We start from the raw sequence: 55,866 nt of genomic DNA, 5'->3' as shown, positions 1-55,866 counted from the left end.
CGCAGCGCGTGGCGTCGTAGTGGAAGTGCACCTCGGTGTCGGGCGGCACGAAACTGACGTGTCCGGGGCGGATCGGGTGCCGGGAGCCGCCGAACTCCAGGGTGCCCGAGTAGCCGTAGAGATGGAGCTGCCACAGATGGGGGAGGCGGAACACGTCGTGCGGGCCCGCGGAGCCGTGCACGCCGACGCCCGCGTTCTCCACCTGGGGCGGCAGGTCGAGGGCCAGGTCGACGTGACGGGTCATGGTGGGAAATTACCAGTGGTCGTCGATTACAGCCCACGACCGCCGGGCCGGTTGTTCCTACGGTTGCCGTATGTCAACCACACGACAGCTACTGAACTCCGTCCAGGTGGCGCGGTTCGTGGCCCACGGTTTCCTGCGCCTGGACGGCATCGTGCCCCGGGAGATGAACGAGGAGGCGCTCGCGGTCTTCGCCGCCGGGCTGCCCTCGGTGCCGTACGGCACCCCTGTGCCGAAGGCGTTCCCGCAGGGTTCCTTCGCCCGGCGGCTGGTCGAACTGCCCGCCATCGCGGGGGCGTTGGAGAGCCTGGTGGGGCCGGAGCCGACCGTCGACCACCACTTCGTGCACATCCGGGAGCCTCGTGAGGGCAGCGCGCAGCCCTTGCACGCCGACGCCCTGATCGATCCGCGGCCCGACGCGTTCGACGTCCAGCTCATGTACTACCCGCGGGAGGTCACCGCGGAGATGGGCGGCACCCTCATCGTGCCCGGCAGCCATCTGCGCCGCACCAACGAGTCCGACACCGGCCGCTACCAGAACCTGCGCGGCCAGACCCGGCTGACCTGCCCGGCCGGCACGATCGTGCTGCTGCACCACGGGATCTGGCACGGCGGGCGGCGCAACGACAGTGACACCGTCCGCCACATGTACAAGATCCGCTTCAACCCGACGGTGCCGCAGGTGCGGCTGTGGGACACGGCGGACCTGGACGCACCCGCCGTCCGGGAGGAGCTGGGGCGCGGATTCCCCTGGTACGAGCAGGCCACCGGCCGGCTCGAGCTCCTCAACCGGGTCAGGCTGTGGCGCCTCCTGTCCGACGACCCCGCCTTCGACATCGAGTACTGGGCCGGCCGCATCGAGAACCGGCCCGCCGCACAGAGGAGCCAGGCGTGACCATGTCCACCACCGTGCGCCAGCAGGTCCTGGTCCTGTACCTGGACACCTCCGCGCTCGACTCGCGCGTCGTCGGCTGGGCCCGCTACGACGGCACGGGCACCACCCGTCCCACCACCGGGGACAGCGACGAGCCCCCCTACGGGACGGGCGTGGCCGCACTGGAGGACGGCTGGCGGCTCTTCCAGGCCGCGCAGCTGATCCCGCCGTACCCAGGGGCCGAGCACGACACGTCCTTCCTCAAGCACGAGTTCTTCTTCGAGAAGCTGGTCGGCGGCGGATGAGACCAGGGGCGGCGGGGACGGGAGAGGCGCCGGCCGAGCCCGACGGGCTGCCCGTCGAGGAGCACCTCGGCCGCCCCGTGGAGGTGGCCCCCCGAGCGCGTGCGTGGTGCGGTCCGCCTCGGTGAGCAGGCGGCCGGGGCCGGCCCCTGCGGGGCAGTACGCGCGGCGGCGAACGGCTCGCTCAGGGCCACCTCCGCCGAGAGCCCGGACCGGCCTGGACCGGCCTGGACCGTGTCGCCACCTGCGTGTCCGGCCCTCCTGCACCCGGCCGCCGGAGAAGCGGTCCTGGCCACCGCCTGCCATGTGCCGCCGCTGCGGAGACGAGACCCGGCGCTGTTCCGTGCCGCCGGCGCCGGCGCAGTCGGAGGACGACGAGACGCTGCCGGCGGCCCGCACCAACTGAGCACGGCGGGCCCGCCCGTCGTCATCTTCGGCCTCCTGAAGGCCAGTTGTGGCTTCGCAGACGGTCCCGTCGGTATGGCGTTCGGTCAACGGGAGGCAGTCCCGAAGACCCCCGCGCCCGGCCCCCGCTCCGCGCATACGTTCCAGACATCCGGCGGACGGACCCGACCACGGGCCCGCCGCGATCCACTGGAACTCAGGGAGGCACCGTGGCGAGTGTGGAAGTGTCGCTGAAGGAGATGATGGCCGGCACGGAAGGGGCGGTGGCGGCCGCGGTGGTCGACTACACCAGCGGGATGGCGCTGGGCACCCTGGGCGGCGGCAAGGACCTGGACACGACGGTCGCGGCGGCCGGCAACACCGACGTCATCCGGGCCAAGGTGCGCACCATGGAGCAGCTGGGCGTCAAGAGCGACATCGAGGACATCCTGATCACGCTCGAGAACCAGTACCACCTCATCCGCCTGGTGACCGGCCGCACCGGCAACGGACTGTTCCTCTACCTCGTGCTCGACAAGGCCCGCTCGAACCTGGCCATGGCCCGGCACCAACTCAAGCGCGTGGAGGAGCAGTTGGAGATCTAGCACCGCTGCCGGTCGGGGCGCCGCACGCCCGTGATGTGAAGACTTCTTCAAGTCGCCACATCCACATGAGTCCAATCCGTGGCCGCCCGGCGTCCCCGACCAGCAGGATCGGCACCGACCCCGTACCGTCCGGCAGGGAGCGAGCAACCGTGCACGTCCCCCTCTACCAGGCCAAGGCGGACTTCTTCCGCATGCTCGGCCACCCCGTGCGCATCCGTGTGCTGGAACTGCTCCAGAACGGGCCCGTGCCGGTCCGCGACCTGCTCGCCGACATCGACATCGAGCCCTCCAGCCTCTCCCAGCAGTTGGCCGTGCTGCGGCGCTCGGGCATCGTCGTGTCCATCCGCGAGGGCTCCACGGTGAGTTACGCCCTCGCCGGCGGAGACGTCGCCGAACTCCTGCGCGCCGCCCGCCGCATCCTCACGGAGCTCCTGGCGGGCCAGAACCAGCTCCTGACGCAGCTCCAGCAGGCGGACACGGCAGCGCCGAGGGCCCCTTCCGGCGCGGGCGGGCTCCTCACCGATCGGGGCAGCCCTCGTCCGACCCCCTGACCCGCCGTCCGCTGCCGTCGGCCACCTCGACGGTGAGCGCGCCTGCCGACGGGCGGTTGAGGCGGTACGCGAAAGCGGCCGTACAGACCACCTGCCGCACCCCGATGTCCGTCAACCTGCCCACTCCCGACGGGAGTCGAACGGTCATCGTGCCTCCCTCCACCCGCACCCTCGGCGCGTCGAAGGCGGGTTCGCCGGGCACCTCGGCGCTCGCCGTGGGGAGGGCCGCGGAGGTCGGCAGACCCGGCACCTCGGTGGAGAGGGCGCCCAGGCGTCTGTCCTCGGCGAGCGGACCCTCCAACAGCAGTTCGAGGGCCGCCTCGGGTTCTCCGGGCTCGTCGGTCGTGCGGGGCGTCGCGACGAGAGCGCCGTTCTCGACGAAGTAGACCTGCGTCATCGGGAGGGTCCCGCTCGCGGGGCCGCCGGCCTCCACCACCCCGGTCGCGGGGATGCCGCAGGAGGTGACGGCGAGCAGCGTCAGCAGCGGGACGCGGCGCGGCAGCTTCATGGCGGGTACTCCTCGGACGACTCGTCCCGCCGCAGCGGGATCTCCACGGTGAAGACGGCGCCGCCGGCCGGGTGGTTGGCCGCGCGGACCGTACCGCCGTGGACACGGACGTTCTCGGCGGTGATGGCGAGGCCCAGACCGCTGCCCTCGGAGCGGATCCGGGCGGTGTCCGACTTGTAGAACCGCTCGAAGACATGGGGCAGGACCTCGGAGGGGATGCCGGGCCCGCTGTCCCGCACCTCGATGACGGCCACCGCGTCGGCGGCGGTCAGACGCACCCGTACCGGACGGGCGCCGTGTCTGAGGGCGTTGCCGACCAGGTTGGCGACGACCACGTCGAGGCGGCGCGGGTCGACGCGTGCGCGGACCGCGTCCGGGGGCGGCAGTTCGGTCGTCACCGTGTCCGTCCAGTTGCGGGCGGCGAGGGTGCGCCGGATCGACTCGGCGAGGTCGATCTCGTCCAGGTGCAGCACCGCGGCGCCCGCGTCGAAACGCGAGATCTCCATCAAGTCGTCGACGAGGCGGGCCAGTTTGACGGTCTCCTCGCTGATCAGCCGGACCGCGGTGGCGGTGTCCGGGTCCAGACGGGCGGCGTCCTCGTCGAGGACGTCGGTGACCGCGGACATGGCGGCGAGCGGGGTGCGCAGTTCGTGCGAGACGTCGGCCGCGAAGCGACGGGCGCGGGCCTCCATCTCGCGCAACTCGGCGACCGACGATTCCAGGGCGGCGGCCGTCTCGTTGAACGTGTGGGACAGGTCCGCGAGTTCGTCCGAGCCGTTGACGGCGAGCCGGGTGTCCAGGCGCCCTTCGGCGATCCTGCGGGTGGCGAGCCGCAGTCGGCGCACCGGCACCAGCACCCCGCGGGCGGCGAGGAGCGCTAGGACGACGGCGAGCGCTAGGGCGGCCACCATGGCCCGCTCGACGGCGGTGACCAGAGCGTCGACGTACGCCTGTTCCGTGGTCTGCGGAACGACGAGGAACACCTGGACCCCGGTGACCGTGGCGACGGTGTCGCGGCCGCCGAAGAGGATCGACATGCCGACGACCAGGGAGGTGCGTCCCCCTTCGCGCACCCGCTGGAAGACGGTGGCCCGGTTGGAGGCGACGGCCTCGCGCAGGGCGGGCGTCACCTCGGTGAAGGGGTCGCCCGGGGCGGAGGAGCCGCTGCGGTCCCCGTAGGTCACCAGTACCCGCCAACTCCCCTGCGACTCGGTGGCCGCCGTGTCGCGCGCGAACTCCCGCAGCGCCGGTTCGTCGGGGGGCAGGGGGAGTTCGGCGGCGTGCTGGTTGAGCTGGGCCCGCAGCTGTCTGATGGTGGCGTCCTGGCTCTGCTGGAGCACTCCGGTGCGCGCCTCCCGGAAGGTCAGGGCCCCGGTCGTGATGGCCGCGACGGTGGCGACCAGCCCGAAGGCCACCACCAGTCGGGCCCGCAGGCCCCGCAGCCGGCGCCTCCTCACGGCGCCGCGAAGCGGTAGCCGAAACCGCGCACGGTGTGGATGTAGCGAGGGGCGCGGGGCGGCTCGGACATCTTGGTGCGCAGTCGTTTGACGCAGGCGTCCACGAGGCGGGCGTCGCCGTGGTAGTCGTGCTCCCAGACCGCCTCCAGGAGCTGCTGGCGGCTGAACACCTGGCCGGGTGAGGCGGAGAGGGTGAGCAGGAGCCGCAGTTCGGAGGGGGCGAGGGCGATCGGCTCGCCGTTCAGCGCGACGGTCAGGCCGGCCCGGTCCACGGCGAGGCCGCCGTAGGTGTCGATCTTCGGCAGTCCTTCGGTGCCGGCCGGGGCCCCCGCCGTCCGGCGCAGCACGGCGCGTATGCGTGCGTCGAGCACCCGGGCCAGTACGGGTTTGACGACGTAGTCGTCGGCGCCCGCCTCCAGGCCGACAACGATGTCCACCTCGTCGCCCCGTGCCGTCGCCATGATGATCGGCAGGGTCTGGTCGACGGCCCGGATGCTCCGGCACACCTCCAGGCCGGTCATGCCGGGCAGCATCAGATCGAGGACGACGATGTCCGGCCGGAAGGCCCGCAGCCGGTCCATCCCCTCCTCGCCGGTCGCGGTGGCGGAGACGTCGTGGTTCTGGCGCCGCAGGGCCAGGGCGACGCCCTCCCGCACGGCGGGGTCGTCCTCGATCAGCAGTACACGTGACATGCGCACAGTATCCACACGGTCGCGGCCACGAGGAGGGTTATCGGTTCGTTATCTTCCGGGCCAGCTCCGATCACATGGCGATCACATCGTGAACCACCGTGACAGCGCAGAGACGAAAGCCCACCGGCCGCGGTCGCCGGAAGCGCCCCGTGCGGAGCGCGAAACGTCAACTGATGTGCGGCGTGGCCGCGTTGACGGTCTTCGCGGCCGTCGGCGGCGCGGTGGTGGCGTGGCTGCCGTCCGACGCGGGACGCACGTCGCCGGCGCCGGGGACCGCCCACGGCCCGGCGCCGCAGAGGACCACCGGGCCGCCGCAGCCGGAGGAAGATGCCGAGGAGTCCGGCACGACGCCCAGCCCTTCCTCGACTCCCCTCCCTCGAAGCGGCCCCGGGACCTTCGTCGTCGCGCCCGGAGGCAGCGGACCGGTCGGCAAGGGCACGCCCCTGCGCTACCGGGTCGAGGTGGAGAAGGGCATCACGATCTCCCCCGAGGACGTCGCCGCCCAGGTGGAGCGGACCCTGGCGGACCCGCGCGGCTGGACGGCCGACGGCCACTCGGCGTTCCAGCGGGTGTCCAGCGGCCCCACGGACTTCCGGATCCGCCTCGCCACCCCGGCCACCGTGGACCGGATCTGCGCCGAGGGCGGCCTCGACACCGGCGGCACGGTCAACTGCAGCGTGAACCGGGACGTGATGGTCAACCTCAGGCGCTGGGTCCTGGCCACCGAGTTCTACCGCGAGGACGTCGTCGGGTACCGCTCGCTGATCGTCAACCACGAGGTGGGCCATTTCCTCGGCCACGGCCATGTCACCTGCCCCGGTGCGGGACGGCCCGCCCCGGTGATGATGCAGCAGATCAAGGGCCTGCACGGCTGCGTCCCCAATGTCTGGCCGTACGACAGCGACGGCCGCCTTGTCACGGGCCCCTCGGTCCCGTGACCCACCGATCCCCGACTGTCAGGAGTGCAGATGGAGTTACGCGTACGCCACAGACATGCGGCCACGGCTGCGGGGTTGGCCTCCGCGACCCTGGTCCTCGCCGGGCTCCCGTCCGGCGCCGGAGCCGTCGACGACGTCCCGGCCGGAAGGGCCCGTACGGCCTCCGCGGTGCGGACGGTCACGCTCGTCACCGGCGACCGGGTGCTGCTGGACGGCACCGGCCGGGTCTTCGGAGTGGAGCGGGCCCGGGGCCGGACGAGCATGCCGTTCTCGGTCCGGGTCGTCGCCGGCCACACCCGGGTCGTCCCCGGTGACGCCGAACTGCTGCTGGCGCAGGGCAGGTTGGACCCGCGGCTGTTCGACGTCACCCAGCTCGTCAAGGACGGTTACGACGACGCGGGCCGCTCCGACCTCCCGCTGATCGCCACGTTCCGCGGTACGAAGGCCCCCTCGACGAGCCCGTTCACCGAGGCCGGGGCGCGGATGGGACGCGCGCTGCCCGTCGTCAACGGCCGGGCGATGCGTTCCGTGAAGAAGCGCGGCGCCGGGTTCTGGAAGGCCGTCACGCACAACTCCGCAGCGGGAAAGGCGGAGTTCACCGCCTCGTCCGGCGTGGAGAAGCTCTGGCTCGACGGAAGGCGCAAGGCCTCCCTCGACAGGAGCGTCCCGCAGATCGGCGCACCGACCGCCTGGGCCGCGGGCTTCGACGGCACCGGCACCAAGGTCGCCGTCCTGGACACCGGGATCGACACAGGCCACCCCGACCTGGCCGGCAAGGTGGTCGCCGAGCAGGACTTCAGCGGCACTGGCACCACCACCGACAAGTTCGGCCACGGCACTCATGTCGCCTCGACCGTGGCGGGCAGCGGGGCGAGGTCGGACAGGAAGTACAAGGGCGTCGCGCCGGGTGCGCGGCTGCTCAACGGCAAGGTCCTCGACGACCAGGGCGGCGGCACCGACTCCGGGATCATCGCCGGCATGGAGTGGGCGGTGGCCCAGGGCGCGGACGTCGTCAACCTCAGCCTCGGCGGCCCCGACTCCCCCGGCACCGACCCGATGGAGGAGGCCGTCGACCGGCTCTCCGCCGAGTCCGGCGCCCTCTTCGTCATCGCGGCCGGCAACGACGGAGAATCCGGGGAGGGGACCGTCGGTTCGCCCGGCAGCGCCGCGTCCGCGCTCACCGTCGGCGCGGTCGACGAGTCCGACGCGCCGGCCGCCTTCTCCAGCCGCGGGCCACGGGTCGGCGACGGCGGGGTCAAGCCCGACCTGACCGCGCCGGGCGTCGCCATCACGGCCGCGGCGGCCGCGGGCAGCGTCCTGTCGGAGTGGTACCCCTCCGACATCCCCGGGTACCTCACGATCGAGGGCACCTCCATGGCCACCCCGCACGTCGCGGGCGCGGCCGCGCTCCTCGCCCAGCAGCACCCCGACTGGAGCGGTGAGCGCCTCAAGGCGGTGCTGACCGGTTCCGCGAAGCCGGGCGCGTACAGCTCCTACCAGCAGGGCACCGGCCGGGTCGACGTGGTCCGGGCACTGGACGAGGGCGTCGTCACGGAGCAGGGGCCGCTCGACTTCGGCGTCCAGCAGTGGCCGCACGACGACGACAGGGCGCGCACCGAGCGGCTCACCTATCGCAACCTCGGCACCGAACCGGTCACCCTCGACCTGTCCGTGGACGCCCGCACGGCGGACGGACAACCCGCCCCCGAGGGCATGTTCGCCGTCTCCCCGCGGCGCCTCACCGTCCCGGCGGGCGGCGAGGCGAGCGCCGAGGTCACCGCGGACACCCGCGTCGGCACCGTGGACGGCAGCTTCGGCGGCTCGGTGACGGCCGCCTCCGCCGACGGCGAGGTGCGGGTGCGGTCCGCGGTCGGCGTGGTCCGCGAGGTGGAGTCGTACGACCTGACGCTCAAGCACATCGACGAGCAGGGCGCGGCCACCGGCGACGCCGTGACCTCCGTGGCGGGTCTCGTGGGCTCCTTCCACGCCGACTACGCGGACGAGCGGGACGGTGAGCTGACGGTACGGCTGCCCAAGGCCGACTACCTCCTGACCGGGGTGATCCACCCGGCGCTGTCCGCCCCGAGGCACGCCGTGCTGGTCCAGCCCAGGCTGCGGCTGGACCGGGACACGACGGTCACGGTGGACGCCCGGCAGGCGAAGCCGGTGGACATCACGGTGCCGGACCCGACGGCCGTCAACGACGACGCGGCGGTCGCTGTCGGATACGGGCGGGGCGAGGGCCGGGACGACGCCTCCCTCCAGTTCCTGCTGCCCACCTTCGAGGGCTCCCGCTTCGGGCGGCTCGGCTCGGACGAGCCCGTGGCGGGGCTCGACTCCCTGTACTCCGGGGGCTGGACCGGCAAGGACAAGCAGGGCAGGCCGGTCCACTACCACATGGGCTGGTACCGGGAGGGGACCCTCACCGGCTTCACCGCGAACGTCCGGCGCGGGCAACTGGCCAAGGTGGACCTCCGGGTCGGTGCGGCGGTCGAGGGCCGGCGCGTCCAGGCCGAGGTGACCGCGCACCTGCCGGACGGCCGACTGGTGAGCGGCTACACCGACATGCGCGGGGACCTGCCGTACCGGAGCACCGAGTACGTCCTCGACAACGGCGTGAAGTGGTCGGTGCGCACCTGGCAGCGCCGGGGCGAGGGCCCGGACGCGCCCTTCGAGGGCTTCCTGATGCGGATGCCCAGGACCTGGCGGGCCGGCCACACCTACCAGGAGCGCTTCGGCGTGGGCGTCTTCGGGCCGGTCCTGAACGGCCCCGACGACCTCGGACCGGCCAGGGGCCACCCCGGCGCCGAGCGGGACGGGAACACCCTCAGGGCCTTCCTGCCGCTGTTCGGCGACGGCTCCGGGCACTGGGGCCTCAGCGAGACGACGACCGTGACGACCAGGCTGGAGGCGAACGGCGCGGAGATCGCCGACGACTACGGCATCCCGCCGACCCTCGGTGCCACCGAGTACACGCTTCCCGCCGAGGACACCGCGTACCGGCTGACGGTCGACAGCTCCCGTGACCCGGCCGTGTACCCGGTCAGTACACGCGTCCACGCCGAGTGGACCTTCCGCTCGGCGAGGACCGCCGCGGGCAAGGTCACCCCGGTACCGCTGTCGACGGTCCGCTTCAGCCCCGAGCTGGCCCTGGACAGCACGGCGAAGGCGGGCACTCGCTTCGAGGTGCCGTTCACCGTCGAGGGCGCGGCGGCGGGGCAGCGCCCGGCCAAGCTCGCCTTCCAGGTGTCGTACGACGACGGAAGGAGCTGGCAGCCGGCCAGGGCCGTCGGCGGCACGCACCTGTCGCTGCGGCACCCGGCGACCGCGGGTTCCGTCTCGCTGCGCGCCGAACTGACCGACCGGGCGGGCAACACGCTGACCCAGACGATCGAAAGGGCCTACCTGACCACCCCGTAGCCCTTCTCCCACCCGCTCCTGCCCGGGACGGCGTCCGCACTCGCCGTCCCGGGCACCGACGTGCGCCGGGCGTCCGTCCGGCTCCCGCGGACGCACCCCGCGTCAGTCGGCCGACAACGCTGCACCGGCAAAGCAGGAGCCACAACTGCCCCGGTGCGCACACCGGTCCATCGGCCGAAGGCCGTCTACCCGCACCGGCCGTGGGCGGGCACACTGAAGCGTCGGCCATGGACGCGCGGCCCGGCGCACCCTTCGCACCCGCACAGCGCAGCACAGCAGCACCGCACGCCCCGCGACCGCGGTGGCGTGCTCCGGACCCGACCTACCGCTCCGGGGGGCCTCAGTGACCAGAACACGCCGTACCGGCACCAGACGTCCGCGGCTGATCGCCCCGGTGCTGGGCCTGCTGGTGGGGACCGCTCTCGCCGTGTCCGGCACCGGCGCGGCCGCGGCGCCCGCGGTCCGCTCCACGCCCTCCGCCGGATCGGTGTCCGACGCGGCCGCGGCCGTCGACTCCCTGCGCATCGGCGGGACTTCCTGGACCGTCGACGAGCGCTCCGGAAGGCTGCGGGTCTCCGCGGACTCCACGGTCACGGAATCGGACCTGTCACGCATCCGGCGGGCCGCCGGACGCTTCCCGGGCGCCGTGACCGTCGAGCGGCTCGACGGCCGGCTGCGCCCCCTCGTGTCCGGCGGCGACGGCATCCACGCGTCCGGCCGGCGCTGCTCGGCGGGCGTCAACGTGCGCGCCGGCTCCGCGTACTACTTCGTCACGGCCGGCCACTGCACCGACGGCATGCCCACCTGGTACACCAGCGCGGCCATGACCACGACGGTCGGCCCGACGACCGCGACCAGCTTCCCCGGCGACGACTTCGGCGTGGTGCGGTACGCCAACCCGGACGTACCGCACCCCGGCACCATAGGAACCGTCGACGTCACCGGGACCGCCACCGCCTACGTCGGCCAGAGCGTCTGCCGCCGGGGGGCCACCACCGGTGTCCGCTGCGGTGCGGTCACCGGCCTGAACGCCACCGTCAACTACGGGGGCGGCAGCACCGTCTCCGGGCTGATCCGGACCAACATCTGCGCCGAGCCGGGTGACAGCGGAGGCCCGCTCTACGCCGGGGACAAGGTCATCGGCATCCTCTCCGGCGGCTCCGGCAACTGCACCACGGGAGGGACCACCTACTACCAGCCGATCCAGGAAGTGCTGAACACGTACGGGCTGTCCGTCTACTGACGGCTCAACGGGACGCGCTGTGACGTGACGTGGCGCTCACCGGCGTCCGGTCCCGTCCCGGCCGTCCAGCGGGCAGTCGTTCGCCGACGCCGTGGTGTCCGCGCCCGCGGGCAGGGGCACGGTCCGGGAGGCCGGCGGCCGTGGGCCCGTGCCGAGCCAGCGCTCCAGTGCCGTGAACGCCGTGCGGTAGCAGGGCGCGAGGGGGCGCAGCCGGTCCGGGAACAGGTCCACCAGGGCGTCGGTGTGCGTGCCGCCCTCGATGCGGTAGTAGCGGTGCAGCCCGCCTCGTCCGGCCTCGCGCACCATACGGGCGTAGACGTCGGAGTCCTGACTGATCGGCAGCAGCACGTCCAGGGTGCCGTGCAGGGTGATCAGCGGCCTGCCGATCCGCCCGGTCAGGGCGATCCTCGCCACGGCCCGTCTGACCTCCTCCGGACGCGCGGAGTAGTCGTAGTCGGCGTCACAGGCCGGGGTGCCCGTCGCGCAGTACGGCGTCCCGGCCTCCGTGGCCCCGTCGAAACCGGGGTCGAGCTCCTCGCGGTAGATGCGCTGGGTCAGGTCCCAGTAGACCTGGTGGTGGTAGGGCCACAGGAACTCCGAGCCGGGCGGGAAGCCGGCGGCGTGCAGGGCCTCCCGCGCCTGCGGGGCGCCCTCGCCCCCGGCGGCGTACACCGGGTAGTGGCGCAGCGCCCGGGGCAGGAAGTCCAGCAGGGTGGGACCGTCGGCCCGCCACAGCGTGCCCTCCCAGTCGACTCCGCCGTCGTAGAGCTCCGGGTGGTTCTCCAGTTGCCAGCGCACCAGGTATCCGCCGTTGGACATGCCGGTCACGAGGGTGCGCGACGGGGGGCGGTGGTAGCGCCGGGCGACCGTGGTCCGGGCGGCCCGGGTGAGCTGGGTGAGCCGGTCGTTCCACTCGGCGACGGCGTCGCCGGGCGCCGTGCCGTCCCGGTGGAAGGCGAGACCGGTGTTGCCCTTGTCCGTGGCGGCGTAGGCGTAGCCGCGGGAGAGCACCGAGTCGGCGATGGCCCGGTCGTTGGCGTACTGCTCCCGGTTGCCGGGGGTGCCGGCGACCACCAGGCCGCCGTTCCACCGGTCGGGCAGCCGGATGACGAACTGGGAGTCGTGTCTCCAGCCGTGGTTGGTGTTGGTGGTGGAGGTGTCGGGGAAGTACCCGTCGATCTGGACGCCGGGCACACCGCTGGGCGCGGTCAGGTCCTTCGCCGTCAGTCCGGCCCAGTCCGCCGGGTCGGTGTGGCCCGTCCCGACCGTGCCGGTGGTCGTCAAGTCGGCGAGACACGCCGCTTGTTGGTACTCGGCGCCCGGCACGCGCAGCTCCGTGCGGTGCGCACAGTGGGCGCCGGGACGCTCCTCGGCGGCGGTGGCGGCGGGCAGAGGGGTGAGCGCGAGGGCCGCCACGGCGAGGACCGTGGGCACTCGGTGCGGCCGGGAGCCGGACGGGGAGCGGGGGGACAGACGCATCGATGTGCCTCCGAGGACGCGTACGGGATGCGCGGGAGACTAGGGCGCCGCACCCGCCCGCAGACATGGGGCCGTCAACCACCGTCCGCCCGGCGGTGATGGTGCCCGACACCATCCCGAGGGGAGAGACATGTGCCGACCGGGCCCGGCGCGACCGCACCTATGGGCTGCCCTCACACAGCCCCTTCCGCGGTCCTGGCTGCCCAACCCATGCCGAGGCCCAGCAGTGCGCCCCGATGATGCACGCCACACCAGTCCAACGGGCCCCGCCCGGGCATCGGGAGGCAGTCGTCATGGGACAGTCGCATCCTCCGTTCGACCGTACGAAGGGCCGCCGCACGACAGGCAGCCGCGTGCAGGGCCGGCACCTCGTCAGAGGCATCCGCCGCTGGGTGACCGCCGCGGCGGGCGCCCTGGCGCTCACGGGCGGTCTGATCGCCGTGGGCCCCCAGGCGTCCGCCGCGGGCCTGACCCAGGTCACCGGCTTCGGCAGCAACCCCGGCAACCTGTCCATGTACACCTACGCGCCGGACGTCCTGCCGCCCGGTGCCCCGCTCGTCGTCGCCCTGCACGGCTGCACGCAGAGCGCGAGCGACTACTACGCCCACTCCGGCTGGCCGAAGTTCGCCGACCGCTACGGCTTCGCGCTGGTCCTCCCGCAGACGAGCAGCGCCAACAACGCCAACTCCTGCTTCAACTGGTTCGAGCCGACGGACAGTTCGCGCGGCCAGGGCGAGGCTCTGTCGATCCGGCAGATGGTCGACAACGCCGTCGCACGGTACGGCAGCGACACTCGGCGGATCTACGTCACCGGCCTGTCGGCCGGCGGTGGCATGACCGCGAACCTGCTCGCCGCCTACCCCGACGTCTTCGCGGGCGGAGCCGTCGACTCGGGCCTGCCCGCGTCCTGCGCGACCACCGTGTCCGCGGCCTACACCTGCATGTACGGTCCGCCGGACCGGACCCCCGACCAGTGGGGCGACCTGGTACGCGCAGCGGCGCCCGCCGGCACCACCTCCTGGCCGCGCGTCGCGATCTGGCAGGGCTCGGCCGACACCACGGTCCGGCCCGCCAACGCCACCGAACTCCGCGACCAGTGGACCGACGTGTGGGGGATCGGCCAGACCCCCTCGCACACCGAGAACCTGAGCGGGGGCACCACGCTGGCCGTCTACGACGACGCCTCCGGCCGGGCCGCCGTCGAGGTCTACTCCGTGTCCGGCATGGCGCACGGGCTCGCGGTGGACCCGGGCAGCGGCGCCGAGCAGTGCGGCACCACCGGCACGTACTACCTGGACACCATCTGCTCCACCTACCACACCGCCCGCTTCTGGGGACTCGACGGCGGCGGCCCGGACACCGGTGCCCTGCCCGCGCCCACGGGACTGACGGTCACCGGGACCACCGACACCACCGTGGCGCTGAGGTGGGACGCGGTGCCCGGCGCGGCCTCGTACACCGTCCGCCGGGGCGGCACGAAGGTGGGCACCACCACGTCCACCGCGTACACCGACACCGGCCTGGCCACCGGGACCGCCTATCGCTACACGGTGACGGCCGCCGACCCGGCGGGGACCGAGGGCACGGTCTCCGCGGCGGTGACCGCGACCACGACCGGGTTCACGCCCACCTGTCACACGGCGAGCAACTACGACCACACGGCCGCCGGACGCGCCCACCAGAGCGGTGGCCGCACCTATGCCAACGGTTCCGACGAGCCGATGGGCCTGTGGAACACGTTCACCGTGCACACCCTGGAGCAGACCGCTCCCGGCTACTACGTCGTGGCGGACTCCGGCTGCCCGGCCTAGGTCCTGGGCGGCTCAGGAGCCGCCCAGGAAGGTGAGGCGCACCTTCCGCTGCGGGTTGTCCTTGTTGGTGTCCACCAGGCACACCGACTGCCAGGTCCCCAGCTCCAGGCCCCCGTTCACGACCGGCAGCGTGGCGTGCGGGGGCACGATCGCCGGGAGGACGTGGTCGCGGCCGTGGCCGGGGCTGCCGTGGCGGTGCTGCCAGCGGTCGTCGGCGGGGAGCAGGGTGTGGAGGGCGGACAGGAGGTCGTCGTCGCTGCCGGCGCCCGTCTCGATGATCGCGACGCCTGCCGTGGCGTGCGGCACGAAGATGTTGAGGAGGCCGTCGCGACCCGCGGCGGCCTCCCTCAGGAAGGCCTCGCAGTCGCCGGTGAGGTCGACGATCCGCTCCGACGAACCGGAGGCGACGTTCAGGACTCGGGTGGTGAAAGCGTCTGACATGCCCCCATCCTCACCCCTCTCGCCGGATTCACTCGTCATCCGGGGTCCGTCCCGCGATACGGCGGGTCCAGTCCGCGAGACACCGTTGACCGTGGACACGCCGACTGGCTAGCTTCGGCCGTATGTTGCGTTCAGCCCTGCTCACCACGCGCGGTCACATCGACCTGCTGCGGGTGGCCTCCGCCGCGTGTCGCCGCGGCCGCTGACGACCTTTTCTCCTTCCTTTCCCCACCCTCGCTCCGCCGACCGGCGCGCGCACTGATCCGTGCCGTCCGGCGCGGTGGCGTCGCGGTGTGCCTTTCACCGGCCGCTCTCCCCCTCCGTGGAGCATCATGAGCATCAGCCATGCCCCGCCCGGCTCTCCCGTGCCCGACATATCGGAAACATCCCGTCAGGATGCCGCCGGGCACACCACCCCCGACCTCGAACCCGTCGTCCCCGTCTCCTCCCGCCGCACCCGCGTACCCCGCTGGCTGCGCCGCACCACAGGCCCGGTCCTGCTGCTGGCGCTGTGGCAACTGCTCAGCGGCACAGGCGTGTTGGCCCCCGACGTCCTCGCCTCTCCCGGCCGTATCGCCCAGGTCGCCGGTGATCTGATCGCCGACGGCTCGCTGACCTCGGCCATGACGACCTCGCTCCGGCGGGTCGCGGGCGGGCTGCTCCTCGGCACGCTCCTCGGCACCGGACTCGCCCTGGTCTCGGGCCTGTTCAGGGTCGGCGAGGACCTCGTGGACGCGCCGGTGCAGATGCTGCGGACCGTGCCGTTCGTCGGTCTGATCCCGCTGTTCATCATCTGGTTCGGCATCGGCGAGGCCCCGAAGATCGCCATCATCACTCTGGGCGTGACCTTTCCGCTCTACCTCAACGTCTACGCGGGCATCCGCGGCGTGGACGCGCAGTTGATCGAGGCCGGGGAGTCCCTCGGTCTGTCGCGGTGGGGTCTCGTACGGCATGTCGTGCTGCCGGGCGCGCTGCCCGGTGCCATGACGGGTCTGCGCTACTCGCTCGGCATCGCCTGGCTCGCGCTGGTCTTCGCCGAGCAGGTCAACGCGGACTCCGGCATCGGCTTCCTGATGGTGCAGGCACGGGACTTCCTGCGCACCGACGTCATCGTGGTCTGCCTGATCGTCTACGCCTTCCTCGGCCTGCTGGCCGACTTCGTCGTCCGTTCTCTGGAAAGGCTGCTGCTGCAATGGCGACCGACGTTCACCGGCCGGTGAGCCCCCTGGTGTCCGACCCGTCCGGGCAGCCGCCGGCACCCGACGCCCCCCGCCCGGCGCAGGCCGTGCGCGTCGAGGGGCTGACCCGCTCCTTCGACGGCCGTGCCGTCATCGACGACCTCCGACTCGACGTCCGGCCGGGCGAGTTCGTGGCCCTGCTGGGCCGCAGCGGCTGCGGAAAGTCCACCCTGCTGCGCATCCTCGCCGGACTCGACCGGGACATCGAGGGCACCGTCCTGGTCCCGCGCCGCAAGGCGGTCGCCTTCCAGGCGCCCCGGCTGATGCCGTGGAAGAAGGTGTGGCGCAACGTCCTGCTCGGCCTGCCCGGCAAACCGGCGCGCGCGGTCGCCGACCGGGCGCTGGAGGAGGTCGGCCTGAGCCACCGTACGGACGCCTGGCCCAGGACGCTCTCCGGCGGCGAGGCCCAGCGTGCCTCCCTGGCAAGGGCGTTGGTGCGCGAGCCGGATCTCCTGTTGCTGGACGAGCCGTTCGGGGCGCTCGACGCGCTCACCCGGATCAAGGCCCAGCGCCTGGTGGGCGAGTTGTGGCAGCGCCGCGGCTGTGCGGTGCTGCTGGTGACGCACGACGTGGAGGAGGCCGTCCTGCTCGCCGACCGGGTCCTCGTGATGGACGGGGGTGTCCTCGCGCACGAGCAGGAGATCGACCTCGCCCGGCCGCGCGACATCACCGACCCCCGGTTCGCGGAGATCCGCGGGCGACTCCTTCAGCGCCTCGGCGTCGGCACGGCCACCGAAGCCGCCTGAACCCCCTCCCCCCGAAGCCGAGTTTCCACAGAACGGATCTCCCATGCGACGCCATCTCGCCCCCGCCGCACTGCTCCTCCCCTTCGCCCTCCTGCTCACCGCCTGCGGCGGGAACGCGTCCGCCGGCACGGGCACCGACACCGACGGCAAGGGCTCGCTCACGCTCGACGTCGGTGACCAGAAGGGCGGTTCGGAGGCGATCCTGCGGGCCGCCGGGGAACTCGACCACCTCGACTACAAGATCAAGTGGTCGACCTTCACGTCCGGCCCGCCCCTGCTGGAGGCCGTCAACGCCGAGGCCGTCGACATCGGCGGTGTCGGCAACACCCCGCCGGTGTTCGCGGCCGGCGCCGGCTCGAGGATCAAGGTGGTGGCGGCCTGGCACGGCACGTCCAAGGGCGACACCGTCCTCGTGCCGAACGGTTCCGGGCTGACCGCTCCCGCGCAGCTCAAGGGCAGATCCGTCGCCGTCGCGCAGGGGTCGTCCGCCCACTACCAGCTGGTCGCCTCCCTCAAGAAGGCCGGGCTCGGACTGGGCGACGTGAAGGTCAAGTACCTCCAGCCGGCCGACGCCCTCGCCGCGTTCACCTCCGGCAAGGTCGACGCGTGGGCGGTGTGGGACCCGTACACCTCGCAGATCCTCCGGGCGAAGCAGGGCCGCGTGCTGACGACCGGGGACGGCGTCACCAACGGTCTGACCTTCCAGGTGGCGGCGCCGAGCGCCTTGAAGGACAGGAAGAAGGCCGCCGCGATCGCCGACTACCTGGAGCGGCTCCGGCGCGCCTACAAGTGGGTCTACTCCCATGAGCAGGAGTGGGCGAAGGTCTGGGCCGAGGAGACGGGGCTGCCCGAGGACGTGGCGCTGGCCGCGGTGCGGCGGACGTACACCACTCGGGTCGCGGTCGCCGTGGACCGGCAGCTCATCGCCTCGGAGCAGGAGATCGCCGACACGTTCACCTCGCTGAAGCTGATCCCGCGGAAGGTGGACTTCGGGGACTTCGTGGACACACGGTTCAACGGTGATCTGCCGGCCTCGACGTCCGCGCCCCGCCCGTCCGAGGGCTGACCGGGAAGATCCACGGCCTCGCCACGGTTAGTAGAAAGGTGAACAACACGCGCGAGGTCGAGGTCGTCGTCGTAGGCGCTGGTCAGGCGGGTCTGTCCAGCGCCTACCATCTGCGCCGCACCGGTTTCGAGCCGGGTCGCGACTTCGTGGTGCTGGACCACTCCCCCGCCCCCGGCGGCGCCTGGCAGTTCCGGTGGCCGTCGCTGACGTACGGCAAGGTCCACGGCATGCACGCGCTGCCGGGGATGGAGCTCGAGGGCGCCGATCCGGAGCGACCCTCGTCGCAGGTGATCGCCGAGTACTTCGCGGCGTACGAGCGGGCCTTCGACCTGCGCGTACGCCGTCCGGTGGACGTCCGCGCGGTGCGGGAGGGCGACGACCGGAGGCTGCTGGTGGAGACCTCGGACGGCGTCTGGTCGGCACGGGCGCTGATCAACGCGACCGGCACCTGGGACCGGCCGTTCTGGCCGCGCTACCCCGGGCAGGAGACCTTCCGGGGGCGGCAGTTGCACACCGCCCAGTACCCGGGGCCCGAGGCGTTCGCCGGGCTGCGGGTGGTCGTGGTGGGCGGGGGCGCCTCCGGCACCCAGCACCTCATGGAGCTCGCCCCGTACGCGGCCGCCACCACCTGGGTGACCCGGCGCGAACCGGTGTTCCGTGAGGGTCCCTTCACCGAGGACGTCGGCCGGGAGGCCGTGGCGCTCGTCGAGGAGCGGGTCCGCCAGGGTCTGCCGCCCAAGAGCGTGGTGTCGGTGACCGGACTGCCCCTGAACGACGCGGTCCGGCAGGCCATCGCGGACGGCGTCCTCGACCGGCAGCCGATGTTCGACCGGATCACTCCGGACGGCGTGGAGTGGAACGACGGGCGGCACGTGGAGGCCGATGTGATCCTGTGGGCGACCGGTTTCCGGGCCGCCGTCGACCACCTGGCCCCGCTGCGGCTGCGCGAGCCGGGCGGCGGGATCCGGGTCGAGGGCACGCGCGCGGTCGCCGACCCACGGGTCCACCTCGTCGGCTACGGCCCGTCGGCGAGCACCATCGGCGCCAACCGCGCGGGCCGTGCGGCCGTGCGGGACATCAGGCGGCTGCTGACGGCGGAGCCCGCCGCCGCCTGACGGCCCCGTCACATCACCCTGGCGCGGCGGAGTTCTTCTGGTTCTTGTTGAACTCGGCCACGTTGCGCCGGTGTTCGTCGAAGCTGTTGGTGAAGCGGGTGTCCCCCGGCTTCACCGTCACGAAGTACAGCCAGTCCCCCGGGGTCGGGTTGATCGCCGCCCGCATCGCGTCCTCGCCCGGGTTGTCGATCGGCGTCGGCGGCAGGCCCATGCGCTGGTACGAGTTGTAGGGGCTGTCGATCCGCAGGTCGGCACCGGTCGTCCGGAGGGTGGAACGGTTCAGCGCGTAGTTGATGGTGGAGTCCATCTGCAACGGCATCCCGCGCTCCAGCCGGTTGAAGATGACCCGGGCCACCTTCCCCATGTCCGCCTTGTTCGCCGCCTCCGCCTGGACGATGCTCGCGATGGTGACGGCCTGATAGACGTTCAGCGCGTTCCGCTGGGCGCCCGCCGCGATGGGAGCGCCGTTGAACTTCTTGTTCGCGGTGTCGACCATGAACGCGAGCAGCGCCTCGGGCGTCGTCTTCCTCCCGCTGCGCTCCAGGGGATAGGTCGCCGGGAAGAGATAGCCCTCCGGGTTGCCCTCCGCGTCGTTGGGCAGCTTGAGGTGCGCCTTGGCCAGGGATTTCTTCGCGGTGCCCGGTGGCCGGGCGAGTGCCTTGTCGACGGCGTCGTAGATCTGCCCGGCCCGCCAGCCCTCCGGGATCACCAGGGTCGCGGGCTCCCTTTCCCCCTCGGCCCGCAGGCTGAGCAGCGGCACCGCCACGGCGGTGCCGGCCACGACGGCCCCGGTCGCGATGAGGACGAGTCGGCCCCTGCGCGTCAGTCGAATCGTGCTCCGTGGCGGAGTGTTCCTGTGCATGCGGGCACGGTAACCCGCATATCGTCACAAACCAGGCATATCTTCGGCTTGTCGGTGTGGGTTCAGCTCGTCGGTTCCAGTTGCGCGGACCCCTGGGCGGTGTCCAGCCGGGCGTCCCGGCGCACGAGCTCCGCGTACCGCCCCTGCCGCTCCAGCAGCTCCTCGTGCGTACCGCGCTCGGCCACCCGGCCCGAGTCCAGGACCACGATCTGGTCGGCACCGCGGACGGTGGACAACCGGTGCGCGATGGTGAGCGTCGTGCGGTTGGCCGACAGCGCGTCGATGGCCTCCTGCACGGCGTGCTCGGTACGGGTGTCCAGCGCACTGGTCGCCTCGTCCAGGATGAGGACCGGCGGATCCCGCAGAATGGTCCGCGCGATGGCCAGACGCTGCTTCTCACCACCGGAGAAGCGGTGGCCACGCTCGCCGACGACCGTGTCGTAACCGTCCGGCAGCGAGGCGATGTGGTCGTGGATCTGGGCCGCCCGCGCCGCCTGCTCGATCTCCTCGTCGGTCGCGTCCGGCTTGGCGAAGCGCAGGTTGTCGGCGACCGAGGCGTGGAAGAGGTACGTCTCCTGCGAGACGACCCCGATGCCCCGCGCGAGGGTGTCGAAGTCCAGGTCGCGCACGTCGACCCCGTCGAGGGTGACCCGGCCGCCCGTCACGTCGTAGAGCCGCGGGACCAGGTAGCCGAGCGTGGACTTGCCGGCGCCGGTCGGGCCGACGACCGCGAGACTGCTGCCCGCGGGGACGTCGATGTCGATGCCGTCGAGGACGGGGCCCCGCCCGTCGTCGTCGCCGTCGTAGCGGAACTCCACGTTCTCCAGGCGGACCTCGCCCTTGACGCGGTCGAGGTGGACCGGGTCCTCCCGCTCGGTGATGTCGATGGGCAGGTCGAGGTACTCGAAGATGCGCTGGAAGAGCGCGAGCGAGGTCTGGATCTGGACGCCGGTCGACAGGAGACTCACAGCCGGGCGGAACAGGCCCTGCTGGAGCGAGACGAAGGCCACGATGGTGCCGATGGAGATGTCCGGGCCGCCGGTCCGCAGGGCGAGGCCCGCGGTCCAGTAGATGAAGGCGGGCATCGCGGACATGACGATCCCGATCACGGCCATGCGCCAGCGTCCGGCCATGTTCGACCGCACCTCGAGATCGACCAGGCTCTCGGACTCGTCGGCGAAGGACCGGGTCAGCGAGTCGGAGCGGCCCATGGTGCGGCCGAGCAGGATGCCGCTGACGGAGAGCGACTCGGTGACGGTCGCGGCCATCGCGGCCATCTGCTTCTGGCGCTGGGTGGTGATCTTCTTGCGTTCGTTGCCGACCCGGCGGCTGATCCACACGAACACCGGGAGCAGCAGCAGCGAGACGACGGTCAGGCGCCAGTCGAGGGCGATCATCGCGACGATCGTGGCGACGACGCTGGTCAGGTTGGAGACCAGGGAGGTGGCCGTCGAGGTGACGGTGGCCTGCATGCCGCCGATGTCGTTGGCGATGCGGGACTGCACCTCGCCGGTGCGGGTGCGGGTGAAGAAGGCGAGCGACATGCGCTGGAGGCGGCCGTAGACCGCGGTGCGCAGGTCGTGCATGACGCGCTGGCCGACCGTCGTGGAGATCAGGGTCTGCAGGACGCCGAAGATGCCGGTGAGGACGGCACTGAGGATCATGCCCAGCGCGAGCAGGCTGAGCAGTCCGGTGCGGCCCTCGGGGATGGCCACGTCCAGCGTCTCCTTCAGCAGGAACGGGGTGGCCACGGTGACGAGGGAGGAGGCGCCGACCAGCAGGCCGACGACGGCGAGCTTGGCGCGGTAGGGCTTGAAGAGCCGGAGGATGCGGCGCACCTGACGCGGTTGGTCGGTCTCGGTGCCGGGGGTGGGGGTCCAGTCGATGTGATCGCGGGGCATGGTCTCCTACGGAGGGTGAGGTGAAGAGGACTGTCGGAGCCTAGCTCATTGTTACCTATGCTCACAATGAAATAGGTCCTGATATTGTTCCCGTATGACCACGCCGGATTCCGACAGCCTGCTCGCCGAGCAGTTGCTCAGGCTCACGCGCCGGGTGCACCGCATCCAGAAGCGTCAACTCCACGAGCGCGGTCTCGGCGTGACGCCGGCCCAGTCCCGGCTGCTGCGCACCCTCGCGCACTGGGAGACACCGCCGCGCATGGCCGATCTGGCGGAGCGGCTGGAGGTGGTGCCGCGCGCGGTGACCACGCTCGTCGACGGGCTGGAGGCGAGCGGCAAGGTGCGCCGGGTGCCCGACCCGGCCAACCGCCGGGTGATACGCATCGAGCTGACCGAGGACGGCCTCAAGACCCTCCAGGGCCTGAGGGACGTGCGCCGGGCCGCCGCGGAGGAGATCCTCGCACCGCTCACGGACGAGCAGCGGGACGTCCTCGGCGGCCTGCTGGACACGCTGGTGGACGGCCAGTAACTCCTGCGAGGAGACCTCGGCCGCCGGGCCTGTGGGGCGGGAGGGGGCTGCGGTTTGCTCCGGGCGCGGCGGGGACGGGGGCTGTTCCGCGTGCGCTGGGTGCCGGGCGCCGGGAGCGGGGCTGACCGGGGCCTGTTCCGGGCACGACGGGAGCGAGGGCCGCGGCCTGTTCCGGGCACGAACGGGGCCGGGGCTGACCGGTTACACCGGGGGCGGGGGCCCAGGGCCTGTCCGCGTGCGCCGAGCGCCGAGAACGGTGGCCGGTTGGTGTCTGTTCCGGGTGCGACGGGGACGAAAGCCGCAGCCTGTTGCAGGTGCGCCGGGAGCCGGCAGACCGGGGCCTGTTCCGGGTGCGCCGGGAGCGAGGGCCGCGGCCTGTTCCGGGCACGAACGGGGCGGGGCCCGCCCGGGACCTGCTCCAAGTGCAGCGGGAGCAGGTCGCGGCCTGTTCCGGTGGGCGGGTCAACCGGCCTCGGGGGCGGGTTCCTTGACGAGCGGTGCCGGTACCGGCTCCTCCGCGGCGGTGGGCGCGGTGTCGCCGCCCAGCACCTTCTTCGCCCGGTCGAGGTCCAGCGCGCCCTCCCACCGGGAGACCGCGAAGACCGCGACGCAGTTGCCGAGCAGGTTGGTCACCACGCGCATCGAGTCCATGATGCGGTCCACCCCGAGGAGCAGGGCGACGGCACCGGCGGGGATGGCGCCGAGCGAGGAGGCGGTCGCCGACAGGGCGAGGAAGGCCGAGCCGGGGATGCCCGCCATGCCCTTGCTGGTGAGCATGAGCACCAGGACCACGGTGATCTGCTGGCCGAGACTCAGATCGACGCCCACCGCCTGGGCGATGAAGAGGGTGCCGATGGAGAGGTAGAGCGAGGCGCCGTCGAGGTTGAAGGAGTAACCGGTCGGCAGGACCAGCCCCACCGCGTCGTCACGGGCGCCGGCCCTGCGCAGCTTCTGCATCACGCGCGGCATGACGGACTCGGTGGACGCGGTGCCGAGCGCGAGCAGCATCTCCTCGCGGATGTAGCGCAGGAACTTCCAGAGGCTGAGCCCGGTGAGCGCCTTGAGCGCCACGGCCAGTAGCACGACGAAGAGGGCGGCGGCCGCGTAGCACAGGACGATCAGCTTGGCGTAGGTCTCGATGACGCCGAGGCCGTACTGACCGATCAGCACGGCCATCGCGCCGAACACCGCGATCGGCGCGAGGCGCATCACGAAGCCGACGACGGCGAAGATGATCTCCTGGGCCTGCTCGATGGCGGGCAGCACCTGCGGGACCCTGGTGTGGCCGAGGTGCAGCAGGGCGGCACCCACCAGACAGGCCAGGACCAGCACCTGGAGCAGCGAGTTCTCGGCGAAGGCGCCGATGAAACTGGTGGGCAGCGCGTTGACGACGAACTCGGTCGTCGAGGGCAGGTGCCCGCCGCCGGTCTTGGCGTCGACGGCCGTGGAGTCGAGCGTGGCCGGGTCGACGTGCATCCCCGAGCCGGGCCGGACGAGGTTGGCGGCGAGCAGACCGATGACCAGCGCGAGGGTGCTCGCGACCTCGAACCAGATCAGCGCCTTGAGCCCGATCCGGCCGAACGCCTTCAGGTCACCGGCCTTGGCGATGCCGACGACGACCACACAGAACACGAGCGGCGAGATGATCGTCTTGATGAGCCGGGTGAAGCCGTCGCCGAGCGGCTGGAGGTCCGAGGCGAAACCGGGCCACAGCTTCCCGACGAGGACACCGAGCACGAGCGCGCAGGCGACCTGCGCGAAGAGAGAGGTACGCAGTATGTGTGCGACGCGTCGCGGCAGGGACGGGACGGACGGCGGCACGGGCACTCCTTGAGCGAGGGGGGACGCACAGAAGCCGAGCGGAGACTTCTGCGATACGGAAAGCTGCTTCCGTCTTGATCACTCTGGAGGGCCCGTCGATCACGCGGGAGACCGTCGCGTTTCGGCCAGGTAAATCACCGCACCTGTGACGCATCGCACACAACTCGCTTCAGCAGCGGTCGGTCTCCTCGGTCACCACCCCCTGGGCGGTGGCGAGGTAGCGGTCGTAGCAGCCGGACGAACCACGGATGCGGTAACGCTCACTGCTCGTCCCCACCGCGTGCCGCTGGTCGCGCGGGACGTTGATCGCGTACGTGGCGTCGCCGGTGTAGGTGTCGTCGAGCCCGTACCACCCGGTGCGGTGACCGGCCCGGGTCACCGTGACGTCGGCGCGGTCACCGAGGGTCAGCACGGTGCGCAGCCGGTCGCCCGTGCCGATCGTGGTGGTGCCGTCCATCGTGTACGTGCGGTGGGTGCGGGTGGTCCTGGCCGGGCCGCGGCCGTCGACGGTGACCGACTCGTCGTCCGTCCAGGTCGCCCGGAGCGCGTCGGGGTTCTCGCCGTCGGCCCAGCGGTGGGTGGAGGTGTTCGCGAGCGAGCGCCGGACGGTGGTCGTGACGCGGCCGTGCGAGGTGTCCACGTACCCGGCGACGGTGAGCCGGTGGTCACCCCGGGTGTCCACACGGTGTTCCGAACCGGGCGTGTACGTCGAGGAGTCGGCGAGATCGCCGCTCGTGTGCGCGGTGAGCTTGCCGGTGACGTGGGCCCGCTCGGCGTCCTGCCAGACGAGGACGTTCACGGGGGCGCTCCAGCCCGGCTGCCCCTCGGGGACGCCGACGACCGCGACCTCCACGCGGTGCGGGCCCCCGTCGTTGAGGATGCCGGCGAAGGGGGTCAGGTCGTATTCGATCGGCTTGACGTCGAGGGCGCGGGGGCCCGGCACGACGTACCAGAGGAAGGGGTTCGACCAGCCACCGGTCCACACGGTCGGGAACGGGGCGGCGATTCCCGCCAGTCGACCGTCCACCTTGATCTGCACCTCGCGGTAGGGGCCGTCGTCGGCCTGGCAGGAGTACGGCGCGTTCGAGGGCACCGCCAGGTACCAGTACTCCTCGCAGCCGCCGCCCGAGCCGGTGGCGTAGACCTCGGCCACGACGCGTTCGCTGTTGCGGGGGGTGGTGAGGGTGTTGCCGTCGGGCGTCAGCACCCGGTCCGGCACCGAGGCGGCCTCGCGGCCCGGGTAGAAGGTGAGCGTGACCTTCACGTCGATGATCCCGGTGTACGTGTCGTCGACGACGTTCCCGATGAGCATCTCCACGTCGTGGGTGCCGCGGAAGGTGTCGCTGTACCGCGTGACGTCCTTCTCGACGGACCACTCGATGCCGTCGGGCGAGGGCTGCGGGGTGGACGTACGGAAGATCTCGACCCCGCCGACGTGCAGGTACCCGAGCCGGTCGAACTGCCGTCCCTTGACCTTGCCGTCCATGCGCAGCACGACCTTGGCCCAACGGTCGCCGCATCCCTCGGGCGGGGCGTAACTCCCGGTGTACGGGGTGAAGTCCCTGAACTGCGCCTCGGCGACCGTGACTTGGCACGACCGGCCCGAGGGCCTGGTGACGGGCGGCGCGGCGGTGACCGGGTCGTGCCAGTCGGTGCCGAACTCGGCCGGGACGGCGGCCTGTCGGGCTGCCGTGGGTCTGGCCTGCGCGGACTGGGCGGGTGCCGCTCCGAACAGGGTGCCCGCCAGGAGGGTCGCTCCGGCGAGCATGGACATGGCGATCCGTCTCTTCATGGCCGTGTTCTACGGCGAGTCGGGCACGTCCCGCAATGACGCCTCCCCCCGGCGGTGCGCGGCGAGGCGGACACGCGCGGGTGTGCTCCTCGCTCCATGGCCGCAGCCGGGACGGGCGGGCCGGTTCCCGCGAGCTCAGCCGGATCTGTACGGCACGGCGGAAAACCTGTTGCCTCCGACCACGCTCTGCGGCGAACCTTTCACGGTTTGCAGCCGCCGTGTGCGGCTCCCTCCCACCCCCCTGACACGAGCCACTGGGACGTCACACGTCATGCAGATCCAAGACCTTCCGTATCCCGACCCGGGAGTGCCGGACGCCCGCTCGGGCTCCCGGTTCCTGTGGTGGCTCTTCAGGAACCAGTTGGGCGGACAGCTCAAGTCACTGGCCTGGGGACTGCTGCACTTCCTCTCCGTCTCCGCGCTGCCCCTCTGCGTCGGGGTGGCCGTCCAGGCGGTCGTCGACCACTCCGGCCGCCGGCTCGCCCTCGCCGGCGGCCTGCTGGCCCTGTGCTGCCTCGGCAGCGCGCTCGGCGACACCTTCCTGCACCGCACCGCCGTCACCAACTGGATCACGGCCGCCGCGCGCGTCCAGCAGTTGCTGGCGCACAAGGCCGCCAACCTGGGCTCTGCGCTGACCCGGCGGGTCGCGGCCGGCGAGGTCGTGGCCGTCTCCACCGGCGACGTCGAGAAGATCGGCTGGTTCGTGGAGGCCTGGTCACGGTTCACCGCGGCGGCGGTCACCGTCGTCGTGGTCTGCGCCGGACTGGTCGTCTACCAGCCGGCGCTCGGCGTGGTGGTCGCCGTGGGCCTGCCGGTCCTGGCCCTCGCCGCCCTGCCGCTGCTGCCCCGCGCGACCCGACGCGCCGACTTCCAGCGGGAGAAGGCCGGCCGCGCCACCGAACTGGCCTCCGACACCGTCGCCGGTCTGCGGGTACTGCGCGGCATCGGCGGCGAGGAACTCTTCCTCGACCGCTACCGCAGGGCCTCCCAGGAGGTCCGCCACGCGGCCGTGCGCAGCGCCCGCATGTGGTCGCTGATCGCCGCCATCCAGGTGCTGCTGCCGGGGCTGCTGCTCATCGCGGTCGTCTGGTACGGCGTCCACCTGGCCCGGCAGGGTCGCGTCGAGATCGGCGAACTGGTCGCCGTCTACAGCTCGGTCATGATCCTGACCTATCCGCTGCGGCACTTCGAGGAGATCGCCATGGCGTACTCCTTCTCCCGGCCGTCGGCCACGCGGGCCGCCCGGGTGCTGTCGCTGGAGCGGGCCACCTCCGCCGAGGGTTCCGGGGACCGGGGCCGCGACGGGGACGGACCGCCCGGCGGGGACCTGTACGACCCGGCCACCGGTCTGCTCGCCCCCTCCGGCCGGCTCACCGCGGTGGTGTGCGGCGACCCGGACGCGGCGGGGCTGCTCGCGGAACGCCTCGGCGGGCACCCCGCGGACCAGGGCACGTCGGTGCTGCTGGGCGGGGTGCCGCTGGACGAGCTGCCGCTCGACGCGGCGCGCACGGCGGTCCTCGTCCAGGACAAGGACCCGGTCCTGCTCTCCGGAACCCTGCGCGAACTGCTCGACGTGCCCGCCTCGGGTGACGTCGGCGCCGAGGAGGCGCTCGCGGCCGCGCAGTGCGCGGACGTGCTGGCGGCTCTCGTCCAGGGCTCCCTGGACGCCGAGGACCCGATGGACGCGCGCATCACCGAACGCGGACGGTCCCTGTCCGGCGGCCAGCGCCAGCGGCTGGCCCTGGCCCGGTCCCTGTTCACCGACCCGGAGGTGCTCGTCCTGGACGAACCGACCTCCGCCGTCGACTCGCACACCGAGGCGCGGATCGCCCAGGGCATCCGTGACCTGCGGGCCGGGCGCACCACCGTGGTGTTCACCTCCTCGCCGCTGCTCCTGGACCACGCCGACCGCGTGGTGCTCGTGCACGAGGGCGAGGTCGTGGCCGTCGGCGTGCACCGCGAACTGGTGCGCAAGGAACCCCGGTACCGCGCGGTCGTCACCCGCGAGACGGACGAGGAGGCCGCGTCGGACGGCGTGCCGATCGACCGGCAGGTGCCCGGCAAGGAAGACGCGCTGCACAAGCGGGACGTGGTGCGCGAACAAGGCGCGCTGAACGAGCGGGACCTGTTGCACGAACTGGAAGAGATCGAGGAGAGCGCATGATCGGCGTGGCGCCACCGGCGTACGACCCGGCGGCACCGACGACGGCGACCACCCTGCCCGTCGGGGCCACCGCGACCGTACGCGCCTACGTGGCCGAACTGTTCCACCGGCACCGCCGCGCCTTCGCGCTCCTGGTCGGCGTCAACACCGTCGCGGTGGTGGCCTCCATGGTCGGACCCTGGCTCCTCGGCGACCTCGTCGAGCGGGTGTCGGACGGGGCCCGGGAACTCCGTCTGGAGCTGACGGCCGGGCTGTTCCTGATCGCACTGGTCGTCCAGGCCGTCTTCGTACGGCAGGTGCGGCTGCGCGGTTCGATGCTCGGCGAGCGCATGCTGGCGGACCTGCGCGAGGACTTCCTCGTACGGGCGGTCGGCCTGCCGCCGGGCGTCCTGGAACGGGCCGGCACCGGTGACCTGCTGTCCCGGATCACGACGGACATCGACCGGCTCGGCAACGCGATGCGGGAGGCCGTGCCGCAGCTCGCGATCGGCGTGGTGTGGGCGGCCCTGCTCCTCGGCGGGCTGGTGATCACCGCGCCGCCCCTGGCCGCCGCCGTGCTCCTCGCCCTGCCGGTACTGGTGATCGGCTGCCGCTGGTACTTCAAGCGGGCGCCCTCGGCGTACCGCTCGGAGGCCGCCGGCTACGCCGCCGTGGCCGCCGCGCTCGCCGAGACCGTGGACGCCGGGCGCACCGTCGAGGCGCACCGGCTGAGCGCGCGCCGCATCGAGCTGTCGGAGCGGCGGATCAAGGAGTGGACGGCCTGGGAGCGGTACACGCTGTGGCTGCGGTCGGTGCTCTTCCCGTGCGTCAACGTCAGCCACGTGATGATCCTCTCGTCGGTGCTGATGGTGGGCGGGGTGTTCGTCCTCCAGGGCTGGATCGGGGTCGGCCAGTTGACGACGGGCGCCCTGATCGCGCAGATGCTGGTCGATCCGGTCGGGCTGATCCTGCGCTGGTACGACGAGCTCCAGGTGGCCCAGGTGTCGCTGGCCCGGCTGGTCGGGGTCCGGGACATCGAGCCGGCCGCCGGCGACGCCGGGCTCGCTCCCGAGGGGCGGGACGTCCACGCCGACCGGGTGCACTTCGGCTACCTGGAGGGCGTCGACGTCCTGCGCAAGGTGTCCCTGGAGGTCGCGCCCGGCACCAGGCTGGCGCTGGTCGGCCCCTCGGGCGCCGGCAAGTCCACCCTGGGCAGGCTGCTGGCCGGCATCTACGCGCCCCGGGACGGCCGGATCACCCTCGGCGGGGCCGAGCTGTCCCGGATGCCCGCCGAACGGGTCCGCGAGCACGTGGCCCTCGTCAACCAGGAGCACCACGTCTTCGTGGGCTCCCTGCGCGACAACCTCCTGCTCGCCCGGACGGACGCCACGGACGCCGAGCTGTGGGCGGCCCTCGGCGCGGTCGACGCGGACGGGTGGGCGCGGGCCCTCGACGACGGCCTCGACACCGAGGTCGGCTCCGGCGGGCTGACCGTCACTCCGGCCCAGGCCCAGCAGGTCGCGCTGGCCCGCCTGGTGCTGGCCGACCCGCACACGCTGGTCCTGGACGAGGCGACCTCGCTGCTGGATCCCCGGGCGGCGCGTCACCTGGAGCGCTCCCTGGCCCGCGTCCTCGACGGCCGCACCGTGGTCGCCATCGCCCACCGCCTGCACACCGCCCACGACGCCGACGTCATCGCCGTCGTCGAGAACGGCCGCATCAGCGAACTGGGCAGCCACGACGAGCTCGTCGCGGCGGAGGGGGCGTATGCGGCGCTGTGGAGGTCCTGGCACGGGTGAGGACGGGCGGGTTCGGCGGTACCGGGGCACCCGCCCCGGCATCGCCGAGCCTGGCGCACCCCGTCGCCCTCCCCACCCGCTCCGGCCGCCACGGCGTCCGCGCTGGCGTTGCGCAGTCCCGAGCGGGGGTGGAAGGCTGGACAGCAGCACCGGCTCAGGGAGCGCCCGCGGACGGCAGGGTTCGACGGTGGGCGCGGCGAGTGCCCCGTGAGTCCGCGGTCCGCCCCGGGCCGCGGCAGGACCGGGTCCGTCCCCTTCACCTGGAGGTATCCGTGGACAGCTCCGACGGATGGGGAGACGACGTCTACCAGCCCGACGGCTCCGAGATCCAGGACGACGCGGGTCTGCTCGACGCGGAGGACACCCTGGAGGACGACGGAGTCGGCGATCCGCTCGACCGCGGCTGGTCCCCGCCGGAGAAACCGTGGGCGGTGGAGCACAGCGGTGTGACGGCCGCCGAGCGCCGCCGGGGCGAGACGCTGGACCAGCGGCTCGCGGAGGAGACGCCCGACCTCGCGCCCGTCGACGGCGACGGCATCGGTGACTGCGACGGCACCGACGGCGAACTGCTGGACAACGAGGTCGGCGCGATGCGCTCGGGCCGTCTCGTGGCCCCCGACGAAGGGGTCCACGAGGACGAGGAGAGCGCGCTGGTCGCCACGGACGTGGGCATCGACGGAGCCGCCGCGTCCGCGGAGGAGGCCGCGATGCACATCGTCGACGAGGAGTCCCTGCCCGGCTGACCCGCGCTGCCGCCCCGCCGTTCCCGCACCTGCCCCCACCGCCGTACCGCCCACGCCGTACGCCACGTCCCCCGAGGAGCATCCATGCAGCAGGACAAGCACCCCGACTACCACGAGGTCGTCTTCCGCGACCGCTCCGCCGGCTACGCCTTCCTGACCCGGTCGACCGCCACCAGCGAGCAGACCATCGAGTGGGACGACGGCGAGACGTACCCGGTGGTGGACGTGGAGATCTCCTCCGAGAGCCACCCCTTCTACACCGGCAAGGCGCGGACGGTGGACTCCGAGGGACGCGTGGCCGCCTTCGAACGGCGCTACGGAGGCGGGACCGGGACCGGTCAGGGCTGACGGGAAGCCCTCAGGCCCCGGCCGGCGCCCCGGCCCGTGTCCCCGCCTCAGATGAAGTTGAGGGCCGCCGCGCAGCCCACTCCCCCGAGCAGCATGAACGCCGGCATGAGCACCTTCAGCTCCACCCAGCTCCCGGCCCGGAAGCGCATCACCTTCGGCGGGCCGATCGGGTACCAGCGCTTGCGGCCCACCGGGATCGGCCACAGGATCGGGCAGCCGGAGACGGTCAGCGCGTCCCCGATGTCGTGCACGAGCGCACCCAGCACGACCGGCAGCCCCAGCCACAGGTACTCCTGGCCCGGCTGCGTGAACAGCCAGTCCGAGCCGTTGCCCGGCTTGTCCAGGACGCCCGCGATGATCCACGCGCTGGTCGCGGCCAGCAGCCACACCAGGACGTCCGCGCTGGAGCCCCGGGTCGCCCGCCACAGCAGGCCCTCGATGGCCAGCACCATGTGCACGAACAGGATCGCCAGCACGGCCCAGCGGCCACCGGTGATCGCCGCCACCGAGCATCCCGCGCCGATCAGTACCGCCCACAGCCAGGTGTGGGTGAGCGTGCGGTGCCCGCCGGAGCGGCGCGGGTCGCCCTGCTTCTTGGTGGCCTTGTAGACGGCGTACGAGAGCTTGTCGACGATCTCGCACAGGGCCCTTGAGATCGGCCCGAAGGCCCGCGAGATCGTGGCCGCCTTGTGGTCGAGGTCGGGAGCGAGCGCGGCACCCGCGCAGATCAGGGCCCCGGCCAGCAGGACGGGCCAGGGCATGGTGTGCCCGGATGCGGCGGCAGCCGCTCCTACGCCCAGCCAGGCCGCGGCGCCCGACAGTGAGTGTGCTGGTCCCATCATCGGCGTCGCCCGCCCCATTCCTCGTGTGCCACTGTCCAGTTGACCGGCGCCGCTGACGCTCCGTCGGCGTCACAGCGTACTGGTCGTGATCTTCGGACCCGCATCCGATTCCCCCCTCGGGCATCCGGGCAGGCAAGATGGGTGGGTGACCCTCATCGATCAGCTCCCGCCGACCGCCGATCCCGACGCCCTCTACGAAGCCTTCGAGTCGTGGACGGAGGAGCGGGGTCTGACGCTCTACCCCCACCAGGAGGAGGCGCTGATCGAGGTGGTGTCCGGCGCGAACGTGATCGTGTCGACGCCCACCGGCTCCGGCAAGAGCATGATCGCGGCGGGTGCGCACTTCGCCGCCCTCGCCCGTGACGAGGTCACCTTCTACACAGCGCCCATCAAGGCCCTCGTGTCGGAGAAGTTCTTCGAGCTGTGCAAGATGTTCGGCACGGAGAACGTCGGCATGCTGACCGGAGACGCCTCCGTCAACGCCGACGCCCCCGTCATCTGCTGCACCGCCGAGGTGCTGGCGTCGATCGCGCTGCGCGACGGCAGGAACGCGGACGTCGGCCAGGTCGTCATGGACGAGTTCCACTTCTACGCCGAGGCGGACCGCGGCTGGGCCTGGCAGATCCCGATCCTGGAGCTGCCCCAGGCGCAGTTCGTCCTCATGTCGGCCACGCTCGGCGACGTCTCGATGTTCGAGAAGGACCTCACCCGGCGCACCGGCCGGCCGACGTCGGTGGTCCGCTCGGCGACCCGTCCGGTCCCGCTCTCCTACGAGTACAAGTTCACCCCGCTCACCGAGACCCTGACGGAGCTCCTGGAGACCAAGCAGGCGCCGGTGTACATCGTGCACTTCACGCAGGCGCAGGCCGTGGAGCGGGCGCAGGCGCTGATGAGCATCAACATGTGCACGCGCGAGGAGAAGGACCAGATCGCCGACCTGATCGGCAACTTCCGCTTCACCACCAAGTTCGGCCGCAACCTCTCCCGCTACGTGCGGCACGGCATCGGTGTCCACCACGCCGGCATGCTGCCCAAGTACCGCCGCCTGGTGGAGAAGCTCGCCCAGGCCGGCCTGCTGAAGGTCATCTGCGGCACGGACACCCTCGGCGTCGGTGTCAACGTGCCCATCCGCACGGTCCTGTTCACGGCGCTGACCAAGTACGACGGCAGCCGCGTCCGCACCCTGCGCGCCCGCGAGTTCCACCAGATCGCCGGCCGCGCGGGCCGGGCCGGCTACGACACGGCCGGCTTCGTCGTCGCCCAGGCTCCCGAGCACGTCATCGAGAACGAGAAGGCGCTCGCCAAGGCGGGCGACGACCCGAAGAAGCGCCGCAAGGTCGTCCGCAAGAAGGCGCCCGAGGGGTTCGTCGCCTGGTCGGAGAACACCTTCGAGAAGCTGATCGCCTCCGAGCCGGAGCCGCTGACGTCCCGGTTCCGGGTCACCCACACCATGCTGCTGTCGGTGATCGCCCGCCCCGGCAACGCCTTCGCGGCGATGCGGCACCTCCTGGAGGACAACCACGAGCCGCGCAAGCAGCAGCTCAAGCACATCCGGCGGGCGATCGCCATCTACCGCTCGCTGCTGGACGGCGGCATCGTCGAGAAGCTCGACGAGCCCGACGCCACCGGACGGATCGTCCGCCTCACCGTGGACCTCCAGCAGGACTTCGCGCTCAACCAGCCGCTGTCCACGTTCGCGCTCGCCGCGTTCGAGCTGCTCGACCCGGAATCGCCGTCCTACGCCCTGGACATGGTGTCCGTCGTGGAGTCCACGCTGGACGACCCCCGGCAGATCCTCGTGGCCCAGCTCAACAAGGCGAGGGGCGAGGCGGTGGCCGCGATGAAGGCGGACGGCGTCGAGTACGAGGAGCGCATGGAGCGTCTCCAGGACATCAGCTACCCGAAGCCGCTGGAGGAGCTCCTCTTCCACGCGTACGACACCTACCGCAAGAGCCACCCCTGGGTCGGCGACCATCCCCTCTCCCCGAAGTCCGTCATCCGCGACATGTACGAGCGGGCGCTGACCTTCACGGAGTTGGTGTCCTTCTACGACCTCGCCCGCACCGAGGGCATCGTCCTGCGCTACCTCGCGAGTGCCTACAAGGCGCTCGACCACAACATCCCGGACGACCTGAAGTCCGAGGATCTTCAGGACCTGATCGAGTGGCTCGGCGAGACGGTCCGCCAGGTCGACTCCAGCCTCCTCGACGAGTGGGAGCAGCTCGCCAACCCGGAGGAGATGACCGCCGAGGAGGCCCAGGAGAAGGCCGACGAGGTCAAGCCGGTCACCGCCAACGCGCGCGCCTTCCGCGTCCTGGTCCGCAACGCCCTGTTCCGCCGCGTCGAACTCGCCGCCCTGGACCAGGTCGAGGAGCTCGGCGAGATGGACGGCGAGTCCGGCTGGGACGCCGACGCGTGGGGCGAGGCGATGGACAGATACTGGGACGAGTACGACGACCTCGGCACCGGCCCCGACGCCCGCGGCCCCAAGCTGCTGCGGATCGAGGAGGAGCCGCAGAACCGGCTGTGGCGTGTCCGGCAGACCTTCGCCGACCCGAACGGCGACCACGACTGGGGCATCAGCGCCGAGATCGACCTCACCGCCTCCGACGCCGAGGGCCGCGCGGTCGTCCGGGTCACCGACGTCGGCCAGCTGTGAGCCACGGGCCGGCCGCGCGCCGCAGGCCAGTTGTGAGCCGCAGGCCAGTTGTGAGCCAAGGAGAATCCCACCCATGACGAACCCGGCCGAGAGGCTCGTCGACCTGCTCGACCTGGAGCAGATCGAGGTCAACATCTTCCGCGGCCGAAGCCCGCACGAGTCCCTCCAGCGGGTCTTCGGCGGCCAGGTGGCGGGACAGGCGCTGGTCGCCGCCGCCCGGACCACGGACGGCGAGCGTCCGGTGCACTCGCTGCACGCGTACTTCCTGCGCCCGGGCCGGCCCGGCGTACCGATCGTGTACCAGGTCGAGCGGGTGCGGGACGGACGGTCGTTCACGACGCGCCGGGTCACCGCCGTGCAGCAGGGCCGCACGATCTTCAATCTCACCGCCTCCTTCCACAAGCCCGAGGAAGGTCCCTTCGAGCACCAGCTCCCTCCCGCCCGCAAGGTCCCGGACCCGGAGTCCCTGCCGAGGGTGAGCGACGAGATCCGGGAGCATCTGGGCGAGCTGCCGGAGCAGTTGGAGCGGATGGCGCGCCGCCAGCCCTTCGACATCCGCTACGTGGACCGGCTGCGCTGGACCGCCGAGGAGGTCAAGGACGCCGAGCCGCGCAGCGCGGTGTGGATGCGCGCGGTCGGGCCGCTCGGGGACGACCCGGTCGTGCACACCTGCGCGCTGACCTATGCGAGCGACATGACGCTCCTGGACGCCGTCCGCCTCCCGGTCCAGCCCCTGTGGGGCCCGCGGAGCTTCGACATCGCGTCGTTGGACCACGCCATGTGGTTCCACCGGCCGTTCCGCACGGACGAGTGGTTCCTGTACGACCAGGAGTCGCCCATCGCGACGGGTGGCCGCGGGCTCGCCCGTGGCCGGATCTACGACCGGGAGGGACGGCTGCTGGTGTCCGTCGTCCAGGAGGGGCTGTTCCGCCCGCTGTAGGTCAGGCGCTTCTGCGGCGGAGCCAGCCCAGCAGTCCGCGGGACGGTTCCCGCGGTGCCGGCTCCTCCGCCGGAGGGACGGACGGTGCCTGCCGGCCCGCCGGCCGGGGCGCCGGCCGGAAGCGCCGCGCGTCCTCGAGGGCGCGGGCCAGTTCGGTCCTCAGCCAGGCGGTCTCGGCCGGGTCGTCCGCCGTCATGATCTTCTCGACGAGCTGCCCGGCGGGGGTGGCCGGCACCCCGTGCGCGGGTGGTGCCGGCCGGAAGCGGCTCAGGCGGGACCGCTCGTAGGGGTCCGGGACGAGCTCCGCGAGCCGGACGGGATCGAGGAACGCGGCAAGGACTCCGGCGCTCTCCCAGGGGTCCTGGGCCAGCCGCAGGAGGAACCCGCGGTGGCGTCCGCGCCAGTTGCGGGCGCGGAGGTCCACGCCCTCGTCCAGCAGGTCGCGCAGGCTCTCGGGCATACGCCGTGCGGTCAGCAGCGGCCTGTTCTCCGCCACGGTCGCGAACTCCGCGAGTTCGTCCGCCAGATACAGCCAGACGACGGCCCGGTAGCGGTTCAGATAGAAGCGCACCGGCGAGAACAGGCCGAGGCGTGCGAGGCGCGTGAACCTGCCGACGGGGATGTCCATGACCTTCGCGCCCTCGGTGGTGCCCACGAGCCGTACCCGTTCGCGCAGTGAGTCGGGAAAGCCGTCCGTGGCCCGCAGCCGGTCGACCTCCGACCGCGCGATGCGTCGGCCCCCTCCCCCTTCGTCGGGGACCGTCCGGATCCGGCCGAGGTGGACCGCGAGGTCGAACTCACTGCGCTTGAGGCCCAGTTCCCGTGCGGCGCGGCTGGAGGTGTAGGCGGTTCGCTGGAGTCGGGTGATGGTGCTGCTCGTCATGCTCGCTCCCCCGTGTAGTCGTCGCTCACGCTGAGTGCGCTCGCCGTGACAGAAACCGTAGCCGGTGGGACGAGGAGCGCGGGGAGCCTGTGGATAACCCCGAGGAGCTGGAGAACTTGCAGGTCAGAGCTCTGTCTCAGGGCTCCGCTCGGGGTGGCGGGCGTCCACGTCGAGATGCTCGCCGACCCGGTTGACGAGCCGCGTCATCTCGTAGGCGATCCGGCCGATGTCGGCCTCGGAGCCGCTCAGCACGCACAGACAGCTACCGGTGCCCGCCGCGGTGACGAACAGCACCGCGTCGTCGAACTCGATCATCGTCTGCCGTACCTGGCCCGCGCCGAAGTGGCGTCCCGAGCCCTTGGCCAGGCTGTGCAGCCCCGACGAGACGGCGGCGAGATGGTCCGCGTCCTCGCGGCGCAGTCCGGTACTGGCGCCGGTCACCAGCCCGTCGTTGGACAGCACGAGTGCGTGCCGCACGTGCTCGACGCGCTCGGTCAGATCGTCCAGCAGCCAGCCGAGCCCCTGCTTCTGCGGCATGTGTCCCGTCTCCCCGTGTGACGTCCCCTCCTGCCCGGAGGATCCCTCAGCAAGCCTTCCCCACGACCGTCAACGGGGCAAGGAGAATGGGGACATGGCACAGAAGATGACCGATGAGGAATGGCGGGAGTTCGTCTCGCACGGCACCCGCACCGGCAAGTTGTCGACCGTCCGGGCCGACGGAAGTCCGCATGTGGCGCCGATCTGGTTCGTGCTCGACGGTGACGACCTGGTGTTCAACACCGGGAAGGAGACCGTGAAGGGGCGCAACCTGGCGCGGGACGGCCGTGTCGCCCTGTGCGTGGACGACGACCGGCCGCCCTTCGACTACGTGGTGCTGCGTGGCCGGGCCCTGCTGTCCGAGGACCTCGACGAGGTCCGGCACTGGGCCGGCCGGATCGGGGCGCGGTACATGGGCGAGGAACGGGCCGAGGAGTTCGGCGCCCGCAACGGAGTCCCGGGCGAACTCCTCGTCCGCGTGAAGATCGACAAGGTGCTGGCGGAGAAGGCCGTCGCGGAGTGACGTGCCGGTGGGCCGGCCCCTCGCCCGCGGTCAGCCCACCGAGTCGAGCAGCCGGGCGGTGTGCATCCGCCCGGCGTACTCGACCAGCCTGATCAGCACCTCCTTGCCCGAGTCGCGGTCCCGTGCGTCGCACAGCACCACGGGGGTGCCCTGGTCGAGATCGAGGGCGCGCGAGACGTCGTGGGCGCCGTAGGTCCGGGCGCCGGCGAAGCAGTTGACGGCCACCACGAACGGGATGTGCCGGTGCTCGAAGTAGTCCACGGCCGGGAAGCAGTCCTCCAGGCGCCGGGTGTCCGCGAGGACCACGGCACCCAGGGCCCCCTGTGACAACTCGTCCCACAGGAACCAGAAGCGGTCCTGGCCGGGGGTGCCGAAGAGATAGAGGGACAGGCCCGAGCGGATGGTGATCCGCCCGAAGTCCATGGCTACGGTGGTGGTGACCTTCTGGTCCACACCGTCGGTGTCGTCCACCGACTGGCCCGCCTCGCTGAGCAGTTCCTCCGTGCGCAGCGGCCTGATCTCGCTGACCGCGCCGACCAGGGTGGTCTTGCCCACGCCGAACCCGCCGGCGACCAGTATCTTCAGCGCGAGGGCGGTCGTCTCGCCGCCCTGGGCGTCGGAGTTCTCGGAGACCATCGATCACTTCTCTCGGGAGGGCCGGCGAAGGGCGGCGACGCCGGTACGGGGGCGCGAAGGCAGCATCATGACAACTGGAGTCCCCCTTCGGGGGGTTGGACCGCTTGTTGCCCGGTTCTGAACGTTCATCTACAGCGCCCGCAGCCCTTCGATCACCTCGCGCAGAATCCGTTCGTCGGGCAACTGCGCGGGAGGCACCGGACGGCTGACGCTGACACAGCCGAGTTCCAGGAGGTCCCCCAGCAGCACCCTGACCACGCCCACGGGCAGGTCGGCGCCCGCGGACAGCTCCGCCACCGACTGCGTCTCGGTGCGGCAGAGGTCGATGAGGGCCCGGTGTTCCGGCCCGAGCGCCGTGTCGTCGCCGGCTCCGGGCGCGCCGACGTCGAGGGTGACGAGGGCGATCAGGTCGAAACGCACCCCGGTGGGGCCGGGTCTGGTGCGGCCTCCCGTCATCGCGTAGGGGCGGACGAGGGGGCCGGCCTCGCCGTCGTACCACTGGCTTCCCTGTCCGTACGGGACGCCCGCCATGTCCTCGGTCATCTCAGCCGACCGCCCTTCCCTCTCATCCGGCGGCGGGTGGCCGCGCGCCCACGCGCGGCGGCGTGTAGAGGTGCTCGCCGACCCGCTTGACCAGCCGTGCCATCTCGTAGGCGACCAGGCCTATGTCCGCGGTCACCGCGGTGAGGACGGCGAGACAGGAGCCGTCCCCCGCGGCGGCCACGAACAGGAAGCCGTCGTCCATCTCGACCATGGTCTGGCGCACTCCTCCGGCACCGAAGTGGCGGCCCGCGCCCTTCGCCAGGCTGTGGAAACCGGAGGAGACCGCGGCAAGATGTTCCGCGTCCTCACGCCGCAGATCCGTCGAGGCGCCCACGGCGAGGCCGTCGTTGGAGAGCACCACCGCATGCCGGACCTCGCTGACGCGCAGCACCAGGTCGTCCAGCAGCCAGTCGAGTTCGCCGGACCTCCCCCATTCCCGGCCGCGCTCGCGCGGGGGGACCCCCATGTCGGCCCTCGTGCTCGGGTCCTGGATCATCCTCGGTCTCCTTCGCTGCTGTATCTGCCCGCCGGGGAATCTGGGGTGGCACCGCGGCCGGGCCGCCTGCCCCCGCCGCGCGCCCAGCCGTCCCGGTACGCCGCCATCCGGTCCCGGACGACCTCGGGAGTACGGCCGTCGTCGTCCCGGGCGGCGGCCGCCGGGGCCGGCTCCTGGGAGCGCTGCGTGCGCAACTGGGGAGCGAGGCTCGCCTGCCGGACACGGCGGGGGAGGTCGTCGGCCTCCTCCGGTTCCTCGGGCGGTCGGTGCAGCCGCAGGGCGGTGACTCCGGAGGGCGGGGTGTCGGACCGTTCCCGGTCGGCCGCGGCGGTCAGGGGGGCCACGAGAGCGGGCCGCTCGGACGGGGCGGGCACGGACTCCTGCTCCCGTTCGGTGGCGGCCACGCGCGCGTACTCGCGTTCCGTGCGCCGTTCGCGGTCCGCCGCCTGGGCGGGGGAACGTTCCGCCGCCTTGATGTGCAGCAGCGCCGTGGGCAGCAGGACGACCGCGGTGGTTCCGCCGTAGGGCGAGGTGCGCAGGTGCACCTTGATGCCGTGCCGGGCGGCGAGCCTGCTGACCACGAACAGGCCGAGCCGGTCGCTGTCGAACAGGTCGAGTGCCTCGGACTGCTCGATACGGCGGTTGGCCTCCGCGAGGGTCTCCTTGCCCATGCCCAGACCGCGGTCCTCGACCTCGACGGCGTAGCCGTTGCCGACGGGTTCGCCGGTGACACGCACGCGCGTGTGGGGCGGCGAGAACTGGGCCGCGTTCTCGATGATCTCGGCCAGCAAGTGGGTGAGGTCGGCGACCGCCGCGCCGATCACGGACGCGTCGGGCAGTTGGCGCACCTCCACGCGGGCGTAGTCCTCGACCTCGGAGACGGCCGCGCGGACCACGTTGGTCAGCGGGACCGGCATGCGCCAGGCGCGGCCGGGTGCCGCTCCGGAGAGGATGATCAGGCTCTCCGCGTGGCGGCGCATGCGGGTGGTGAGGTGGTCGAGCCGGAAGAGGTCGCTCAGTTCGTTCGGGTCGTCGGAGCGGCGTTCCATGCTGTCGAGCAGGCTGAGCTGACGGTGGACGAGGATCTGGCTGCGGCGGGCCAGGTTGACGAAGACCCCGGAGATGCCGCTGGCCAGTTCGGCGCGCTCCACCGCGGCCCGTAGTGCGGCCCGGTGCACGGTGGCCAGGGCCTCGGCGACCTGACCGGTCTCGTCCTCGGCCGGCGGCCCGGGCGGGGCCTCGGACCGGATGTCGATCTCGTCGCCCGCGCGCAGCCGGTCCATGGCCTCCGGGAGTTTGCGGCGGGCGATCTCCAGGGCGCTGTTGCGCAGGCTGACGAGCTCGACGACGAGGCCGCGTCCGATGCGCACGGAGATGACGAGCGACGCGGCGACGGCGATCAGGCCGAGCAGGACGGCGGCCCCGGCCGGGGTGAGCAGTCCCCGCGTGAACGGGTCGGCGCGGTGGGAGACGCCGCTTCCCGCGGTCCGTTCGACGGCCCGCATGCCGTCCTGCACGCGTGTGTGTGCCGTCTGCCAGGTGTGCTCCGGCGTCGACCGGACGGCGCGGGCGCCGGGGCCGGCGGCAAGTGCCCGGTCCTCGGCGGCAGTCAGCGTGGCGTAGGCGGCGCTGCCCGCGACCTTCCGCCAGGCGTCCCGGTCGGAGCCGCGCAGGTCGGCCACGGCGCTCTGCGTGAGGGCCCGGCGGGTGTCGACGGCCCCGGTGAACAGCCGCAGCCGCTCCCCGGCGAGGACACCTGCCGACCGCGCGCTCGCCAGTACGGCGTCCTCCTGGGCCAGCGACTCGCCCGCGCGGGAGAACTCGAGCAGCACGCGCGCGTCGGAGCCGAGTTCGGCGTCCTGGATGCCGGTGAGGGCTCCGCCCACCGCGAAGGCGCCCGCGATGGTGCTGGTGTAGCGGCCGTACGTCTCGTCCCATCCGGCGCTGCGGTCGAGCACGGCGGCGCGCACGGAGCGCAGTTGTTCCGCGCCGGTCACGAAGTCCTGGAGCCGGCGGGCGACTCCGGCGGGCAGTTCCTCGCTGTCGGCGACCGTGTTGTCGTCGCCGAGCCGCAGCCGTGCCACGGCCTCGTCGGTACGCCCGGCGAGCCTGCGGAGGTCGTCGCTGCGCGCGGTGGACGGGTCCGTCGCGTAACGGACGGCGGCGGCACGTTCCGCCTGGAGCGCGGTCACGGCGGCGGCGACGGGTGAGCGGACGGTGTCGTCCACGCGCTGCAACTGCCGCAGCCGGGACACGTCCTGGGCGGTGCTGACGGTGGCGTACGCCCACAGTGCGAGCAGGGAGACGACGGGCACCATGAGCAGGCAGACGATCTTGGCGCGGACCGTGCGGGGGCGTATCCGCCAGTGTCCCGCGCGCGCGGGTATGTCCTCGGCCGGGGGCCCGGCGGTGTCGTCCGGGCTTTCGTCGGCGGGTGGTCCGGCATGGGCGCGACGCCCGCGTGCGGGTGTCTGCCGCGGCGTCTCGGCGCCGGATGTGGGGGTCCTACGCGGTGTACGCATGGCCTCCTCGCTCGGGAGTGGTTCGGGGGCGTGTCGTCGGGCCGGCCGGGCCCGGATCCGCCGCTAGGAGGGGACGCCCTGGACCGTGCGCTGCGCGGAGGCGGATGCCTCGCGCTCTCCTGAGGTGGGCGACAGCGCGACGAAGGCCGAGGTGAGGAACAGGTAGGAGCCGAGGCCGACGGCGAGCGGGAAGATGAACTGCATCGCCGTGGCCCCGGGCAGGACGGCCCCGGAGGGCGAGACCCGCACGCTCACCGCGAACATGCCGGTGTAGTGCATGCTGCTGACCGCGGCGCCCATGATGAGCGAGGCGATGGTGACGGCCACGGGCGACTTGATGTTGAGCGCCGCCCACAGGGCCGCCGTCGCCGCGACGACGGCGATGAGGACGGAGAGTCCGACGAGCAGCGGGTCGTAGTGGACGCCGCCGTGCAGCCGTACGGCGGCCATGCCCAGGTAGTGCATGCTCGCCACGCCCAGGCCGGTGGTGAGTCCGCCCAGGAGGAGCGCGCGGACCCGGTCGCGGCCGTAGCCGACCGCGAAGACGCCCGCGGAGACGACGACCATGGCGACCAGGAGACTCGCGATGGTCAGCGGGACGTCGTAGCGGATGTCGGTACCGCTGACGCTGAAGCCGAGCATGGCCACGAAGTGCATGGTCCAGATGCCGGTCCCGATGGCCGAGGCCGCGGTGATCAGCCAGTTGCGGCGCGACCGTCCGGTGGCCGCGAGGGCACGCACGGTGCAGCGCAGGCCGAGCGCGGCGCCGATGCAGGCCATGACGTACGAGAGTGCGGGCGTCAGCCAGCCCAGGGCTGCGTGGTCCAGGTGTCCCATGGCCAGGGGACGCTAGTCGGCGCAGGGGCGCACAAAGAGGGCGCATTTCGAAAGGTGTTGCAATGTGGCACAGAGATGCGTCGGAACGATCGCGTCACGCCCGAACGTGTGCGCCCGGTCGTCATCCGTGTCGGTGAGGGATCATGCGGAGCATGAGCGACGACCACACACACGTCCAGGAATTCTTCTCGGCCCGTGCCGCCGACTGGGACAGCCGGTTCCCGGACGACGGCCCCGCCTACGCCGCCGCGGTCGCGGAGCTCGGGCTGCGTGCGGGCGACCGCGTGCTCGACGCTGGCTGCGGCACCGGACGTGCCCTGCCGCCCCTGCGGGCGGCCGTGGGGCCCTCGGGAGTGGTCGTGGGGGCGGATCTGACCCCGGCCATGCTCCAGGCGGCGGTACGGGCCGGCAGGGACCGCGACGGACGGCTGCTGCTCGCCGACGTGGCGGCGCTGCCGCTCCGTTCCCGGTCGCTCGACGCCGTCTTCGGAGCGGGCCTGATCTCCCATCTGCCCAGTCCGTCCGAGAACCTGCGCGAGTTGGCCCGGGTGGTGCGGCCCGGCGGCGTCCTGGCCCTGTTCCATCCGATCGGCAGGGCCGCGCTCGCCGCGCGCCAGGGACGGCAGGTCACGCCGGAGGACCTGCGCGCCGAGCCCAACCTCCGTCCGCTGCTGTCCGGTTCGGGGTGGCGCATGCGCTCGTACGTCGACGAGGACGACCGCTTCCTGGCCCTGGCCGTCCGCGCGGACTGAACTTGGTCACTCCTTCCCGGCGACCGCCGCGGCGAAGGCGTCGGGGTTGTCGAACATGACGTTGTGTCCGGCGCCGGGGACGGTCACCACGCGCACTCCTGCCGCCTCCAGTGCTTCTCGCCCCTCCACCTCGCCGCTGAGTTCGCCCTGGAGGTACACGCGCTCGATCGGCAGGCCTTCGAGGATCGCTCGCATCGTGGGCGCCGATCCCCGCCTGAGTCCGGCCGCGCTGCGGTGCAGGGCGCGCGGGTCGGCCAGCCGCATGGTCGCCGCCCACAGGGGGCCGGCCTTCGCGAGCACGCGCGCGTGGCCGCCTGCCACGAAGTCGTCCTCCTCGTAGGCGTCGATCCAGGTGCTGCCCGCCGTGGCCGGGGGCGCGGCGTCGAGGTTGGCCTCGGTGAGGACCAGCCGGGAGACGAGCTCGGGCCTCCGGTGGGCGAGCACGAGCGCGACCGACCCGCCCATGCTGTGCGCGATCAGTTCGGCACCGGTCAGGTGCGCGGCGTCCAGGACGGCCGCCAGGGCGTCCGCGTGGTCCTCCAGCGTGTATCCGAAGTCCTCGGGGCGATCGCTCGTGCCGTGTCCGGGCAGATCGACGAACAGGCTGCGGCGGCCCGCGAGTTCGGGTCGGGCCGCGATGTGCGCGTGATAGACGGCCGAGACCGCTCCCAGCCCGTGCACGTACACGCGTGCCGGTTCCTCACCGGGCGTCTCGGTCCAGCGGATGCGGCTTCCCCTGCCGTCGAACTCGGCCTGCCTCATGTGCCCCTCCTCGGTTGTCCACCCAGGACAATACATCGGTACCGATGTATTACGTAGCCGCAGTATGACGGCAGGGAGGTACAGCGTCGGTGCGGCAGAATGCGTGCATGCTGGAGCTCGCCATCCTCGGATTCCTCTACGACACCCCGCTGCACGGCTATGAGCTGCGCAAACGCATCACGGCGCTGGCGGGTCACGTGCGTCCCGTGGCCGAGAGCACGCTCTATCCGGCCATCAAGCGGCTGGAGAAGGCGGGGTTGCTGGCGCGGGCGACGGAGCCCGGTGCCGTGGCCGCGCCCCGCCACGTCCTGACGCTCACCGCCGAGGGCCGCCAGGAGCTGCGCCGCCGGCTCGCCGAACCGGCCACGCGTGACATCACCGACGAGAACCGGTGGTTCACGGTTCTCGCCTTCCTGCGGCACCTGGACGACTCCGGCGCGCAGGCGGCCGTGCTGCGGCGCCGGCTCGCCTTCCTGGAGGAGCCCGCGAGCTTCTTCTACGAGGGCGACCGTCCGTTGCGCGCCGAGGAGTTGGACGATCCGTTCCGGCGCGGAGTGCTGACCATCGCCCGCGCCACGTCCCAGGCCGAGCTCGGCTGGCTGCGCGAGACGATCACGTCGCTCTCCGGGTGATCAGGACACCGGGGACCCGGGCTTCTCCGGTGCCGCCGGCGGCTCGGTCGGCGTCGGCGCGGGCGGGCCGAAGAGGACGGCCCTGGCCACGGGCGGGGCGAACAGGGCGGTGACCGGCTCGGAGAGCGTCAGGACGGCCCGGAAGGCCCGCCCCACGACGGGGTCGCCCGGGGCGCGCTCCTGCACGCGGCTCAGGTACCACCCGGCGAACCGGTCCGCGGACCCGCCGTCGGTCGCCGTGCCGACCGCGCCCGGCATCTTGCGGTCCGCCCCGGCGGAGATGTCCCACGCGAGCCGGGACGCCGCGAGGAGCGCCCGCTGCACCCGCCGTGTCGTGGGCGTGCGGCGCCGGTCGGCCAGCGCTTCCCGCAGGGCGACCGCGCTCATCGCGGCGACGGCCATGCCCTGTCCGTAGATCGGGTTGAAGGTGCACAGGGCGTCGCCGGTGGCGAGGAAGCCTGCCGGACGGCCGAGCAGGTCGTAACGTCGGCGGACGTTCGCGGTCCTCCGGTAGCCGAACGCCGGGGACAGCGGTTCGGCCCCGTCCAGCCACCGGTGCAGCAGCGGGTGCGGCAGCCTCTTGGCGTACGTCACGAACTGGTCGTCCCCGGTGGGGGGTTCGTCGCCGCGCAGACCCGAGACGATCACCAGGTGGGTGCCGTCCTCCAGGGGCAGCGCACCTCCGGCGTGCACCTGCTCGGGGTCCGGATAGGCGTAGTAGCCGCGGGTCTCGCCGTCGAGGGCGCCGTCCGTGCCGCGGTAGACGCGGGAGGCGTAGGCGAGGCCGGTGTCGATGGTCTCCTCGTGCGGCGGCTCGGCGCCGATCGCCGTGAGCCACTGCGCGGCCTTCGTACCGCTGCCGGAGGCGTCGACGACCAGATCGGCCTCCAAGGGGCGGGGCTTCGCGCGGGCCTCTCCGGAACGGTCCCGCACCAGCACACCACGCACGCGTGTGGCGTCACCGAGCAGTCCGACGACGTCGGTCGCCTCCAGCACGCTGATCACCGGGTCGGCGAGGACGCGCCGCCGCACCAGTTCCTCGAGCTGCGCGCGGGAGCCGGTGTAGATGTGCGTCGTCGCGGACACCCGCCGGAACCAGCGTCCGCTCTGCCACAGCACCATGTCCTCCGGCATGCCCACGCGAGGGGCGCCCGCCTCCCTCAGCTCCGTCAGGAACCCCGGCAGCAACGACTCCAGGGCCGTCTGGCCGCCCTTGAGCAGGACGTGCGGGTGGCGCCCCTGCGGCACGCCGGGCCGTGGCTGCGCGCCCTGCGGGTAGCGGTCGCGCTCGACGACGGTCACCCGGTCGACGTGCCCGGCCAGGACGTGGGCCGCGAGCAGCCCCGCGAGACTTCCGCCCACGACGACGGCATGCCGTCCGCTCCGGCCGCCGCCCGCTCCCCGACTGCCCTTGTCCGCGGCAGCGTTCACCGATCCACTCCCTTGGTCGCCATGTCGCGAGAAGACACAAGTATCCCGTCCCGCCGAACAGGTTGACCGTTTTCCGGCCCTTCTTCCGGCCCTTCCGAACGCGGCCGGACGGCGGCCTTCGCGCCGACCTCGACCGCACGGTGACGCTCCGGCCCTCTTCTGCCGTCGGCGTCGCGACCTTACGTTGAGGAGCGGAAGACGAAGGTGCGACGGGATCACATCACGCTGGGGGAAGGTGGTCGGCATGTGGGACAGGATCCGCAGGTCCGGTACCAGGATCGTCGATTCGTTGCGCACCGAGCCGCCCGCCGGCGGCCGGGAGACCCGCCCGCACAACCTGTTCGAGGCCGCCGCCGCGTACGTCTCGGCCTGCGCGGAGGACGACCAGGACAGGATCGACGAGGCCTCGGCGTGGGTCTCGCCGGAGGCGCTGTCGTTCGGGGTCAACGAACTCGCGTGCCGGGCTGTGATCGCCCTCGCGCGGGAGCGCGACGAGTCCCCGCGTACGGTGGCACGGGCGCTCCTCGGACTGCCGGCGGCCTGAGCGGCCGGGAAGGGATGGTCGATTCGCCCCGTCCAGCCGGAAAACTGCAGCTCCGGGTGTTCTTGGAGGTCGTGACAAGCGCCTTCCTCGCACACTAGGGTGCGCGCCGTTGGACGAACCGATGGGGAGGCTGGGATGGCCGGGACGGACGAGGACGCCGTCGCCGCCGCGGACGACGCGCTCTATGTGCTGACGGCGGTGCTGCTGACGCCGGCGAAGTTCCCGAGCGTGCTGGGCGACGACTATCCGGAGGCCTGCGCGGCGCTCGGTCTGGCTCCGCTGGCGGACGGGTACGGCCTGGTGCTCGGCCAGGACGGGAGCGGCGCCAGGTGGACCGTCGTCATCGACGACGTCTCGCTGGTCGCCGTCGCCATCGCGTCCTGGGACTGCGGCATGGAGTACGACCTCTCGCCTGACGAGCGCACGGTCGTGGCCGCCCTGCCCGGCTGGCCGCTCGCGGTCGCCGTCGCCGCGCCCGGTGTGCCTGCTCCGCACGACCCCGATCCCGGGATCGTCGACGGGCCGCTGCTGGCGCCGCCGGACACCTCGACGTGGGGATCCGCCCAGCGACGCCTGGGTGCCGACGAGATCGCGCTGCAATGGGCGATGTGGCGGGAACAGATCGACGACGCGGCCTTCTCGAGCCCGGACGGCGGGTCCGCGGCGGGTGCCGAGCCGGTGAACGGCGGGACCGCGAAGGGCGCGACCGCGGATGGCGTGACGGCGGAAGGCGTGACGGCGGACGGCGTGACGGATGGCGCGCTCTCGGGCCGCGACGCTCCGGACCGCGATGCCCGCGACGCCTCCGCCCCGGGTGCCTCGGCCGGCGATGCAGCGCAGAACGGGCGCACGGGCGGCGATGCCGCGCAGGACGGGCGCACAGGCGGTGAGGCCGGGGAAGACGGTGCGGCCGTGGACGGGGGGCCGGGAGACATGGCCTCGGGCAGCCGTACCGCAAGTGGCGGTGGCGTCGCGGGATCCACGGCTTCCGGCGCGACCGGGAGGTCTGCCTTCAAGGGGCACAGCGGTGTGCGGCGGGTCCTCGCGGAGGCCCGCGCCTACGTGGACTCGCCGCCGCCGCTCGGGCGGGTCCGGTCGTCCTTCGCGTCGGGCGACGCGCGGACGCTGCGCGCCGACGGTCCCGGCTGGTCACTGGTGGCCAGGACCGACGACATCGCGTTCGTGCTGCTCGACGACGAGCCCGGGGAGGTCCTGCCGGTGGGCCGGGGCCCGGAGCTGCCGGGGCTGCTGGAAGCGCTCGACAAGATGGCCGTGCGTCCCAGCTGAGCCGCCGTGCCGCACCGTCCGGGTCCGCCGTCCCCCGGCCGGTGCGGGTGCGTCAGCGGCCGAGTTCCTTGCGGGTGACGCGGCGCAGCCGGCGCCGCTGTGAGGGGTCCAGGGTGAGGTAGGCGGCGGCCGGGACTCCCAGGACGATCAGGAGTGCGGCCCACCAGGGCAGCCAGATCAGCAGGAGCAGTCCGACCGCCACTCCCCCCACGGCGATCTTCGCGTTCTTCGACATGTGCGTCGCCTCCTTCGCGGCGGTTGCCGCTCTCTGTCCGAGAGACGGGTCCGCTCTCTGTCCAGAGAAACGGGTCCGCGCTTCCCGCAGTTCCGTACCGCGACCCTGAGACATCCCTGAGACCTCGCCCCGAGACGCCCCGGACGCGCGGCCCGCTAGTGGTCCGCCCGCAACGGCTCGCCGACCTCGTGCATGTGGCTCAGTGCCTGTCGGTAGGAGTCGACGAGCCCTGTCTCCGTGTAGGGGATACCCAGTTCCCGGCAGTGGGCGCGCACCAGCGGCCGGGCGAGGCGCAGATGGGGCCGGGGCATGCTGGGGAACAGGTGGTGCTCGATCTGGTAGTTGAGGCCGCCGAGGAACCAGTCCGTGAGGGTGCCGCCGCGGATGTTGCGGGAGGTGAGCACCTGGCGGCGCAGGTGGCCCCAGGACTCGCCGTCCGGGTCCGGCATCTCCATGCCCTTGTGGTTCGGGGCGAAGGCCATCCCGAGGTGCAGGCCGAACAGCGCCTGGTGGAGCGCGGCGAAGGCCAGCGCCTTCCCGGGGGACAGGGTGGTCAGCAGCAGGGTGGCGTAGGCGGCGACGTGGGCCACCAGGAGAGCGCCCTCGACGGCACGCTCCCCCGGTGCCTGTCGGCGCAGGTCCCGGAAGCCCTGGATCTTCAGGGCGATGCCCTCCAGGAGAGTGAGCGGGAAGAACAGCCAGGCCTGGTGGCGGGTGAGCCAGCGCCTGAAGCCGGTGCGCCCCGTGGCCTGTTCGCCGGTGAAGACGAGGATGTCGGCGGCGACGTCGGGGTCCTTGTCGATGTGGTTGGGGTTGGCGTGGTGGCGGTTGTGCTTGTGGTTCCACCACGAGTAGCTCATCCCGAGCAGCAGGTTGCCGTGGAGGAGGCCGATGAGGCGGCCGGTCGCCCTGTCGCCGGTGATCTGCGCGTGGCCGGCGTCGTGCCCTATGAAGGCGGTGCGGGCGCAGAACACGGCGAGGAGCGGGGCCAGCAGCAGGGTTCGCCAGGAGTCGCCGGACAGGGCGACGGCCGTGACGAGTCCGGCGAGGGCGAGCGTGTTGACGGCGACGGTCCGGGCGTACCAGCCGTGGCGGCGCTCCAGGAGTCCCTGCTCCTTCACCGTGCGCAGCAGGGGTGCGAACTCGCTTCCGCCGGGCGGGGATCCGGACGTACCGCGCGGGCGGGGTACGACAGTTGCGGCACTCAGGGGCATGTCCGGACTCCGGCTCTCTCAGGAAAACGTGCTGACCTGAGGAAACGTACGGACCGGTGACCTGCCGCGACCATGCGGCGGCCCCCCGTGTACGTGCGGGGGCCAGCACCGGGCGCGCAGGGGGGCTGACAACACCCTCCGCGCGGATGTGACGCAGAGCACGGCCTCAAGGGTCGAGCGGTCAGGTACCCTCGACCACTCCGACCAAGTAGTCAAGTTTGAGGAGTCCCGCGATCCCTGTTCAGCGGTTCCCCGCGGCATCACCGTCCGACATCTCCGAACTGGCTTCTTGCTGTGCCGTGTTCGTGCCCGGCGACCCGGCCCGGACCGGCAGGGTGGCCTTCTGGCGGCTCGACGGCGCTCGTCCCCCCTCGGTCGCGCCGGGGACCGTCGAGGACCTGGCGCTCGTGCGGCCCGACGAGGGCGGTGTCGGGCTGGTGAGCCTGCCCGCGCTGCTGCTCCCGGTCCGTGCCGCCCTGCCGGTCCTCACGCGTGCGCGTACCTCCCCGCACGGGCACCGGGCGACGGTGTTCTGGGGTGCCGCGAGCTTGCTGGCCCTGCAGTGCGTGGCGCGGGGGCTGCTGCTGCCCGGCCTGTCCCCCGCCGACCACGACGCCTGGCGCGTGGGTCCCCTGGTCGCCGCGGACGTCGAGCGGGTCCGCAGGCTCGCCGCGGCGATGCCGCCCGAGGCGCACGCCGTCCCGTTGAGCACCAACGAGTCGCTGAGCACCGCCGAACCGCTGAGCACCGCGCCATCGTCGAGCACCGCTGTACCGCTGAGCACCGCCGAACCGCTGCGGCTGCCCGATCCCGAACAGTTGCTGCGCGCCTTCCTCGACGCGGTCGCCGACGCCCTGCCCCGTTCCCCCGCGGCGCCCCTCGTGACGGGCGGGCCCGCCTACGCGGCCCGGGAACCGCAGCACATGCCCGAGCAGCGGGCGTGGGCGGCCGATGTCGCCGCGGGCCACGACGCGGGCGTCCGCGTCTCGTTGCGGATCGAGGCGCACGGACCGGACGGAGGTGGGGAGCCGGCCTTCCGGGCCGTTCTCCAGGTGCACAGCGTGAGCGATCCGACGCTGGTGGCGGACGCCGCCGACGTGTGGGGCGGCGCCACCGCCTTCGGCCCCCACGCGCGGATGGACGGGCTGCTGGCGCTCCGACGGGCGGCACGCGCGTGGCCCCCGCTCACCCCGCTGCTCTCGGCGGCCGTGCCGGACGCGGTCGAACTCGCCGACGAGGAGATCGCCGATCTGCTCTCGGCGGGCGCACGGGCGCTGTCCGAGCTGGGCGTCGAGGTGCACTGGCCGAAGGGCATGGCCAGAAGGCTCACCACGCGCGCGACGGTCGGTCCCCCGGACGGCCACGACCGGGTCCCGTCGGACACTCCGTCGTTTCTGTCCGCCGACGCCCTGCTCTCGTTCGACTGGTCGTTCGCGCTGGGCGACCAGCAGCTCACGCACGGGGAACTGGACAGGCTGGCGGAGGCGGACCGGCCGGTGGTGAGGCTGCGGGACCAGTGGGTGCTGGTCGACCCGCAGGAGGTGCGCCGGGCCCGTGCGCGGCAGGACCGCAAGGTGACGCCCGTGGACGCCCTGAGGGCCGCCTTGACGGGCTCCGCCGAGGTCGACGGCAGCCGGGTCGACGTGCGGCCCACCGGGTGGCTGACGGCCCTGCGGGACCGGCTCGCGGACCCGGAGGGCCAGGAGCCGGTCCCGCAACCCGCCGCGCTCGCCGCGACCTTGCGGGACTACCAGCGCCGCGGCCTGAACTGGCTGGCCCGTATGACGTCGTCGGGCCTCGGCTGCTGTCTGGCCGATGACATGGGACTCGGCAAGACGATCACCTTGATCGCGCTGCACCTGCACCGGCAGACCGACCCGGAGACCGCCGGTCCCACCCTCGTGGTGTGCCCGACGTCCCTGATGGGCAACTGGCAGCGCGAGATCGAGAAGTTCGCACCGGGTACGCCCGTGCGCCGCTTCCACGGTCCGCGGCGCGAGCTCGACGGCCTGGCCGACGGGGAGTTCGTGCTCACCACGTACGGCACCATGCGGCTGGACGCGTCCCGGCTCGCCGAGGCCGCGTGGGGGATGGTCGTGGCGGACGAGGCGCAGCACGTGAAGAACCCGTACTCGGCGACCGCACGGGAGCTGCGCTCGATCGGGGCACGCGCACGCGTGGCGCTCACCGGAACCCCGGTGGAGAACAACCTGTCGGAGCTGTGGGCGATCCTCGACTGGACCACGCCGGGGCTGCTGGGACGGCTCGGCGCTTTCCGCGCCCGGTACGCGCAGGCCGTCGAGAGCGGTCAGGACCCGGCGGCCGCGGAGCGTCTGAACCGGCTCGTGCGCCCCTTCCTGCTGCGGCGCCGCAAGTCGGATCCCGGCATCGCCCCGGAGCTGCCGCCGAAGACGGAGACCGACCGTGCCGTGTCGCTGACCCCGGAACAGGCCGGTCTGTACGAGGCCGTGGTGCGCGAGACCCTGGAGGAGATCGCGGGGGCGGACAGCATGGCGCGGCGCGGTCTGATCGTGAAGCTGCTGACCGGGCTCAAGCAGATCTGCAACCATCCCGCGCAGTTCCTGAAGGAGGAGGAGCCGGTCATCGCCGGCCGTTCCGGGAAGCTGGAACTGCTGGACGAACTCCTCGACACCATGGTCGCCGAGGGGGCGGGCGTCCTGGTGTTCACGCAGTACGTGCGCATGGCCCGGCTGATCGAGCGGCATCTCGCGGCGCGCGGTCTGCCGTCGCAGTTCCTGCACGGCGGGACACCGGTCGCCCGGCGTGAGGCGATGGTGCGGCGCTTCCAGGGCGGTGAAGTGCCGGTGTTCCTGCTGTCGTTGAAGGCGGCGGGCACCGGCCTGAACCTCACCCGCGCCGAGCACGTCGTGCACTACGACCGGTGGTGGAACCCGGCCGTCGAGGCGCAGGCCACCGACCGCGCGTACCGCATCGGCCAGACGCGTCCGGTGCAGGTGCACCGGCTGATCGCCGAGGGCACGGTCGAGGACCGCATCGCCGACATGCTGCTCCGCAAGAGGGAGTTGGCCGACGCGGTGCTCGGCTCCGGCGAGGCGGCGCTGACCGAGCTGACGGACGCGGAGCTGGCCGATCTGGTGGAACTGCGAGGGGGCGCACGATGACGGGGCACGAGGGTGACACGGAACGCACGTTCACGGCGCTGCCGCCCGCGCACGGGCGGGGCTTCGCCCGGACGTGGTGGGGCCAGGCCTGGCTGCGGGCCCTGGAGGACACCGCGCTGGACTCGGGGCAGGTGAAGACGGGCCGCGGCCTCGCACGCGCGGGGGCGGTGGGTGCCGTGTCGGTGCGTCCCGGGCGCATCACGGCCGTCGTGCAGGACCGGGACGGCACCGCGCACCGCGCCGACGTCCTGCTGGCCGAACTGTCGGACGGCCAGTGGGACCGTCTCCTCGACATGGCCGTGGAGCGAGCCGGGCACGTCGCGGCGCTGCTGGACCGCGAGATGCCGCCGCACCTGGTGGAGGACGCGGCGTCCGAGGGCATCGAACTCCTGCCGGGGCTGGGCGATCTGGAGCCGGAGTGCGACTGCGGCGCCTGGGACCACTGCGGGCACACGGCGGCACTCTGCTACCAGATGGCCCGTCTGCTGGACCAGGACCCCTTCGTGCTGCTGCTGATGCGCGGCCGGGGCGAGCAGGCCCTCCTGGACGACCTCCAGACCCGCAGCAGTGCCGTGCCGGCAACAGAGGCTCCCGAACCGGAAGGAGTGGATGCCGCCGAGGCGTACGCGGCCGGCGACATCCTGCCGCCCCTGCCCGAGCCCGCCGAACCGCCCGAGGAGCCCGGCCTGCCGCCCGCACTGGACACCGAGGCGCCACCGGGACCGGGAGTCGACCCGGTCGCCGTCCGCCACCTGGCCGCCCGGACCGCCGTGGAGGCACACCGGCTCCTCGCGGAGGCCCTCCGGCAACCGTCCGAAGGCCACGCGTGCATGCCCGAGTTGCCTCTCGGTGCGGACGCCGTACGCCTCGCCGTCGCCGCACCCGACCGGGTGCTGACGGAACGTCTCGCCGCCGGATCGGGGCGCACTCCGGAGTCGCTGGCGGACGCCACGCACGCGTGGGGGCTCGGAGGCGCGGACGCGCTGTCCGTACTGGAGGAGGAATGGGAGCCCTCGGGCGGTGCGCTCGCACGCGCGCGTGCCGCTCTGGACGCGGCCTGGGACGAGGACGAACGGCCGGAGCTCACGACGGACGGCAACCGGTGGACGGTCGTCGGCGCGCCGGCCCAGGTGCGCCTGGGGCGGGACGGCCGGTGGTGGCCGTACCGGGAGGAGCGCGGACGCTGGAGGCCCGCGGGCCCGGCCGCGCTGGACCCGGCGACGGCCCTGGCCTCGGCGGAACTCGCCGCGGCCGAAGGCACGGGATAGTCCAGGGGGTCCCGCAGGAGCCGGGCCAGGTGGAGGGACCGGGCAGGTGGAGGGGGCCGGGCAGGGTGGAGGGACCGGGCAGGTGGAGGGGGCCAGTCGCACCGGGCACCCCACGTCGCCCCCGGCGAGCACCCGGCACGCGCGTGCGTGTCACGGCGCGCGCCGGGTCGACGCGCGCCGGACGCCACCCGTTCACCCGCCGGTCGTACGGCGTTCCGGGCGGCGCCCAAATCTGGCCGCTGTCAGCGAACTCGGTTCCCCAGGAGGACCCATGTCCCCGCGCTCCACCGGCCGACGGCCCGTCAGACGCACCGCCGCGGCGGGCGTACCCCTCGCTCTGGTCGCCGCCCTGGGCGCGGCGGGCCCGGCCACGGGTGCCCCGGCCGACGAGGCGAGGGTCGTCCGTACGGCGACGCTCGGCGACATCCCGCTCGGCGCGTTCAGCAACGGGCTGCTGCCGGGCACGGTGGACGACGACCGCGGGGTGGACCTCGGCGGCATCGGCAGCGACATCTTCCCGACGGGCCGCAAGGGCGAGTTCTGGACCGTCACCGACCGCGGCCCCAACGGCCAGATCAAGGTGGCCGGCACGAAGCGCCGCACCTTCCCCGTACCGGGCTTCGATCCGGCGATCGTGAGGATCCGCGTGTGCGGCGGCACCGTGAAGGTGCTCGACGCGATCCCGATCACCACCTCCTCCGGCAGAGCCGTCACGGGGCTGTCCAACCAGCGGGGGCGTGACGAGGCCCCGTACGACTACGACGCGCTTACGGCGCTGCCGTACGACCCGAACGGTCTGGACACCGAGGGCATCGTGCGGGCGAAGGACGGAACGTTCTGGCTCGTCGACGAGTACGGGCCGAGCCTGGTGCACGTCTCCGCGCGCGGGAAGGTCCTCACGCGCTATGTCCCCGAGGGGCTGAACCTCACCGGGGCCGGCTACCCGGTGGTGGAGGCGTTGCCGTCGGTGCTGCTGCACCGGAAGACCAACCGCGGCTTCGAGGGGCTCGCCCAACTGCCCGGCGGTGACCTGGTGCTGGCCCTGCAGAGCCCGCTCTCCCTGCCCGACACGGACGCCGGAGAGGCCTCGCGGAACACCCGGCTGCTGCGCTTCTCACCGGGCAAGAAGGCGGTCACCGCGGAGTACGCGTACCGCTTCGACCCCGTGGACGTCGTGGACCCGGGCGAGGACGACACGTCCGAGCTCAAGATCTCCTCCGTCGTCGCGGTGGGCGGCGACCGGCTGCTGGTCGAGGAACGCACCGACAAGGCCGCGCGCCTCCATCTGGTGCGCCTGAACCGGTCCTCGGACATCCTCGGCGGCTCATGGGACGACGCCACCACGTCTCCCTCGCTGGAGCAGCTCGACGATCCGGCAGCCTCGGGTGTGCCTGTGCTCGCCAAGAAGCTCGTCGTCGACCTGGGCACGGTCGCCGGCGTGCCCGGGAAGATCGAGGGCGTCGCGCGCGTGGATCACGACACGCTCGCCCTGATCAACGACAACGACTTCGGGATGACGGACGGAACCGGGGCGTTCGACGCCGACGGCAGGCTGGTGGACAGCGGGGTGGAGACGACGGTGACGTACGTCAGGCTGCCGCACCGACTCTGACCCGTCCCGGTCGCCCGGCCGCCCGATCACCCGATCAGGGACGGGAGCAACGACTCCAGATCGCTCGGGAACTCGCTGGGCAGGTCGCTCGGCAACTGCGACGGGAGCTCGCTCGGCAACTCGCTGGGGAGCTGGGTGGGCAGACTGAACGACGGCTCGGGAGAACCGCTCGTACTGTTCGACGGGGGCGGACTCTCGTCCGGCGAGTCGTCGTTGCCCGACGCCATGAACACCACGACGACGACGGCCAGCGCCGCCACGATCACGGCGAGGAGCGCGAACAACGGGCCACGGCGGCGTCGTGGGGCGCCGGGACCGGGTCCGTCCGGGCCGTGACCGACGGACGGTATCGGCTGGGTCGACGGCATACCGCCGTACTGGTGCGGGCCGTTGCGCCCGAAGTCGTCAGGAGGCGGTCCGAAGCCCCCGCCCGGAGGCGGGGTGTCACCCGGCGGTCCGGGCGGCTGGGGCGGTACCGGCGGCATGGCCATACCGTCCACGGTCGCCTCGAACCGGTCG

Annotated in this window: 51 protein-coding genes (1 of these 51 running past the window's edge); 28 read left to right on the top strand and 23 right to left on the bottom strand. The window is 72.5% G+C overall.

Features of this window, described 5'->3' with window-relative positions:
- A protein-coding gene (locus ACIQJT_RS10395; RefSeq protein ID WP_402641818.1) for a helix-turn-helix domain-containing protein crosses the window boundary here: on the bottom strand, positions 1–244 show its beginning. The gene continues 569 nt to the left of window position 1, outside the view; the window shows 244 of its 813 coding nt (coding positions 1–244); its start codon is at positions 242–244; the stop codon falls past the left edge of the window.
- 70 nt (positions 245–314) lie between these two features.
- Here ACIQJT_RS10395 and ACIQJT_RS10390 point away from each other — a divergent pair, with 70 nt between their 5' ends.
- The 4 genes from ACIQJT_RS10390 to ACIQJT_RS10375 all read left to right on the top strand — a co-directional run bounded on the left by ACIQJT_RS10390 (position 315) and on the right by ACIQJT_RS10375 (position 2,957).
- The gene (locus tag ACIQJT_RS10390; protein ID WP_365448781.1) at positions 315–1,136 is read left to right on the top strand and encodes a phytanoyl-CoA dioxygenase family protein; all 822 of its coding nucleotides are present in this window, start codon (positions 315–317) and stop codon (positions 1,134–1,136) included.
- 2 nt (positions 1,137–1,138) lie between these two features.
- Entirely contained in the window at positions 1,139–1,420 is a 282-nt protein-coding gene (locus tag ACIQJT_RS10385; protein WP_402642596.1) for a hypothetical protein, read from the top strand.
- 611 nt (positions 1,421–2,031) lie between these two features.
- Complete coding sequence (locus ACIQJT_RS10380; RefSeq protein WP_402641814.1) at positions 2,032–2,406, top strand: hypothetical protein; 375 nt, start codon at positions 2,032–2,034, stop codon at positions 2,404–2,406.
- 149 nt (positions 2,407–2,555) lie between these two features.
- Positions 2,556–2,957 carry a metalloregulator ArsR/SmtB family transcription factor gene (locus tag ACIQJT_RS10375; RefSeq protein WP_365448778.1) on the top strand — a complete coding sequence of 134 codons (402 nt, stop codon included), beginning with the start codon at positions 2,556–2,558 and terminating at the stop codon, positions 2,955–2,957.
- Here the strand turns inward: ACIQJT_RS10375 and ACIQJT_RS10370 are convergent.
- Genes ACIQJT_RS10370 through ACIQJT_RS10360 form a run of 3 tightly spaced genes read right to left on the bottom strand, consistent with a single transcriptional unit; the run spans position 2,923 to position 5,614 of the window.
- Entirely contained in the window at positions 2,923–3,465 is a 543-nt protein-coding gene (locus tag ACIQJT_RS10370) for a hypothetical protein (protein ID WP_402641812.1), read from the bottom strand. The genes ACIQJT_RS10375 and ACIQJT_RS10370 overlap by 35 nt on opposite strands.
- Positions 3,462–4,922: an ATP-binding protein gene (locus ACIQJT_RS10365; RefSeq protein WP_402641809.1), complete on the bottom strand. Its 1,461-nt coding sequence runs from the start codon at positions 4,920–4,922 to the stop codon at positions 3,462–3,464. The genes ACIQJT_RS10370 and ACIQJT_RS10365 overlap by 4 nt, the downstream gene beginning before the upstream one ends.
- Complete coding sequence (locus tag ACIQJT_RS10360) at positions 4,919–5,614, bottom strand: response regulator transcription factor (protein ID WP_365448772.1); 696 nt, start codon at positions 5,612–5,614, stop codon at positions 4,919–4,921. The genes ACIQJT_RS10365 and ACIQJT_RS10360 overlap by 4 nt, the downstream gene beginning before the upstream one ends.
- Before the next feature lie 173 nt (positions 5,615–5,787).
- Between ACIQJT_RS10360 and ACIQJT_RS10355 the strand changes: the two genes are divergently transcribed.
- The 3 genes from ACIQJT_RS10355 (at position 5,788) to ACIQJT_RS10345 (ending at position 11,215) form a co-directional block, all read left to right on the top strand.
- The gene (locus ACIQJT_RS10355) at positions 5,788–6,552 is read left to right on the top strand and encodes a DUF3152 domain-containing protein (RefSeq protein WP_402641806.1); all 765 of its coding nucleotides are present in this window, start codon (positions 5,788–5,790) and stop codon (positions 6,550–6,552) included.
- 30 nt (positions 6,553–6,582) lie between these two features.
- Positions 6,583–9,972 (top strand): S8 family serine peptidase, encoded by a 3,390-nt coding sequence (locus ACIQJT_RS10350; RefSeq protein WP_402641803.1) that lies wholly within the window; start codon positions 6,583–6,585, stop codon positions 9,970–9,972.
- A gap of 343 nt (positions 9,973–10,315) precedes the next feature.
- On the top strand, positions 10,316–11,215 hold the full coding sequence (locus tag ACIQJT_RS10345; RefSeq protein ID WP_402641800.1) for a S1 family peptidase: 900 nt from the start codon (positions 10,316–10,318) through the stop codon (positions 11,213–11,215).
- Between the two features lie 36 nt (positions 11,216–11,251).
- Here the strand turns inward: ACIQJT_RS10345 and ACIQJT_RS10340 are convergent, their stop codons facing one another.
- On the bottom strand, positions 11,252–12,694 hold the full coding sequence (locus ACIQJT_RS10340) for a tannase/feruloyl esterase family alpha/beta hydrolase (protein ID WP_402641798.1): 1,443 nt from the start codon (positions 12,692–12,694) through the stop codon (positions 11,252–11,254).
- A 293-nt stretch (positions 12,695–12,987) separates the two neighbouring features.
- Here ACIQJT_RS10340 and ACIQJT_RS10335 point away from each other — a divergent pair, with 293 nt between their 5' ends.
- Positions 12,988–14,505 (top strand): alpha/beta hydrolase family esterase, encoded by a 1,518-nt coding sequence (locus tag ACIQJT_RS10335; RefSeq protein ID WP_402641795.1) that lies wholly within the window; start codon positions 12,988–12,990, stop codon positions 14,503–14,505.
- A gap of 12 nt (positions 14,506–14,517) precedes the next feature.
- Here the strand turns inward: ACIQJT_RS10335 and ACIQJT_RS10330 are convergent, their stop codons facing one another.
- Positions 14,518–14,946: a secondary thiamine-phosphate synthase enzyme YjbQ gene (locus ACIQJT_RS10330; protein ID WP_365448762.1), complete on the bottom strand. Its 429-nt coding sequence runs from the start codon at positions 14,944–14,946 to the stop codon at positions 14,518–14,520.
- 122 nt (positions 14,947–15,068) lie between these two features.
- Between ACIQJT_RS10330 and ACIQJT_RS10325 the strand changes: the two genes are divergently transcribed.
- The 5 genes from ACIQJT_RS10325 to ACIQJT_RS10305 all read left to right on the top strand — a co-directional run bounded on the left by ACIQJT_RS10325 (position 15,069) and on the right by ACIQJT_RS10305 (position 19,111).
- Positions 15,069–15,152 carry a putative leader peptide gene (locus ACIQJT_RS10325; RefSeq protein ID WP_313884353.1) on the top strand — a complete coding sequence of 28 codons (84 nt, stop codon included), beginning with the start codon at positions 15,069–15,071 and terminating at the stop codon, positions 15,150–15,152.
- A gap of 126 nt (positions 15,153–15,278) precedes the next feature.
- Positions 15,279–16,166, top strand: coding sequence for an ABC transporter permease (locus ACIQJT_RS10320; RefSeq protein ID WP_365448760.1), 888 nt, complete (start codon positions 15,279–15,281; stop codon positions 16,164–16,166).
- Entirely contained in the window at positions 16,139–16,930 is a 792-nt protein-coding gene (locus ACIQJT_RS10315; RefSeq protein ID WP_402641793.1) for an ABC transporter ATP-binding protein, read from the top strand. Before ACIQJT_RS10320 ends, ACIQJT_RS10315 begins: the two co-directional genes overlap by 28 nt.
- Before the next feature lie 43 nt (positions 16,931–16,973).
- Positions 16,974–17,996, top strand: a complete 1,023-nt coding sequence (locus ACIQJT_RS10310) for an ABC transporter substrate-binding protein (RefSeq protein ID WP_365448756.1) — start codon at positions 16,974–16,976, stop codon at positions 17,994–17,996.
- A gap of 38 nt (positions 17,997–18,034) precedes the next feature.
- Positions 18,035–19,111, top strand: a complete 1,077-nt coding sequence (locus ACIQJT_RS10305) for an NAD(P)-binding domain-containing protein (RefSeq protein ID WP_365448754.1) — start codon at positions 18,035–18,037, stop codon at positions 19,109–19,111.
- Positions 19,112–19,124: 13 nt separating this feature from the next.
- Here the strand turns inward: ACIQJT_RS10305 and mltG are convergent, their stop codons facing one another.
- Both mltG and ACIQJT_RS10295 read right to left on the bottom strand, forming a co-directional pair.
- Positions 19,125–19,973 carry an endolytic transglycosylase MltG gene (gene mltG, locus ACIQJT_RS10300; RefSeq protein ID WP_402641790.1) on the bottom strand — a complete coding sequence of 283 codons (849 nt, stop codon included), beginning with the start codon at positions 19,971–19,973 and terminating at the stop codon, positions 19,125–19,127.
- Positions 19,974–20,035: 62 nt separating this feature from the next.
- On the bottom strand, positions 20,036–21,874 hold the full coding sequence (locus ACIQJT_RS10295) for an ABC transporter ATP-binding protein (RefSeq protein WP_365448750.1): 1,839 nt from the start codon (positions 21,872–21,874) through the stop codon (positions 20,036–20,038).
- A 94-nt stretch (positions 21,875–21,968) separates the two neighbouring features.
- On the opposite strand from ACIQJT_RS10295, the gene ACIQJT_RS10290 reads away from it, so the two are divergent.
- Positions 21,969–22,403 carry a MarR family winged helix-turn-helix transcriptional regulator gene (locus ACIQJT_RS10290; protein WP_402641787.1) on the top strand — a complete coding sequence of 145 codons (435 nt, stop codon included), beginning with the start codon at positions 21,969–21,971 and terminating at the stop codon, positions 22,401–22,403.
- Positions 22,404–22,865: 462 nt separating this feature from the next.
- On the opposite strand, the gene ACIQJT_RS10285 is transcribed toward ACIQJT_RS10290, so the two are convergent.
- The gene (locus ACIQJT_RS10285) at positions 22,866–24,224 is read right to left on the bottom strand and encodes a cation:dicarboxylate symporter family transporter (RefSeq protein WP_365448746.1); all 1,359 of its coding nucleotides are present in this window, start codon (positions 24,222–24,224) and stop codon (positions 22,866–22,868) included.
- 169 nt (positions 24,225–24,393) lie between these two features.
- The gene (locus ACIQJT_RS10280; protein WP_402641784.1) at positions 24,394–26,016 is read right to left on the bottom strand and encodes a peptide-N4-asparagine amidase; all 1,623 of its coding nucleotides are present in this window, start codon (positions 26,014–26,016) and stop codon (positions 24,394–24,396) included.
- Between the two features lie 271 nt (positions 26,017–26,287).
- On the opposite strand from ACIQJT_RS10280, the gene ACIQJT_RS10275 reads away from it, so the two are divergent.
- From ACIQJT_RS10275 to ACIQJT_RS10260, 4 genes are all read left to right on the top strand, one after another.
- A complete protein-coding gene (locus ACIQJT_RS10275; RefSeq protein WP_402641782.1) occupies positions 26,288–28,180 on the top strand; it encodes an ABC transporter transmembrane domain-containing protein in 1,893 nt (630 codons plus the stop codon).
- Positions 28,177–29,958, top strand: coding sequence for an ABC transporter ATP-binding protein (locus ACIQJT_RS10270; protein WP_365448740.1), 1,782 nt, complete (start codon positions 28,177–28,179; stop codon positions 29,956–29,958). The genes ACIQJT_RS10275 and ACIQJT_RS10270 overlap by 4 nt, the downstream gene beginning before the upstream one ends.
- Before the next feature lie 272 nt (positions 29,959–30,230).
- Positions 30,231–30,701, top strand: a complete 471-nt coding sequence (locus ACIQJT_RS10265; RefSeq protein ID WP_365448738.1) for a DUF5709 domain-containing protein — start codon at positions 30,231–30,233, stop codon at positions 30,699–30,701.
- Positions 30,702–30,785: 84 nt separating this feature from the next.
- Positions 30,786–31,049, top strand: a complete 264-nt coding sequence (locus tag ACIQJT_RS10260) for a type B 50S ribosomal protein L31 (protein ID WP_053851948.1) — start codon at positions 30,786–30,788, stop codon at positions 31,047–31,049.
- A 47-nt stretch (positions 31,050–31,096) separates the two neighbouring features.
- On the opposite strand, the gene ACIQJT_RS10255 is transcribed toward ACIQJT_RS10260, so the two are convergent.
- Complete coding sequence (locus ACIQJT_RS10255; protein WP_365448736.1) at positions 31,097–31,891, bottom strand: metal-dependent hydrolase; 795 nt, start codon at positions 31,889–31,891, stop codon at positions 31,097–31,099.
- Between the two features lie 145 nt (positions 31,892–32,036).
- Here ACIQJT_RS10255 and ACIQJT_RS10250 point away from each other — a divergent pair, with 145 nt between their 5' ends.
- Entirely contained in the window at positions 32,037–34,550 is a 2,514-nt protein-coding gene (locus ACIQJT_RS10250) for a DEAD/DEAH box helicase (RefSeq protein WP_402641777.1), read from the top strand.
- Positions 34,551–34,623: 73 nt separating this feature from the next.
- On the top strand, positions 34,624–35,490 hold the full coding sequence (locus ACIQJT_RS10245; protein ID WP_402641775.1) for an acyl-CoA thioesterase: 867 nt from the start codon (positions 34,624–34,626) through the stop codon (positions 35,488–35,490).
- A gap of 1 nt (position 35,491) precedes the next feature.
- On the opposite strand, the gene ACIQJT_RS10240 is transcribed toward ACIQJT_RS10245, so the two are convergent.
- A complete protein-coding gene (locus tag ACIQJT_RS10240; protein WP_402641772.1) occupies positions 35,492–36,373 on the bottom strand; it encodes a DUF6397 family protein in 882 nt (293 codons plus the stop codon).
- Positions 36,374–36,496: 123 nt separating this feature from the next.
- Complete coding sequence (locus ACIQJT_RS10235; protein WP_365448728.1) at positions 36,497–36,910, bottom strand: roadblock/LC7 domain-containing protein; 414 nt, start codon at positions 36,908–36,910, stop codon at positions 36,497–36,499.
- A 94-nt stretch (positions 36,911–37,004) separates the two neighbouring features.
- On the opposite strand from ACIQJT_RS10235, the gene ACIQJT_RS10230 reads away from it, so the two are divergent.
- Positions 37,005–37,433, top strand: coding sequence for a PPOX class F420-dependent oxidoreductase (locus ACIQJT_RS10230; protein WP_365448726.1), 429 nt, complete (start codon positions 37,005–37,007; stop codon positions 37,431–37,433).
- Positions 37,434–37,463: 30 nt separating this feature from the next.
- Here ACIQJT_RS10230 and ACIQJT_RS10225 read toward each other — a convergent pair whose 3' ends face one another.
- The 5 genes from ACIQJT_RS10225 to ACIQJT_RS10205 form a co-directional block, all read right to left on the bottom strand.
- Positions 37,464–38,069, bottom strand: a complete 606-nt coding sequence (locus ACIQJT_RS10225; protein ID WP_053851955.1) for an ATP/GTP-binding protein — start codon at positions 38,067–38,069, stop codon at positions 37,464–37,466.
- 129 nt (positions 38,070–38,198) lie between these two features.
- Positions 38,199–38,612, bottom strand: coding sequence for a DUF742 domain-containing protein (locus tag ACIQJT_RS10220; protein ID WP_365448724.1), 414 nt, complete (start codon positions 38,610–38,612; stop codon positions 38,199–38,201).
- A gap of 22 nt (positions 38,613–38,634) precedes the next feature.
- Positions 38,635–39,108 carry a roadblock/LC7 domain-containing protein gene (locus tag ACIQJT_RS10215; protein WP_037707777.1) on the bottom strand — a complete coding sequence of 158 codons (474 nt, stop codon included), beginning with the start codon at positions 39,106–39,108 and terminating at the stop codon, positions 38,635–38,637.
- On the bottom strand, positions 39,105–41,630 hold the full coding sequence (locus ACIQJT_RS10210; protein WP_402641767.1) for a nitrate- and nitrite sensing domain-containing protein: 2,526 nt from the start codon (positions 41,628–41,630) through the stop codon (positions 39,105–39,107). The genes ACIQJT_RS10215 and ACIQJT_RS10210 overlap by 4 nt, the downstream gene beginning before the upstream one ends.
- Positions 41,631–41,693: 63 nt before the next feature.
- Positions 41,694–42,467, bottom strand: coding sequence for an MHYT domain-containing protein (locus tag ACIQJT_RS10205; RefSeq protein ID WP_402641763.1), 774 nt, complete (start codon positions 42,465–42,467; stop codon positions 41,694–41,696).
- 152 nt (positions 42,468–42,619) lie between these two features.
- On the opposite strand from ACIQJT_RS10205, the gene ACIQJT_RS10200 reads away from it, so the two are divergent.
- Positions 42,620–43,219, top strand: a complete 600-nt coding sequence (locus ACIQJT_RS10200; RefSeq protein WP_402641761.1) for a class I SAM-dependent methyltransferase — start codon at positions 42,620–42,622, stop codon at positions 43,217–43,219.
- A gap of 6 nt (positions 43,220–43,225) precedes the next feature.
- On the opposite strand, the gene ACIQJT_RS10195 is transcribed toward ACIQJT_RS10200, so the two are convergent.
- Positions 43,226–43,981, bottom strand: coding sequence for an alpha/beta fold hydrolase (locus ACIQJT_RS10195; protein WP_402641758.1), 756 nt, complete (start codon positions 43,979–43,981; stop codon positions 43,226–43,228).
- Positions 43,982–44,088: 107 nt separating this feature from the next.
- Between ACIQJT_RS10195 and ACIQJT_RS10190 the strand changes: the two genes are divergently transcribed.
- A complete protein-coding gene (locus tag ACIQJT_RS10190) occupies positions 44,089–44,613 on the top strand; it encodes a PadR family transcriptional regulator (protein WP_402641755.1) in 525 nt (174 codons plus the stop codon).
- Here ACIQJT_RS10190 and ACIQJT_RS10185 read toward each other — a convergent pair whose 3' ends face one another.
- Positions 44,614–45,975 (bottom strand): FAD-dependent oxidoreductase, encoded by a 1,362-nt coding sequence (locus ACIQJT_RS10185; protein ID WP_402642594.1) that lies wholly within the window; start codon positions 45,973–45,975, stop codon positions 44,614–44,616. It lies immediately after the preceding gene.
- 313 nt (positions 45,976–46,288) lie between these two features.
- Here ACIQJT_RS10185 and ACIQJT_RS10180 point away from each other — a divergent pair, with 313 nt between their 5' ends.
- Both ACIQJT_RS10180 and ACIQJT_RS10175 read left to right on the top strand, forming a co-directional pair.
- Positions 46,289–46,588, top strand: a complete 300-nt coding sequence (locus tag ACIQJT_RS10180) for a hypothetical protein (RefSeq protein WP_365448712.1) — start codon at positions 46,289–46,291, stop codon at positions 46,586–46,588.
- A 135-nt stretch (positions 46,589–46,723) separates the two neighbouring features.
- A complete protein-coding gene (locus ACIQJT_RS10175; RefSeq protein WP_402641751.1) occupies positions 46,724–47,875 on the top strand; it encodes a hypothetical protein in 1,152 nt (383 codons plus the stop codon).
- A gap of 52 nt (positions 47,876–47,927) precedes the next feature.
- On the opposite strand, the gene ACIQJT_RS10170 is transcribed toward ACIQJT_RS10175, so the two are convergent.
- Together ACIQJT_RS10170 and ACIQJT_RS10165 are read right to left on the bottom strand one after the other, a co-directional pair.
- Positions 47,928–48,110 carry a hypothetical protein gene (locus ACIQJT_RS10170; protein WP_365448708.1) on the bottom strand — a complete coding sequence of 61 codons (183 nt, stop codon included), beginning with the start codon at positions 48,108–48,110 and terminating at the stop codon, positions 47,928–47,930.
- 155 nt (positions 48,111–48,265) lie between these two features.
- The gene (locus tag ACIQJT_RS10165) at positions 48,266–49,324 is read right to left on the bottom strand and encodes a fatty acid desaturase family protein (protein ID WP_402641749.1); all 1,059 of its coding nucleotides are present in this window, start codon (positions 49,322–49,324) and stop codon (positions 48,266–48,268) included.
- A gap of 299 nt (positions 49,325–49,623) precedes the next feature.
- Between ACIQJT_RS10165 and ACIQJT_RS10160 the strand changes: the two genes are divergently transcribed.
- The 3 genes from ACIQJT_RS10160 (at position 49,624) to ACIQJT_RS10150 (ending at position 55,347) form a co-directional block, all read left to right on the top strand.
- Complete coding sequence (locus ACIQJT_RS10160) at positions 49,624–52,467, top strand: DEAD/DEAH box helicase (RefSeq protein ID WP_402641746.1); 2,844 nt, start codon at positions 49,624–49,626, stop codon at positions 52,465–52,467.
- On the top strand, positions 52,464–53,735 hold the full coding sequence (locus ACIQJT_RS10155; protein ID WP_402641744.1) for an SWF or SNF family helicase: 1,272 nt from the start codon (positions 52,464–52,466) through the stop codon (positions 53,733–53,735). The genes ACIQJT_RS10160 and ACIQJT_RS10155 overlap by 4 nt, the downstream gene beginning before the upstream one ends.
- A 271-nt stretch (positions 53,736–54,006) precedes the next feature.
- Positions 54,007–55,347, top strand: a complete 1,341-nt coding sequence (locus ACIQJT_RS10150; RefSeq protein ID WP_402641741.1) for an esterase-like activity of phytase family protein — start codon at positions 54,007–54,009, stop codon at positions 55,345–55,347.
- 26 nt (positions 55,348–55,373) lie between these two features.
- On the opposite strand, the gene ACIQJT_RS10145 is transcribed toward ACIQJT_RS10150, so the two are convergent.
- Positions 55,374–55,838, bottom strand: coding sequence for a hypothetical protein (locus tag ACIQJT_RS10145; protein WP_402641739.1), 465 nt, complete (start codon positions 55,836–55,838; stop codon positions 55,374–55,376).
- Positions 55,839–55,866: the final 28 nt, after the last annotated feature.

This window comes from Streptomyces sp. NPDC091972 (assembly GCF_044756385.1).
GTDB lineage: Bacteria > Actinomycetota > Actinomycetes > Streptomycetales > Streptomycetaceae > Streptomyces.
This window is presented reverse-complemented; position numbering and strand designations above follow the sequence as displayed.

Coding starts and splice junctions, on each gene's coding strand:
- ACIQJT_RS10390 (WP_365448781.1), top strand. CDS start 315: ATGTCAACCACACGACAGCTACTGAACTCCGTCCAGGTGGCGCGGTTC.
- ACIQJT_RS10385 (WP_402642596.1), top strand. CDS start 1,139: ATGTCCACCACCGTGCGCCAGCAGGTCCTGGTCCTGTACCTGGACACC.
- ACIQJT_RS10370 (WP_402641812.1), bottom strand. CDS start 3,465: ATGAAGCTGCCGCGCCGCGTCCCGCTGCTGACGCTGCTCGCCGTCACC.
- ACIQJT_RS10360 (WP_365448772.1), bottom strand. CDS start 5,614: ATGTCACGTGTACTGCTGATCGAGGACGACCCCGCCGTGCGGGAGGGC.
- ACIQJT_RS10355 (WP_402641806.1), top strand. CDS start 5,788: ATGTGCGGCGTGGCCGCGTTGACGGTCTTCGCGGCCGTCGGCGGCGCG.
- ACIQJT_RS10350 (WP_402641803.1), top strand. CDS start 6,583: ATGGAGTTACGCGTACGCCACAGACATGCGGCCACGGCTGCGGGGTTG.
- ACIQJT_RS10340 (WP_402641798.1), bottom strand. CDS start 12,694: ATGCGTCTGTCCCCCCGCTCCCCGTCCGGCTCCCGGCCGCACCGAGTG.
- ACIQJT_RS10335 (WP_402641795.1), top strand. CDS start 12,988: ATGGGACAGTCGCATCCTCCGTTCGACCGTACGAAGGGCCGCCGCACG.
- ACIQJT_RS10330 (WP_365448762.1), bottom strand. CDS start 14,946: ATGTCAGACGCTTTCACCACCCGAGTCCTGAACGTCGCCTCCGGTTCG.
- ACIQJT_RS10325 (WP_313884353.1), top strand. CDS start 15,069: ATGTTGCGTTCAGCCCTGCTCACCACGCGCGGTCACATCGACCTGCTG.
- ACIQJT_RS10320 (WP_365448760.1), top strand. CDS start 15,279: ATGAGCATCAGCCATGCCCCGCCCGGCTCTCCCGTGCCCGACATATCG.
- ACIQJT_RS10315 (WP_402641793.1), top strand. CDS start 16,139: ATGGCGACCGACGTTCACCGGCCGGTGAGCCCCCTGGTGTCCGACCCG.
- ACIQJT_RS10310 (WP_365448756.1), top strand. CDS start 16,974: ATGCGACGCCATCTCGCCCCCGCCGCACTGCTCCTCCCCTTCGCCCTC.
- mltG (WP_402641790.1), bottom strand. CDS start 19,973: ATGCACAGGAACACTCCGCCACGGAGCACGATTCGACTGACGCGCAGG.
- ACIQJT_RS10295 (WP_365448750.1), bottom strand. CDS start 21,874: ATGCCCCGCGATCACATCGACTGGACCCCCACCCCCGGCACCGAGACC.
- ACIQJT_RS10290 (WP_402641787.1), top strand. CDS start 21,969: ATGACCACGCCGGATTCCGACAGCCTGCTCGCCGAGCAGTTGCTCAGG.
- ACIQJT_RS10280 (WP_402641784.1), bottom strand. CDS start 26,016: ATGAAGAGACGGATCGCCATGTCCATGCTCGCCGGAGCGACCCTCCTG.
- ACIQJT_RS10275 (WP_402641782.1), top strand. CDS start 26,288: ATGCAGATCCAAGACCTTCCGTATCCCGACCCGGGAGTGCCGGACGCC.
- ACIQJT_RS10270 (WP_365448740.1), top strand. CDS start 28,177: ATGATCGGCGTGGCGCCACCGGCGTACGACCCGGCGGCACCGACGACG.
- ACIQJT_RS10260 (WP_053851948.1), top strand. CDS start 30,786: ATGCAGCAGGACAAGCACCCCGACTACCACGAGGTCGTCTTCCGCGAC.
- ACIQJT_RS10255 (WP_365448736.1), bottom strand. CDS start 31,891: ATGATGGGACCAGCACACTCACTGTCGGGCGCCGCGGCCTGGCTGGGC.
- ACIQJT_RS10245 (WP_402641775.1), top strand. CDS start 34,624: ATGACGAACCCGGCCGAGAGGCTCGTCGACCTGCTCGACCTGGAGCAG.
- ACIQJT_RS10240 (WP_402641772.1), bottom strand. CDS start 36,373: ATGACGAGCAGCACCATCACCCGACTCCAGCGAACCGCCTACACCTCC.
- ACIQJT_RS10235 (WP_365448728.1), bottom strand. CDS start 36,910: ATGCCGCAGAAGCAGGGGCTCGGCTGGCTGCTGGACGATCTGACCGAG.
- ACIQJT_RS10230 (WP_365448726.1), top strand. CDS start 37,005: ATGGCACAGAAGATGACCGATGAGGAATGGCGGGAGTTCGTCTCGCAC.
- ACIQJT_RS10225 (WP_053851955.1), bottom strand. CDS start 38,069: ATGGTCTCCGAGAACTCCGACGCCCAGGGCGGCGAGACGACCGCCCTC.
- ACIQJT_RS10220 (WP_365448724.1), bottom strand. CDS start 38,612: ATGACCGAGGACATGGCGGGCGTCCCGTACGGACAGGGAAGCCAGTGG.
- ACIQJT_RS10215 (WP_037707777.1), bottom strand. CDS start 39,108: ATGATCCAGGACCCGAGCACGAGGGCCGACATGGGGGTCCCCCCGCGC.
- ACIQJT_RS10210 (WP_402641767.1), bottom strand. CDS start 41,630: ATGCGTACACCGCGTAGGACCCCCACATCCGGCGCCGAGACGCCGCGG.
- ACIQJT_RS10205 (WP_402641763.1), bottom strand. CDS start 42,467: ATGGGACACCTGGACCACGCAGCCCTGGGCTGGCTGACGCCCGCACTC.
- ACIQJT_RS10200 (WP_402641761.1), top strand. CDS start 42,620: ATGAGCGACGACCACACACACGTCCAGGAATTCTTCTCGGCCCGTGCC.
- ACIQJT_RS10195 (WP_402641758.1), bottom strand. CDS start 43,981: ATGAGGCAGGCCGAGTTCGACGGCAGGGGAAGCCGCATCCGCTGGACC.
- ACIQJT_RS10190 (WP_402641755.1), top strand. CDS start 44,089: ATGCTGGAGCTCGCCATCCTCGGATTCCTCTACGACACCCCGCTGCAC.
- ACIQJT_RS10180 (WP_365448712.1), top strand. CDS start 46,289: ATGTGGGACAGGATCCGCAGGTCCGGTACCAGGATCGTCGATTCGTTG.
- ACIQJT_RS10175 (WP_402641751.1), top strand. CDS start 46,724: ATGGCCGGGACGGACGAGGACGCCGTCGCCGCCGCGGACGACGCGCTC.
- ACIQJT_RS10170 (WP_365448708.1), bottom strand. CDS start 48,110: ATGTCGAAGAACGCGAAGATCGCCGTGGGGGGAGTGGCGGTCGGACTG.
- ACIQJT_RS10165 (WP_402641749.1), bottom strand. CDS start 49,324: ATGCCCCTGAGTGCCGCAACTGTCGTACCCCGCCCGCGCGGTACGTCC.
- ACIQJT_RS10155 (WP_402641744.1), top strand. CDS start 52,464: ATGACGGGGCACGAGGGTGACACGGAACGCACGTTCACGGCGCTGCCG.
- ACIQJT_RS10150 (WP_402641741.1), top strand. CDS start 54,007: ATGTCCCCGCGCTCCACCGGCCGACGGCCCGTCAGACGCACCGCCGCG.
- ACIQJT_RS10145 (WP_402641739.1), bottom strand. CDS start 55,838: ATGGCCATGCCGCCGGTACCGCCCCAGCCGCCCGGACCGCCGGGTGAC.